This window comes from Azospirillum soli (assembly GCF_017876165.1).
GTDB lineage: Bacteria > Pseudomonadota > Alphaproteobacteria > Azospirillales > Azospirillaceae > Azospirillum > Azospirillum soli.
Window position 1 is genome coordinate 55,381 of record NZ_JAGINQ010000003.1, and the last position, 53,923, is coordinate 109,303.

At 66.8% G+C, this 53,923-nt stretch carries 65 protein-coding genes (2 of these 65 running past the window's edge); 20 read left to right on the forward strand and 45 right to left on the reverse strand.

Annotation, left to right across the window (positions count from 1 at the left end; genetic code table 11):
• Positions 1 to 388, reverse strand: the 5' portion of a protein-coding gene (gene flgB / locus J2852_RS05675) for a flagellar basal body rod protein FlgB (RefSeq protein WP_209872274.1). It extends 20 nt beyond the left edge of the window; the window shows 388 of its 408 coding nt (coding positions 1–388); its start codon is at positions 386 to 388; its stop codon lies beyond the left edge, outside the window.
• Positions 389 to 627: 239 nt separating this feature from the next.
• Here flgB and J2852_RS05680 point away from each other — a divergent pair, with 239 nt between their 5' ends.
• The 6 genes from J2852_RS05680 (at position 628) to J2852_RS05705 (ending at position 5,147) form a co-directional block, all read left to right on the forward strand.
• Positions 628 to 1,188 (forward strand): copper chaperone PCu(A)C, encoded by a 561-nt coding sequence (locus J2852_RS05680; RefSeq protein ID WP_209872277.1) that lies wholly within the window; start codon positions 628 to 630, stop codon positions 1,186 to 1,188.
• An 87-nt stretch (positions 1,189 to 1,275) separates the two neighbouring features.
• Complete coding sequence (locus tag J2852_RS05685; RefSeq protein WP_209872281.1) at positions 1,276 to 1,602, forward strand: EscU/YscU/HrcU family type III secretion system export apparatus switch protein; 327 nt, start codon at positions 1,276 to 1,278, stop codon at positions 1,600 to 1,602.
• On the forward strand, positions 1,599 to 1,952 hold the full coding sequence (locus tag J2852_RS05690) for a hypothetical protein (protein ID WP_209872284.1): 354 nt from the start codon (positions 1,599 to 1,601) through the stop codon (positions 1,950 to 1,952). Before J2852_RS05685 ends, J2852_RS05690 begins: the two co-directional genes overlap by 4 nt.
• A gap of 3 nt (positions 1,953 to 1,955) precedes the next feature.
• A complete protein-coding gene (locus J2852_RS05695) occupies positions 1,956 to 2,270 on the forward strand; it encodes a FliO/MopB family protein (protein WP_209872286.1) in 315 nt (104 codons plus the stop codon).
• A 2-nt stretch (positions 2,271 to 2,272) separates the two neighbouring features.
• On the forward strand, positions 2,273 to 3,028 hold the full coding sequence (fliP, locus tag J2852_RS05700) for a flagellar type III secretion system pore protein FliP (protein ID WP_209873301.1): 756 nt from the start codon (positions 2,273 to 2,275) through the stop codon (positions 3,026 to 3,028).
• Between the two features lie 190 nt (positions 3,029 to 3,218).
• The gene (locus J2852_RS05705) at positions 3,219 to 5,147 is read left to right on the forward strand and encodes a potassium transporter Kup (protein ID WP_209872289.1); all 1,929 of its coding nucleotides are present in this window, start codon (positions 3,219 to 3,221) and stop codon (positions 5,145 to 5,147) included.
• A 39-nt stretch (positions 5,148 to 5,186) separates the two neighbouring features.
• Here J2852_RS05705 and J2852_RS05710 read toward each other — a convergent pair whose 3' ends face one another.
• The 8 genes from J2852_RS05710 to J2852_RS05745 all read right to left on the reverse strand — a co-directional run bounded on the left by J2852_RS05710 (position 5,187) and on the right by J2852_RS05745 (position 14,219).
• Positions 5,187 to 8,720 carry a tetratricopeptide repeat protein gene (locus tag J2852_RS05710; RefSeq protein WP_209872292.1) on the reverse strand — a complete coding sequence of 1,178 codons (3,534 nt, stop codon included), beginning with the start codon at positions 8,718 to 8,720 and terminating at the stop codon, positions 5,187 to 5,189.
• A gap of 5 nt (positions 8,721 to 8,725) precedes the next feature.
• On the reverse strand, positions 8,726 to 9,409 hold the full coding sequence (locus tag J2852_RS05715; protein WP_209872295.1) for a flagellar motor protein MotB: 684 nt from the start codon (positions 9,407 to 9,409) through the stop codon (positions 8,726 to 8,728).
• Positions 9,406 to 10,104, reverse strand: a complete 699-nt coding sequence (locus J2852_RS05720; RefSeq protein WP_246499330.1) for a hypothetical protein — start codon at positions 10,102 to 10,104, stop codon at positions 9,406 to 9,408. The genes J2852_RS05715 and J2852_RS05720 overlap by 4 nt, the downstream gene beginning before the upstream one ends.
• 3 nt (positions 10,105 to 10,107) lie before the next feature.
• Positions 10,108 to 10,821, reverse strand: a complete 714-nt coding sequence (locus J2852_RS05725; protein WP_209872298.1) for a protein phosphatase CheZ — start codon at positions 10,819 to 10,821, stop codon at positions 10,108 to 10,110.
• A 250-nt stretch (positions 10,822 to 11,071) separates the two neighbouring features.
• Positions 11,072 to 11,980 (reverse strand): MotE family protein, encoded by a 909-nt coding sequence (locus J2852_RS05730; RefSeq protein ID WP_209872301.1) that lies wholly within the window; start codon positions 11,978 to 11,980, stop codon positions 11,072 to 11,074.
• Complete coding sequence (locus tag J2852_RS05735; RefSeq protein ID WP_209872305.1) at positions 11,977 to 12,594, reverse strand: DUF6468 domain-containing protein; 618 nt, start codon at positions 12,592 to 12,594, stop codon at positions 11,977 to 11,979. The genes J2852_RS05730 and J2852_RS05735 overlap by 4 nt, the downstream gene beginning before the upstream one ends.
• Positions 12,591 to 13,667, reverse strand: a complete 1,077-nt coding sequence (gene fliM / locus J2852_RS05740; RefSeq protein WP_209872308.1) for a flagellar motor switch protein FliM — start codon at positions 13,665 to 13,667, stop codon at positions 12,591 to 12,593. The genes J2852_RS05735 and fliM overlap by 4 nt, the downstream gene beginning before the upstream one ends.
• Before the next feature lie 21 nt (positions 13,668 to 13,688).
• Positions 13,689 to 14,219, reverse strand: coding sequence for a flagellar basal body-associated FliL family protein (locus J2852_RS05745; RefSeq protein ID WP_209872310.1), 531 nt, complete (start codon positions 14,217 to 14,219; stop codon positions 13,689 to 13,691).
• Positions 14,220 to 14,787: 568 nt separating this feature from the next.
• On the opposite strand from J2852_RS05745, the gene flgF reads away from it, so the two are divergent.
• From flgF to J2852_RS05785, 8 genes are all read left to right on the forward strand, one after another.
• Positions 14,788 to 15,510, forward strand: a complete 723-nt coding sequence (gene flgF / locus J2852_RS05750) for a flagellar basal-body rod protein FlgF (protein ID WP_209872313.1) — start codon at positions 14,788 to 14,790, stop codon at positions 15,508 to 15,510.
• A gap of 25 nt (positions 15,511 to 15,535) precedes the next feature.
• Entirely contained in the window at positions 15,536 to 16,321 is a 786-nt protein-coding gene (gene flgG, locus J2852_RS05755; protein ID WP_209872316.1) for a flagellar basal-body rod protein FlgG, read from the forward strand.
• A gap of 46 nt (positions 16,322 to 16,367) precedes the next feature.
• Positions 16,368 to 17,126, forward strand: a complete 759-nt coding sequence (gene flgA / locus J2852_RS05760) for a flagellar basal body P-ring formation chaperone FlgA (RefSeq protein WP_209872319.1) — start codon at positions 16,368 to 16,370, stop codon at positions 17,124 to 17,126.
• 13 nt (positions 17,127 to 17,139) lie between these two features.
• The gene (gene flgH, locus J2852_RS05765) at positions 17,140 to 17,913 is read left to right on the forward strand and encodes a flagellar basal body L-ring protein FlgH (protein WP_209872322.1); all 774 of its coding nucleotides are present in this window, start codon (positions 17,140 to 17,142) and stop codon (positions 17,911 to 17,913) included.
• 501 nt (positions 17,914 to 18,414) lie between these two features.
• Positions 18,415 to 18,663, forward strand: a complete 249-nt coding sequence (locus J2852_RS05770) for a DUF4160 domain-containing protein (RefSeq protein WP_209872324.1) — start codon at positions 18,415 to 18,417, stop codon at positions 18,661 to 18,663.
• Between the two features lie 11 nt (positions 18,664 to 18,674).
• Positions 18,675 to 19,175, forward strand: coding sequence for a helix-turn-helix domain-containing protein (locus J2852_RS05775; protein WP_209872327.1), 501 nt, complete (start codon positions 18,675 to 18,677; stop codon positions 19,173 to 19,175).
• A gap of 379 nt (positions 19,176 to 19,554) precedes the next feature.
• Positions 19,555 to 19,818 (forward strand): pyocin activator PrtN family protein, encoded by a 264-nt coding sequence (locus tag J2852_RS05780; RefSeq protein ID WP_209872330.1) that lies wholly within the window; start codon positions 19,555 to 19,557, stop codon positions 19,816 to 19,818.
• A gap of 358 nt (positions 19,819 to 20,176) precedes the next feature.
• Positions 20,177 to 20,599 (forward strand): helix-turn-helix domain-containing protein, encoded by a 423-nt coding sequence (locus J2852_RS05785; protein WP_209872333.1) that lies wholly within the window; start codon positions 20,177 to 20,179, stop codon positions 20,597 to 20,599.
• 91 nt (positions 20,600 to 20,690) lie between these two features.
• Here J2852_RS05785 and J2852_RS31975 read toward each other — a convergent pair whose 3' ends face one another.
• From J2852_RS31975 to J2852_RS32310, 4 genes are all read right to left on the reverse strand, one after another.
• Positions 20,691 to 20,819, reverse strand: coding sequence for a hypothetical protein (locus J2852_RS31975; RefSeq protein WP_281418424.1), 129 nt, complete (start codon positions 20,817 to 20,819; stop codon positions 20,691 to 20,693).
• Positions 20,820 to 20,884: 65 nt separating this feature from the next.
• Complete coding sequence (locus J2852_RS05790; RefSeq protein ID WP_209872336.1) at positions 20,885 to 22,186, reverse strand: hypothetical protein; 1,302 nt, start codon at positions 22,184 to 22,186, stop codon at positions 20,885 to 20,887.
• A 100-nt stretch (positions 22,187 to 22,286) separates the two neighbouring features.
• Positions 22,287 to 22,823, reverse strand: coding sequence for a DUF6232 family protein (locus J2852_RS05795; RefSeq protein WP_209872339.1), 537 nt, complete (start codon positions 22,821 to 22,823; stop codon positions 22,287 to 22,289).
• A gap of 1,043 nt (positions 22,824 to 23,866) precedes the next feature.
• On the reverse strand, positions 23,867 to 24,154 hold the full coding sequence (locus tag J2852_RS32310; RefSeq protein ID WP_425514352.1) for a helix-turn-helix transcriptional regulator: 288 nt from the start codon (positions 24,152 to 24,154) through the stop codon (positions 23,867 to 23,869).
• Here J2852_RS32310 and J2852_RS05800 point away from each other — a divergent pair.
• From J2852_RS05800 to J2852_RS05820, 5 genes are all read left to right on the forward strand, one after another.
• The gene (locus tag J2852_RS05800; protein WP_209872342.1) at positions 24,054 to 24,386 is read left to right on the forward strand and encodes a hypothetical protein; all 333 of its coding nucleotides are present in this window, start codon (positions 24,054 to 24,056) and stop codon (positions 24,384 to 24,386) included. The genes J2852_RS32310 and J2852_RS05800 overlap by 101 nt on opposite strands.
• A gap of 118 nt (positions 24,387 to 24,504) precedes the next feature.
• Positions 24,505 to 25,134: a hypothetical protein gene (locus J2852_RS05805; protein WP_209872345.1), complete on the forward strand. Its 630-nt coding sequence runs from the start codon at positions 24,505 to 24,507 to the stop codon at positions 25,132 to 25,134.
• Between the two features lie 52 nt (positions 25,135 to 25,186).
• On the forward strand, positions 25,187 to 25,399 hold the full coding sequence (locus J2852_RS05810) for a hypothetical protein (RefSeq protein ID WP_209872348.1): 213 nt from the start codon (positions 25,187 to 25,189) through the stop codon (positions 25,397 to 25,399).
• 100 nt (positions 25,400 to 25,499) lie between these two features.
• A complete protein-coding gene (locus J2852_RS05815) occupies positions 25,500 to 27,476 on the forward strand; it encodes a hypothetical protein (RefSeq protein ID WP_209872351.1) in 1,977 nt (658 codons plus the stop codon).
• Entirely contained in the window at positions 27,477 to 27,989 is a 513-nt protein-coding gene (locus J2852_RS05820) for a hypothetical protein (RefSeq protein ID WP_209872354.1), read from the forward strand.
• On the opposite strand, the gene J2852_RS05825 is transcribed toward J2852_RS05820, so the two are convergent.
• The 25 genes from J2852_RS05825 to J2852_RS05945 all read right to left on the reverse strand — a co-directional run bounded on the left by J2852_RS05825 (position 27,933) and on the right by J2852_RS05945 (position 48,622).
• A complete protein-coding gene (locus J2852_RS05825) occupies positions 27,933 to 28,772 on the reverse strand; it encodes a GNAT family N-acetyltransferase (protein ID WP_209872356.1) in 840 nt (279 codons plus the stop codon). The two genes, J2852_RS05820 and J2852_RS05825, sit on opposite strands and share 57 nt — an antisense overlap.
• On the reverse strand, positions 28,772 to 29,365 hold the full coding sequence (locus tag J2852_RS05830; protein WP_209872359.1) for a glycoside hydrolase family 108 protein: 594 nt from the start codon (positions 29,363 to 29,365) through the stop codon (positions 28,772 to 28,774). The genes J2852_RS05825 and J2852_RS05830 overlap by 1 nt, the downstream gene beginning before the upstream one ends.
• A gap of 52 nt (positions 29,366 to 29,417) precedes the next feature.
• Entirely contained in the window at positions 29,418 to 29,750 is a 333-nt protein-coding gene (locus J2852_RS05835; protein WP_209872362.1) for a hypothetical protein, read from the reverse strand.
• 12 nt (positions 29,751 to 29,762) lie between these two features.
• On the reverse strand, positions 29,763 to 31,832 hold the full coding sequence (locus J2852_RS05840; RefSeq protein WP_209872365.1) for a hypothetical protein: 2,070 nt from the start codon (positions 31,830 to 31,832) through the stop codon (positions 29,763 to 29,765).
• Positions 31,829 to 33,526 carry a lytic transglycosylase domain-containing protein gene (locus J2852_RS05845; protein ID WP_209872368.1) on the reverse strand — a complete coding sequence of 566 codons (1,698 nt, stop codon included), beginning with the start codon at positions 33,524 to 33,526 and terminating at the stop codon, positions 31,829 to 31,831. The genes J2852_RS05840 and J2852_RS05845 overlap by 4 nt, the downstream gene beginning before the upstream one ends.
• Before the next feature lie 4 nt (positions 33,527 to 33,530).
• The gene (locus J2852_RS05850; protein WP_209872371.1) at positions 33,531 to 34,661 is read right to left on the reverse strand and encodes a hypothetical protein; all 1,131 of its coding nucleotides are present in this window, start codon (positions 34,659 to 34,661) and stop codon (positions 33,531 to 33,533) included.
• Positions 34,662 to 34,740: 79 nt separating this feature from the next.
• Complete coding sequence (locus J2852_RS05855; RefSeq protein WP_209872375.1) at positions 34,741 to 35,079, reverse strand: hypothetical protein; 339 nt, start codon at positions 35,077 to 35,079, stop codon at positions 34,741 to 34,743.
• Positions 35,076 to 36,584, reverse strand: coding sequence for a hypothetical protein (locus J2852_RS05860; protein WP_209872378.1), 1,509 nt, complete (start codon positions 36,582 to 36,584; stop codon positions 35,076 to 35,078). The genes J2852_RS05855 and J2852_RS05860 overlap by 4 nt, the downstream gene beginning before the upstream one ends.
• A gap of 4 nt (positions 36,585 to 36,588) precedes the next feature.
• Positions 36,589 to 37,359, reverse strand: a complete 771-nt coding sequence (locus J2852_RS05865; RefSeq protein ID WP_209872381.1) for a glycine-rich domain-containing protein — start codon at positions 37,357 to 37,359, stop codon at positions 36,589 to 36,591.
• Entirely contained in the window at positions 37,359 to 38,111 is a 753-nt protein-coding gene (locus J2852_RS05870; protein ID WP_209872384.1) for a hypothetical protein, read from the reverse strand. The genes J2852_RS05865 and J2852_RS05870 overlap by 1 nt, the downstream gene beginning before the upstream one ends.
• Before the next feature lie 9 nt (positions 38,112 to 38,120).
• Complete coding sequence (locus tag J2852_RS05875; protein ID WP_209872387.1) at positions 38,121 to 38,897, reverse strand: hypothetical protein; 777 nt, start codon at positions 38,895 to 38,897, stop codon at positions 38,121 to 38,123.
• 8 nt (positions 38,898 to 38,905) lie between these two features.
• Entirely contained in the window at positions 38,906 to 39,136 is a 231-nt protein-coding gene (locus J2852_RS05880) for a hypothetical protein (RefSeq protein ID WP_209872389.1), read from the reverse strand.
• Positions 39,130 to 39,753 carry a phage adaptor protein gene (locus J2852_RS05885; RefSeq protein WP_209872392.1) on the reverse strand — a complete coding sequence of 208 codons (624 nt, stop codon included), beginning with the start codon at positions 39,751 to 39,753 and terminating at the stop codon, positions 39,130 to 39,132. Before J2852_RS05885 ends, J2852_RS05880 begins: the two co-directional genes overlap by 7 nt.
• Before the next feature lies 1 nt (position 39,754).
• On the reverse strand, positions 39,755 to 40,045 hold the full coding sequence (locus tag J2852_RS05890) for a hypothetical protein (RefSeq protein WP_209872395.1): 291 nt from the start codon (positions 40,043 to 40,045) through the stop codon (positions 39,755 to 39,757).
• 2 nt (positions 40,046 to 40,047) lie between these two features.
• Entirely contained in the window at positions 40,048 to 40,257 is a 210-nt protein-coding gene (locus J2852_RS05895; protein ID WP_209872399.1) for a hypothetical protein, read from the reverse strand.
• A 53-nt stretch (positions 40,258 to 40,310) separates the two neighbouring features.
• On the reverse strand, positions 40,311 to 41,267 hold the full coding sequence (locus J2852_RS05900) for a DUF5309 domain-containing protein (RefSeq protein ID WP_209872401.1): 957 nt from the start codon (positions 41,265 to 41,267) through the stop codon (positions 40,311 to 40,313).
• Between the two features lie 3 nt (positions 41,268 to 41,270).
• The gene (locus J2852_RS05905; protein WP_209872404.1) at positions 41,271 to 42,227 is read right to left on the reverse strand and encodes a hypothetical protein; all 957 of its coding nucleotides are present in this window, start codon (positions 42,225 to 42,227) and stop codon (positions 41,271 to 41,273) included.
• Positions 42,228 to 42,305: 78 nt separating this feature from the next.
• Entirely contained in the window at positions 42,306 to 42,554 is a 249-nt protein-coding gene (locus J2852_RS05910) for a hypothetical protein (protein ID WP_209872407.1), read from the reverse strand.
• A complete protein-coding gene (locus tag J2852_RS05915; protein ID WP_209872409.1) occupies positions 42,554 to 43,126 on the reverse strand; it encodes a hypothetical protein in 573 nt (190 codons plus the stop codon). Before J2852_RS05915 ends, J2852_RS05910 begins: the two co-directional genes overlap by 1 nt.
• On the reverse strand, positions 43,126 to 45,207 hold the full coding sequence (locus J2852_RS05920; RefSeq protein WP_209872411.1) for a portal protein: 2,082 nt from the start codon (positions 45,205 to 45,207) through the stop codon (positions 43,126 to 43,128). The genes J2852_RS05915 and J2852_RS05920 overlap by 1 nt, the downstream gene beginning before the upstream one ends.
• Positions 45,200 to 45,394 (reverse strand): hypothetical protein, encoded by a 195-nt coding sequence (locus J2852_RS05925; RefSeq protein ID WP_209872414.1) that lies wholly within the window; start codon positions 45,392 to 45,394, stop codon positions 45,200 to 45,202. The genes J2852_RS05920 and J2852_RS05925 overlap by 8 nt, the downstream gene beginning before the upstream one ends.
• Complete coding sequence (locus tag J2852_RS05930; protein WP_209872417.1) at positions 45,391 to 45,888, reverse strand: hypothetical protein; 498 nt, start codon at positions 45,886 to 45,888, stop codon at positions 45,391 to 45,393. Before J2852_RS05930 ends, J2852_RS05925 begins: the two co-directional genes overlap by 4 nt.
• Position 45,889: 1 nt before the next feature.
• Entirely contained in the window at positions 45,890 to 46,183 is a 294-nt protein-coding gene (locus tag J2852_RS05935) for a hypothetical protein (RefSeq protein WP_209872420.1), read from the reverse strand.
• A gap of 126 nt (positions 46,184 to 46,309) precedes the next feature.
• On the reverse strand, positions 46,310 to 47,773 hold the full coding sequence (locus tag J2852_RS05940; protein ID WP_209872423.1) for a terminase large subunit domain-containing protein: 1,464 nt from the start codon (positions 47,771 to 47,773) through the stop codon (positions 46,310 to 46,312).
• A gap of 369 nt (positions 47,774 to 48,142) precedes the next feature.
• Complete coding sequence (locus J2852_RS05945) at positions 48,143 to 48,622, reverse strand: terminase small subunit (protein WP_209872427.1); 480 nt, start codon at positions 48,620 to 48,622, stop codon at positions 48,143 to 48,145.
• A gap of 312 nt (positions 48,623 to 48,934) precedes the next feature.
• Here J2852_RS05945 and J2852_RS05950 point away from each other — a divergent pair, with 312 nt between their 5' ends.
• The gene (locus tag J2852_RS05950) at positions 48,935 to 49,147 is read left to right on the forward strand and encodes a helix-turn-helix domain-containing protein (RefSeq protein WP_209872430.1); all 213 of its coding nucleotides are present in this window, start codon (positions 48,935 to 48,937) and stop codon (positions 49,145 to 49,147) included.
• Between the two features lie 16 nt (positions 49,148 to 49,163).
• On the opposite strand, the gene J2852_RS05955 is transcribed toward J2852_RS05950, so the two are convergent.
• The 7 genes from J2852_RS05955 to J2852_RS05985 form a co-directional block, all read right to left on the reverse strand.
• Positions 49,164 to 49,400 (reverse strand): hypothetical protein, encoded by a 237-nt coding sequence (locus J2852_RS05955; RefSeq protein WP_209872433.1) that lies wholly within the window; start codon positions 49,398 to 49,400, stop codon positions 49,164 to 49,166.
• 207 nt (positions 49,401 to 49,607) lie between these two features.
• Complete coding sequence (locus J2852_RS05960) at positions 49,608 to 49,877, reverse strand: hypothetical protein (RefSeq protein WP_209872436.1); 270 nt, start codon at positions 49,875 to 49,877, stop codon at positions 49,608 to 49,610.
• A gap of 15 nt (positions 49,878 to 49,892) precedes the next feature.
• Positions 49,893 to 50,333: a hypothetical protein gene (locus J2852_RS05965; protein ID WP_209872438.1), complete on the reverse strand. Its 441-nt coding sequence runs from the start codon at positions 50,331 to 50,333 to the stop codon at positions 49,893 to 49,895.
• Between the two features lie 115 nt (positions 50,334 to 50,448).
• The gene (locus tag J2852_RS05970) at positions 50,449 to 52,290 is read right to left on the reverse strand and encodes an AAA family ATPase (protein ID WP_209872441.1); all 1,842 of its coding nucleotides are present in this window, start codon (positions 52,288 to 52,290) and stop codon (positions 50,449 to 50,451) included.
• Positions 52,287 to 53,132 carry a hypothetical protein gene (locus tag J2852_RS05975; RefSeq protein WP_209872444.1) on the reverse strand — a complete coding sequence of 282 codons (846 nt, stop codon included), beginning with the start codon at positions 53,130 to 53,132 and terminating at the stop codon, positions 52,287 to 52,289. The genes J2852_RS05970 and J2852_RS05975 overlap by 4 nt, the downstream gene beginning before the upstream one ends.
• Entirely contained in the window at positions 53,129 to 53,629 is a 501-nt protein-coding gene (locus tag J2852_RS05980) for a hypothetical protein (protein ID WP_209872447.1), read from the reverse strand. Before J2852_RS05980 ends, J2852_RS05975 begins: the two co-directional genes overlap by 4 nt.
• A 52-nt stretch (positions 53,630 to 53,681) precedes the next feature.
• A protein-coding gene (locus tag J2852_RS05985) for a hypothetical protein (protein WP_209872449.1) crosses the window boundary here: on the reverse strand, positions 53,682 to 53,923 show its 3' portion. 469 nt of this gene lie beyond the right edge of the window; only the last 242 of its 711 coding nucleotides appear in the window; its start codon lies off the right edge, out of view — the gene reads right to left on this strand; it ends in the stop codon at positions 53,682 to 53,684.

A 53,923-nucleotide genomic window follows, 5' to 3' on the forward strand; every position in this document is an offset into this window, starting at 1 on the left:
TCGCGGTCCGGATCATGTTGACCTGTTTCTTGTAGAGGTTGGTGATGGTCTGGTAGTCCATGGCGTTCTGACCGACCTTCATCATCTGCTCTTCAAGGATGACGTTGTTGCCGTCGGGCGCCGTCTCGTACGGGTTCTTCTGGCGCTGTTCCTTGTCCATGCCGCCCGCGCCGCGCGTCCCCTGAAGGTGGGCGGCGTTGGTCACGCTGGCCTGCAAACGGCGGCTGTCGGACAGGGCGTCGCGGAAGGAGAAGGGCTTCAGGTCGTTGCCCTTGAACTCCGGCGTGTCGGCGTTGGCGATGTTCTGGGCAAGCACCTGCTGGCGCTGGGTCAGCCAGCCCATCTTGCGCGACATCAGCTTGAAGAGGCCGAGATTGCCGAGGTCCATGGCCCTGTCCCGGAAATGAAGTTCCCCACGCACGCGAAATCGCGGACGCGGCGGGTCACGTTGATGGTCGCCTGTTTATGTTAATGAAGAATGAATGCGGGGTGTCGGCCCACGACTGAACCTCGCCGGTTGAGCCCTCAGGCGGACCTGGGCCGACTGGAAGGTGGCCGGCTGGACGGTGGCCGCCGGCGTGGTAAGGTGGCGGCCAATTCGCGAACGCAGCCGTTGGGACGCCGATCATGAGCATGCTCGCCAGAATAGCCGCCTTGACCTTCGCTGGCTTGACCTTCACCGCCGGAACAGCCCTCGCCGATGGAACCGTCGCGGTAACGGAGCCCTGGGCGCGGGCCGGCACCCCGGCAGCGCGCAGCGGGGCGGCCTTCATGACCATCAAGAATGGCGGAACCGAGGCCGACCGCCTCGTCGGCGCCGAAACCCCGGTGGCCGAGAAGGCAGAGCTGCACACGCACCTGATGGACAACGGCGTCATGAAGATGCGCGAGGTGGACGCCATCGAGCTGCCCCCCGGCGAGTCGGTCGCGCTGCGCCCCGGCGGGCTGCACGTCATGCTGATGGGCCTGAAGCAGCCGCTGACCCAGGGCGGCCGGTTCCCGGTAACGCTGACCTTCGCCAAGGCGGGCGCGGTGACCGTGGAGGTGCCCATCCAGAGCGCGGGCGCCATGGGGCCGAGCGGTATGGGAGCCGGCGGTATGGGAGCCGGCGGTATGGAGCATGGCGGAACCGGCCATGGGGCCATGCACCAGCAAATGCACGGGGAGCCGCCGAAGCAGGGACAATAAGGGAAAGCGCCGCTTACGCTTTCATGCTTCGTTAAGCATATTCCCACAGGATGCGCGGACTGACCTAGGCCATTCGGCAGGAATCCCTTGTCCGCGCCGTCCTCGAACAACCGCCCTCCCGCGCGCCGCCCCGTGGCGGTGGCGCTGAAGTATGAGTTCGGGACGCAGTCCCTGCCCAAGATCGTGGCCACCGGCAAGGGCCACGTCGCCGAACAGATCCTGGAACTGGCCTTCGCCAACGACGTGAAGGTGCGCGAGGACGCCGACCTCGTGCAGGTTCTGTCGGCCATCGACGTGGACAGTGAAATCCCAATCGAGGCCATCGCCGCCGTGGCGGAGATCCTCGCCTACGTCTACCGCGCCAACGGCACGATGCCGCGGGACGGGGATGAACTGCCGGGAGACGCGCCGTGACCGCCGCCCTCCATAAGGACATCGCCGCCGTGGCCGCCGCGCTGGACGAGGCGCGCGCCCAGGCCGAGACCGGCGCCCCCATCGACATGACCGGGCTGGACGCGCGAGTCGCGGAGCTGTGCGGCACCGCGCAGGCGAGCGGGGACAAGACGCTTCTGGCCGATCTGGAATCGCTGCTCCGGGCGCTGGACGCGCTGGCCGAAGCGCTGGCTCGCCAGCAGGACTCCATGGCCGCCGCCGCCGAGGGCCGGCCCGACCCGCACACCGCGCGCCAGCGCGCCGCCGCCGCCTACGGGCGCGGGGCCTCGCCGGGCGCGCTTCCCGATCCCCTGCCCGAAAAGTCGTCCTGAGCCATGGACATCGACCAGTACGTACGCTTCACCGTCGCCCTTCTGTTCGTCATCGTGCTGATCATGCTGGTGGCGTGGGTGATGCGCCGCATCGGGTTCGGCGGCATGGTCTCCACGCCCGCGCGGCAGCGCCGCCTGGGCATCGTCGAGGTGCTGCCGCTGGACGCCAAGCGCCGGCTGGTGCTGGTGCGCCGCGACGACCAAGAACATCTGCTGCTGCTGAGCGCGCTGGGCGACGTGGTGGTCGAACAGGGGGCCAAGGCCGGCTTCCGCAGCGCCATGACCGAGGCCGCCGCGCCGCAGGAGACCAAGCCGTGAGTGTGGGAAAGCGCCTGATTTTGGCCGGGCTGCTGGCGCTGGGCATCGGCGTCGCGGGCGCGCTGGCCGCCGGGCCGGCGCTGGCGCAGAGCATGACCTTCGACCTGGGCGATGCCGGCGGTTCCGCCACGGGGCGCATCGTCCAGATGATCGCGTTGATCACGGTGCTGTCGCTGGCGCCGTCGATCCTGATCATGATGACCGCCTTCACGCGCATCGTCATCGTGCTGTCGTTCCTGCGCTCCGCGCTGGGCGTGCAGCAGGTGCCGCCGAACACGGTGATGATGTCGCTGGCGATGTTCCTGACCTTCTTCGTCATGGCCCCGGTGTTCGAGCGGTCCTACACCCAGGGCATCCAGCCGCTGATCAACCAGGACATCGACGAGATGGAGGCGGTCCGCCGCACGGCCGCGCCTTTGCGCGAGTTCATGCTGCGGCATACCGGCGAAAAGGACCTGCGCCTGTTCATGGACATGGCGCGCATCGAGAACGTCACCGAGCCGTCCCAGACGCCGATGCACGTTCTGGTGCCGGCCTTCATGATTTCCGAGATCAAGCGGGCGTTCGAGATCGGGTTCCTGCTGTTCCTGCCCTTCCTGATCATCGACATGGTGGTGGCGTCGATCCTGATGTCGATGGGCATGATGATGCTGCCGCCGACCATGGTGGCGATTCCGTTCAAGATCATCTTCTTCGTGCTGGTGGACGGCTGGTACCTGATCGCCGGGTCGCTGGCGCGCAGTTTCGGCACGCTGTAGGGGTGACCCGCGCGGATCGTCGCAGGTAACGCCCCCCTGGGACGGGGCATGCACGTTCGGCTGGTATTGCACGACGGAAGCGCGTATGACGGTCGGTGAGGAGCGCCCGAACCGACCGGCGCAGCCCAGTGTGCATTGAGGCTTCTTCGTCCCCCGCTCGGACCCTTTCCGGACCTCACCCAGCCCCCACATGTCAGAAACGACTCTGAAAGCCGCAGCGCCCGACACGGGCAAGCTGGCGGCGCTCACGCTCGGCGCGCTCGGCGTCGTCTATGGCGACATCGGCACGAGCCCGCTGTACACGCTGCGCGAATGCTTTTCGCCGGAGCACGGGCTGGCCCTAACGCCGGCCAACATCATGGGCATCATGTCCCTGGTGTTCTGGGCGCTGATCCTTGTGGTTACCGTCAAGTACGTGCTGTTCGTCATGCGGGCGGACAACAAGGGCGAAGGCGGCATCCTGGCGCTGCTGGCGCTGGCCACCAACAGCCGGCCGGACGCCAGCGGGCGCCTGTCCGGCATGATGGCGCTGGGCCTGTTCGGCGCGGCGCTGTTCTACGGCGACGGCATGATCACGCCGGCCGTGTCGGTGCTGTCGGCGGTGGAGGGGCTGGAGGTCGCGCAGCCGTCGCTGGAATCGGTCGTGGTGCCGGTGACCATCGGCATCCTGATCGTCCTGTTCGCCATCCAGAGCCACGGCACCGCCAAGGTCGGCACGCTGTTCGGCCCAATCATGGTCACGTGGTTCGTCACGCTGGGCGTGGTCGGTTTGGTCGAGGTGGTGAAGGAGCCGCAGATCCTGGCGGCGCTCGATCCGCGTTACGCCGTGGCCTTCTTCCAATCGAACGGCTGGGTCGGCTTTCTGGTGCTGGGCGCCGTCGTGCTGGCCGTGACCGGCGGCGAGGCGCTGTACGCCGACATGGGCCATTTCGGGCGCCGGCCGATCAAGATCGCGTGGCTGGCCGTCGTGCTGCCGTCACTGCTGCTGAACTATCTGGGCCAGTGCGCGCTGCTGCTGACGGAGCCGGAGGCGGTGCGCAGCCCCTTCTACCTGCTGGTGCCGGACTGGGGCCTGTACCCCATGATCCTGCTGGCGACCTGCGCGGCGGTGATCGCGAGCCAAGCGGTCATCTCCGGCGTGTTCTCGCTGACCCGGCAGGCGGTGCAGCTCGGCCTGTGTCCGCGCCTGGACATCCGCCACACCTCCAGCGAGGAAGGCGGGCAGATCTACATCCCGCGCGCCAACTGGGGCCTGCTGTTCGCCGTGATCGGGCTGGTGGTGTGGTTCCAGTCCTCCAGCAAGCTGGCGACCGCCTACGGCATCGCCGTGACCGGCGACATGGTCATCACCACCATCCTGGCCCTGGTCGTCGCGCACCGCCGCTGGAACTGGAGCGTTCCGGTGTGCCTGGCGGTGGGCGCGCTGTTCCTGACCGTCGATCTGGCGCTGTTCTTCGCCAACGCGGTGAAGATCCCGCACGGCGGCTGGGTGCCGCTGGTCATCGCGGCGGTGACGCTGGGGCTGATGTCCACGTGGCGGCGCGGGCGCGCCGTGCTGGCCCGCCGGCTGGCCGAGGATTCGCTGCCGCTGGACAGCTTCATCAAGCGCCATGCCAAGTCGGGCGAGACAAAGTCGGGCGAGACAAAGTCGGGCGAGATTCAGCGCGTGAAAGGCACCGCGGTCTTCATGACCTCCAGCGCCGATACGGTGCCGATCGCGCTGCTGCACAACCTGAAGCACAATCAGGTGATGCACGAGCGCGTGGTCTTCCTGACTGTGCTGGTCGAGGACGTACCGCGCGTACCGGCCAAGGACCGCGTGCTGGTCGAGGGGCTGGCCGAGGGCTTCTACCGGCTGACGGTGCGCTACGGCTTCTCGCAGGAGCCGAACATTCCCAAGGCGCTGCGGCTGTGCAAGGCGTTCGGGCTGGAGTTCGACGTGATGTCCACCTCCTTCTTCCTGGGCCGCGAGACGCTGATCCCGCGCATCAACCCGCAGATGGCTCAGTGGCGCGAAAAGCTGTTCGTGGTCATGTCCCGCACGGCGGTCAGCGCCACGGACTTCTTCAAGATTCCGCCGAACCGCGTGGTGGAGCTGGGAACGCAGGTGCAGCTCTGAACGAAAAAGCCCCTCTCCATCGGAGAGGGGCTTTTTCGTTCAATTCACCGCTGCGGTGCCGGGGTTGGCGGCGCTTTGTTTGCCGCGATAGTTCTTCAGGAATTTCTGGAACACGTCCACCTCCGCCACGCGGGAGCGGACGGTGTTCACGTCGATGAGCCCGAGCGCCTGTTCGGGGCGGGTCAGCACGCGGAAGGCGTCGGCGTCGGGACCGCCGGCCATGGCGGGGCCGAAATCCTTGCGCAGCAGGTTGAGGGCGGTGCCGTCGCCGGACAGGGCCAGCGCCACGGCGCGGTTCAGCACAAGCTGCGACGTGGCGGGGTCGATCGGCTGTTTGCCGGTGGGGGCCGGGCCGATGACCTTGTTGAGGGCGAAAGCCGCCGCCTCCCATTTCTGGGCGCGCCACGCAATGTCCACGCGCAGCAGGTTGGCCGGCTTGCTGTCGTCCTGGGCGAGCAGCAGCAGCGCCTCGTCGCCACGGCCGAGTTCGGCCAGCGCCTTGGCCTGCATCAGGCGGCGTTCGGCGGCGAGGTCGGCGGGAATGTTCGGGATGTTGGACAGCTCCAGCGCTTGGAGGGCCTGCTCCGGCTTATTGTCGAGCAGGCGGACCGAGGCGAGGCGCGTGCCGATCCGCGCCTTCTCCAGGCCGGACAGGCGGTATTCCACCTGATGCTGCAACAGGTCGGACGCGCGGTTCAGCAGGTCGATGGCGATCAGGCGTTCGGCCAGCTGGCGGATCACCTCGTCGCCCGCCTCCCCCACCGGGGTCAGTTCGCGGAACTGGTCGTAGAGCTGGAGCGCGTCGAGGGTGGACAGGCGCTGCGCGCCGTCCTTGTAGAGGTCGGCGAAGATGCGCGACATCTCGCGCGTGATGGCCTCGGCGCGCGGCGTGTCGGCGACCAGCGCGGCCGTCTCCTTCATGGCGTTGAAGCCGTCGGCGTACTGGCCGGCGGCAATCAGCACCTCGCCCATGCGCTGGCGGATTTGCATTTCCAGGTCGTCGCCGCGCCATGTGAAGGTCAAGCCGGCCAGCTGTTCGGCGGCGGCAGGCGGGGACATGCGCCCCTCGGCCAGTTCCAGATTCACCAGCGCGAGGCCGGCCTTGGCGCGGTAATAGCGGTCGAGGCTGTTGAAGGACGCCTTCAGCTGCTCCAGCGCGCGGTCTGGCTCGCCGTTCTGGGCGTAGTAGAGGCCTCGCAGATATTGCAGGTCGGGGCGTTCCTCCGCCTCCAGGCCGCCGCGTTCGATCACGCGGTCGAGGATGCGCTTGGCGAAGGCCGGGTCGCGCATCTCCAGCGCCGCCTCGCCGGCCTTGAGGCCCAGCTTGGCGAGGATCGGGTCGGGGTAGGAATGCAGGATCGAGCCGCCGGCCTTGAAGCCGGTGTGGGCGGCCGGCCAGTCGCCCTTCTCGCCGGCGATGGCGGCGCGCCAGAGCGCGGCCTCCGCGTTGTTGGCGAGGTTGGGGTGGCCGAGATCCTCGGCGGCGCCCTCGAAGTTGCCGGTCAGTACGCGGGAGGCGCCGCGCAAGGCGCGGAACTCCGGCCAGCCCTCCAGGTCCGGCTGGGCCTGCTGGAGCACGTCGAGCATGCCCAGCGCCTCCTGCCCGAAGCCGTTGGCGAAGTAGAAGCGGGCAAGGTCGAGCTGGGCCTTCGGCCGCTCCGAATCCGGGGCGTTGACGATGGCGAGCTGAAGGTTCTGCCGGTTCTCGGTGTAGCGGTCGAGGTCACCGCGCTTCCAGGCCGGCAGGTCGAACAGGCGCTTGCCCTGCGGCGGGGGCTTCGGGTCGGAGGGGGCCAGCGAGGCGGAGGCGCCGGGCATGGGTTGCGGTGCTGCGGCAACCTGCTGCGGTGGCGGCGGGCTAGGCTGGCGGTTGCCGGCGTCGGCCATGGGCGACAGGTGCAGGCCACCGGCCGTGGTCAGCTCAACGCCCTCCTTCACCGGGCGGACGGTGACGCTGTCCGAAATCGGACGCACGACGATGCCCTGGTAGGAGGGCATGACCTCCAAATCGGCGTAGCGGCGCGAGTCGGCGATGGCGTTGCCGGGCGAGGGCAGCGGCACGATCTGGAGCCGGTCGCCGACGTCCGGGTCGGAGATGGTGACGACCGACGCCGCGTCGGGCGCGCGCACGACGAGACGGGCGCCGAGCAGGAAGTCGGGCTCCGCGTCGATGCGCAGGTCAGTGGGCGGCGTGCCGGTCAGGCGCGTGGTCGGCGTGATGCGCCAGATCGTGCCCTGACGTTCGATGTTCGGCCAGATCATCTGACCGATCTTGGTGCGGAAGGCGCTGCCACCGGTCGCCGGCACCGGTTCGATGGCGCCCAGCATCTCCGAACCGTTGCCCATGGCCTTGCCGGCGCCGATGGGCAACGGCTTATCGAAGACGATGTAGAGCTGGCCGGCGCGCGGGTAGACCGCCACGGACGCCGGGCCGCCCGCGTCGAAGACGAGCGAGGGGCCTTGGGCGGCTGCGGCGGGCGCCGGCTTGCCGGGTGTCGCGGCGGCGGTGTTGGCACCGGAGGCCGTGGCGCTGGAGGTCGCGGAGGCAACGCTGGGCGCATCCTTCGGCGGCGGAGGCGCCGTCGGGGCGGGAGCGGCCGGCGTCGGGGCCGGCGGGACGGCCGATGGGGTGGCCGGTTGCGGGCGCACGGTGGTGGTGGTCGCGCCCGGCGGGGCCGGCGGCGGCGGAGCGGCCTGCGCTTGGGCGGGAACGGGGGCGGGAGCGACGGCCGGCGCGTCGGGCGCCTTGCGGGTGCCGGCGTTCAGCACGTCCAGGACCAGCGACTTGCCGCTCTTGGCCTCCTTGATCTCGGCGTCCTGCGGGGCGGCGAAGGTCACGGCCAGCGCGCCGTTGGGCTGGCGGTACTGCTCGATGTTCTGGACGTTGCGCAGCTTCGCCCGGTTCGCCTGCGACAGGTCGGCGTTGCCGCCTTTGTCGAACAGCACGGTCACCGACGCGCCGTCGCGCTGGAGCGTGTAGTCGGGTGCCTTGGGCCAGTCGAAGACCAGACGGCTGTGGTTCGGGTGATCGGCGGCGCGGACCGAGACCTTGCCGACGGACGGCGCGGCGGCAGTGCTGGCGGCGGAGCCGGTCGGTTCCTTGGCGGCGGGCGGCGCGGAGGAGCCGCGCAGCTGAGCCTGGAGGTCGGCCTGGGTGGGTGCCGGAGCGGGTTTGGGCGACTCGGCCGCTTGGGCAGCGGCGGGCGACAGGTCGAAGGCGACGGCATTGCCGTTGCGGAAGGACTTCAGCGTCACCGGGCGCTTCAGGTCGAAGGTGACGGTCTTGCCGTCGCCGCCGATCCGCACGCCCGAGAGATAGCCGGGCAGAGCCGCCACGGCGCGGTCGAGCGCGGCGTTGATCGGCTGGTCGAAGGCGATGACCAGCGTGTCGCCCTCCACCCGCGCGGTGTGGTTCACCGGCTGCGGCCAGTCGAAGACCATGCGCCCGAACGTCTTGTGCGTGGCGGCGCGGACCGGCACGTCGGCGGCGAAGGCGTGCGGCGCGGCGAACAGCGCCGTGGCGGCCACGAAGCCGCACAGCCACCGCCGGTATGCCCGAACGCCACCGCCCATCCGCATCAGCCCTCCGCCTCGTCGCGCACGATGATGTCGACGCGCGCCGTACCCTTCGCCCCCTGAGACGCCATCACGCCGCGCGCCACAAGGTCGCGCTTGTAGCCCGTTTCGCGCAGCGCCGCCGCTACGGCAACCGCGCGGGTCAGCGCACGTTCCCAGGACAACCCGTTCGACGGGTCCTCGCGCTCCGCATGGCCGACCACCTCGATCCGGTTGCCGGTGCGCGCGACCACCGCGCCCAGCAGGAACAACAGGCGCCGCCCCTGCTCGGTGAAGGCGCCGCCGGTTTCGTCGAACATGGTGGCGCCCGGCAGAACGATCACCACCCGGTCGTCCTCGCGGCGCACCTCCACGGCGGCCAGTTCGGCGTTCGAGGCCGCCTGGCTGCGCAACAGGGCGCCGAGATAGTCGAGATTGATCGCCGAATGCGGCTCCACCGTGGCGGCGTTGAAGGCCGCCTTGGGCTCGGGCGCGGCGTTGGACGGCGTGGTGGCCGTGGAGCGGGCGGAGGTGAAGGCCTTGGCTAGGCCGGTCCAGCGCTGCGCCTCCGGCTCGCTCATCGAATACATCAGCACGAAGAAGGCGAGCAGCAGCGACATCAGGTCGGTGAAGCTGATCAGCCACATCGTGCGGCCGTGGCCGCCGCTCTTGTCCTGGGCGGTGGGGAGTTTGGGAACGCGGATCATCGGCGCCCTCCCCCGGCGCGTTGAGCCGGCTTTTCGTCGGCCATGCGCAGGCTGAACAGGAAGCGGATCGCGCCGGGGTCGCCGCGCTCGATGCCCACGGTTACCGCTTCGGGCGGGGCGCCGTCGGCGATCAGCAGCCGGGCCAGCGCGCCGGCGCGCGCCACGGGACCAGGCGGCTGGCTGGGGGTGCCGGTGGGGCCAATGGCGAGCAGCGCGTCCAGCTCGACCTTTTCGCCGGCGCGGGATTCGCGCAAGGCGAGCGACACGCGGTCGATCAGGCCCTGGCGGTCGGGGCGAAGCTGGGCGGTGCCGGGAACGAACAGCTCGTCGGCGGGAAGGCGCACCTCCATCAAGCGGCCGGGGGTGACCGTGTCCACCTTGGCGACGGCGACGGCGGTGGCGAACAGTTCGCCCACCCCGTCCAGCCGTTCGACGGCGAAGACCGTGCCGGTGCGCGAGGCCAGCGGATCGGTCCCGTCACGCAGGCGCGGGTCGATCACGAAGGCGGGAAAGCTGCGCTCCAGCGAACTGATGACCGCCTTCACGCGCTGGGTCGTCTGCACCGAATGGGCGTTCAGCACGATGAAGAAGACCAGAAGCAGCAGGAACAGCGACAGCAGAAGGACGATGCTGCCGTTGTTCGGACCTGAGTGGCCGCCCGAAAAGCCCGTCTTGGGTTGGCCAGGGACCGCCATGGGCTAGTCGAAGCTCGCCAGCAGGCGGTCGATCTCGTCCTGGTCCATGGCGTTGCTGGCCATTTGCGGCCCGTGCAGCAGCGCGGTTTCCGGATCGTCGTCGGGACGGTCGGTCGCGAAATTGGGGGCGTGCGCCGCAGCGGCCGCCGCGTGATGGCCGGCATGATGACCAGCGTGATTCTGGCGCACCTCGTCACCGAAGGCGGCGACGATCATGTCCACCTTGGCTTCGATGTGCTTCAGCGTGCGGACAACCTTGCTGATGCGCTGGCCGGTGATGTCCTGGAAGTTGCAGGCCTCGAAGATCTTGGTGACCTGCTCCGACAGCTTGGCACTGTTTTCCGGGTCGATCTGCCCGGCGATGTTAGTGATGACGTCGCAGGCGTCGAAGATCGCAAAGGTCGCCTGTTCGGTGGCGCCGACCACGGCGTCCAGCTCGTCGGTGGCGGTCGGGATGTGCTGGTCGCGGATCTCGGCCGGCTGAAGCGCGGCCATCTCCAGCTTCGCGTTCTCGATGACCTTGGCGAGATCCACCACCTCCTTGTAGAGGCGCAGATCGGTGACCGAGATGTCGCCGTCCATGCTGGAGAGGATGGAGCGGACGATGTCCGTCACCTCGTCCCGCGACAGCGGCTGGGCCGCTTCGGCGTGGGCGGCGTCGAGGCGCTGGCGGAGGAGCTTCTGCTCGGTGAGCGAGGGCGAAACGGGCGGGGCCATGTGCGATCCGATGTCCTGTCCGGCGGGCGAGCGGTGCGGGTCCGTCGGCAAGGGTCCGGGCACGGCCCGCCGACGCTGGGTTGAACCCCAGGGCCACGTCCTTGCACGCAAACGCCGACTCGGAGCTTTCTAAGCCCGTTTTAACCTAGATTCTGACGGTTAACACCGCGTTAAACGATCCCAACCCGGTGCCAAGCGCAACGAATGGGGAGGCATTGCCTCGGACAAGCGTCTCGGCCCTGGCGCAACCTTACTGCGGCACGGACGGAAGCGCGCGGCGTTCGACGAGGGCCGAGGTGACTTCCTTGGCTTTCACCGGATCCATGGCAGCCAGGATGGGCGCGGTCTTCTGTTCCTTCATCCGCTCGATCACGCCCAGCAGAACGGGCATCTCCAGCTCCTCGAAGATGCGGGCGGCGTCCTTGGGCTTCATCGTCTCGTAAATCTTCACGAGGCTTTCGAGCTGCGCCGCCTGCTTCTCGTCGCCCTGGCGCATCAGCTTCTGAATGTCGGAGCGGACCTTGTCGAGTTCCTGAATCTTCTGGTCGATGCGCTTTTCGGCGGCAATCAGAAGGGCCTCGCGCTGCTCGACCTCTTTGGTGCGGCGCTCGATCTCGGCGCGGCGCTCGGCGAAATGCTGAAGCAGCTCCTCGTTCTTGACGGGACCGAGCGGTGCCACGTTGTCCGCCGCCGGGGCGGCGGCGGCGGGGGCCGGGCCGGTGCTGGCGCCGCCCTGCGCGGGGGCAGCGGCAACTTGGAGGGGCATCGCGGCCGGGAGGGGCGCTTGGGTCGGGGTCGAAGTCTGGTTCTGGGCCAGCGAGACCGGAAATTCCGGCAGCTTGGCGTCGCGGGTGGTCAGGCGCCACACATCGCCGACGCGGATGCCCAGCATCAGCACGGCGACGAAAATGGTGATCGGCAGCAGGCGGAAGCGCAGGCCCTGCATCCGTTCGCGCAGACGCTCCGACAGGGGGCGGCGCGGCGTGGCCGGTTTGCGGGCTGGCTTACCCTTGCCCTTCGCCTTGCTCTTGGTGGCGAGCTTGACGGGAACCTTCGGGGCCGGCGCGGGGGCGACCGGTCCCTGAGAGGTGCGCACGCCGGTCGGAACGGCGCCGGCCGGGCGGATGACGATCTTCTCTTCCGTTGCGGCGTTGCTCATCCGATCCCCTTCCCGGCGTTCTCGATCGCCTGAAGCAGTTCACGCTCGGCGCGCGACAGGTTCTCGCCCTCGCGAGCCAGCGGATCACGGACCGAATCACGGGCCAGGGGCTCGGGCGGCGGGGCCGGACGGCGGGCCGGCTCGGCGCGAAGCGGCGGCAGCGGCACGTGATCGTCGTCCTCGTCGTGGTCCTCGTCATGGCTCTGGACCAGTGGACGCGGGGCGACGGCCGGACGGGCGGACAGGCCGGGCCGGGCGGCCGGGCGCGCGGCAGGGGCCACGGGCTTCGGGCGGTTGTCGCCGACGGCGCCCAGGCGGTTGGCCAGCGCGTCGGCGGCCTCGATCATGAACTCCAGCTCATCGCGGAGCGTCTGGGCCTTGTTGACGGTGCGCTGAAGATCCTCGCCGGTCTCATGCGCGGTCTTCTTCAGGCCGCGCACGCCGGTTTCGGCCTTCGCCATGGCCTCGTTCAGGCCCTTGATCAGTTCGGTCATCTCGCCGCGGCTCTCCCGCAGCTTGATGATCTGCTTGTTCAGGATGATGGCGTAGGCGATGGTCGCCGCCAGCAGGCCGACCATCACCAGATCGACAATGAGCGAGACGGTCGGGCTCATAGCCGCATGACCTCCTGCTTGGGCAGTTCCTTCTCGATGCGCACGGCGATGTGGCCGCCCTTGCGCCCCATGCGCCCCTGGAACATCGACACGTCGCCGCAGCGCAGCTCGATGCTGCCGTCGGGCGTGGCGTTCAGCAGGATGCGGGTGCCGACTCGCCAGTTCAGCACGTCGTGCAGGGTCATCGTCACCTCGTCCAGCACGGCGGCGATGTCCACATCCGTCACCAGCAGCTCGGACGCAAGGTGGGTTTCCCAGATCGAGTCGCGGCCGAACTTCTCACCCATGAACATCTGGAGCAGAAGCTCGCGGACGGGTTCCAGGGTGGCGTAGGGGATCATCAGCTCCAGCCGGCCGCCGCGATCCTCCATGTCGATGCGCAGCTTGACCAGCACCGCCGCGTTCGCGGGGCGGGCGATGGTCGCGAAGCGCGGGTTCGTCTCCAGCCGGTCGAAGCGGAAGGTGACGGGCGACAGCGGGTCGAAGGCGGCGGACAGGTCCGACAGCACCACATGGACCATGCGTTCCACGAGGTTGCGTTCGATGGTCGTGTAGGGGCGTCCTTCGATGCGCATCGCCGCCGTGCCGCGCCGGCCGCCGAGCAGCACGTCCACAATGGAGTAGATCAGCGCGGAGTCCACCACCATCAGGCCGTAGTTGTCCCACTCCTCCGCCTTGAAGACGGAGAGCATGGCCGGCAGCGGGATGGAGTTCAGGTAGTCGCCGAAACGCACCGACGAGATCTGGTCGAGGCTGACCTCGACGTTGTCGGACGTGAAGTTGCGAAGCGACGTGGACATCATGCGGACGAGGCGGTCAAAGACCACCTCCAGCATGGGCAGGCGTTCGTAGTTGACGAGCGCGCTGTTGACCAGCGCCATGATGCCGGAGTTGTCGCCGTCCCCGGCCCCGCCCTGGTCGAAGCCGAGCAGGCTGTCGATCTCGTCCTGGTTCAGAACGCGCGTGGAGCCGCCGCCCCCGCCCATGTCGCCCATATCGCCGCCGTCTTCGGCGAGGGCGGCCCATTCGGCGGCGAGCCGTTCGTCTTCGCTCAGTTCCTCGGTGTTGCTCATGCGTCGCCCCCGCCGCCCGGCCTACTGGACCAGCATCTCTTTGAACAGCACGTCCTTCACCTTCACCGGGTGGGCGGCCGCGCTGATGCGCATCAGCAGTTCCTGGCGCAGCCGGTACATGCCGGCCGAGCCCTTCAAATCCTCCAGCCGCAGTTCGCGCAGGTAGACCTGGAAGTTGTCGATGATGCGCGGCAGCACATGCTCGACCGCCGGCACGTCCTCCGGCTTGGACACCTGGATCGAAATCTTGATCTTCAGGAACGCGGGGCGCTTGCCGGCCGCGTTCAGGTTCACCAGCATGTCCGGCAGGTCGTAGAAGATCGGTGCCGCGTGCGGATCGGGCTGCGCCGGCTCCGCCGGAACCTCCGCGTGTTCTTCCTTCTTGCCGAGCAGCGAGTCCAGCAGGCCGCTGAAATACACGCCTGCTCCGGCGCCGATCAGCAGCACCAGCGGGAGGATGACGAACAGGACCAGTTTCTTGCCGCTGAACTTCTTGCGCGGCAGGCCATCGGTCGAAAGTTCGCCGGCGTCGTCTTCAGCGTGCGCGGTCATGGAATCCTAGGGGCGCGAGCGGTGGCGGAATGGCCTTAACCAGCACAGCAACCCTATCTTTTGGATAGTTAACAAAGCCTTTCAGCACCGCGTCGAAGCTGTGATCGCTCGGGGGCGGTCCCAGCGGTTTTGCGGCCTTTCTGGTTTCGGCACGGATTTTGAGTGGGGCTCGGGTGGAGATCCGTGGGTCCTCGAAGCGGGCCCCCACCCTAGCCCTCCCCCATGCTGCGCACGGGGGAGGGAATCCAACTTGCCCCCGCGAAGTGGAGCAAGGAGGGACCCACGCGTCAGCGTGGGAGGAAGGGGGCTCGCTTCGACACGCCCACATACCACCCCGCACGCCCTCGGCGTGGCGGGAACGGGGAAGCTTTGCCCGGTGAAACCGGCAGGGAATTCCCCACAGGCGGCAGTTATTGCCCGGCAGGGTGTGCCGCGACGGCCCTTTTCGCGCCCTCACACCCGGAATCCGCCTGGAGTCCGCGATTTGTCTCACTTGGCACGGGGCGTGCAAAGCTTCCGGCGTCGGTCGGGACGGTCCCGCCGGTGCCGAGATGAGAAGAGGTCGTCGATGGAAAACCCGATTTACGTCGCCCTGTCGCGCCAGACCGCCCTGCGCCGCCAGCTGGACGTCATTTCGAACAACATCGCGAACATGAACACCACGGGCTTCAAGCAGCAGCGCATGCTGTTCACGGAGTTCCTGGAGCGTCCGGGCATGCACGAGCAGGTCAGCTTCGTGCAGGACCGCGCGGTGGTGCGCGACCTCGCAGTCGGCGGGCTGACGCAGACCGGCAACCCGCTGGATCTGGCGCTGACCGGGCACGGCTACTTCACGGTCGATACCGCGAACGGCCCCCGATACACGCGGGCCGGCAATTTCCGCCTGAACGACCAGCGTCAGCTGGTGGACGGCGGCGGCCTGCCCGTCCTGGCCGACAACGGCCAGCCGATCACCATCCCGGACGGCACGCGCGACATCAAGGTCACCGGCGACGGCACCGTCGCGACCGAGCTGGGCCCGGTGGGCCGACTGAACATCGTGACCTTCAAGAACGAGCAGCTGATGACCGAGGTCGGCGCCGGCCTCTACGTCTCCGACGAGGAGCCGCAGCCGGCCCCGGCCGACACGAAGGTGGCACAGGGCTTGCTTGAGAATTCCAACGTGAAGCCCGTGGTGGAGATGACGGCCATGATCGAGATCCAGCGCCAGTACCAGTCGAACCAGCGCCTGATCGACAGCGAGCATGAGCGCATGCGCACCATGATCCAGCGCCTCGGCCGCGCCGTCTGACACAGAACAAAGGGGAGTAGGAACCATGCGCAGCCTCGCCATCGGCGCCACCGGGATGATCGCTCAGCAGCTGAACGTCGAGACGATCTCCAACAACATCGCCAACGCCACCACCACCGGCTTCAAGCGCCAGCGCGCCGAGTTCCAGGACCTGCTGTACCAGAACCTGCGCCGCATCGGCTCGACCTCGTCGGACGCCGGCACCGTCGTGCCGACCGGCGTGCAGGTGGGCGCCGGTGTCCGCATCGCCGCCGTGGCCCGCGTGCTGGAGCAGGGCAACCTGACCGTCACCGACAACAAGCTGGACCTGGCGGTCAACGGTTCGGGCTACTTCCAGGTGCAGCTGCCGAGCGGCGACACCGCGTACACCCGCGCCGGCAACTTCAAGCTTTCGCCGGAAGGCATGATCGTCACCGCCGACGGCTACCCGGTGCAGCCGGCCATCACCGTCCCGGCCGAGGCCGTGGACATCGCGATCAACCCGTCGGGCGAGGTGATGGTGAAGCTGGACGGCCAGGTGCAACCGCAGAACGTCGGCCAGCTCCAGCTCGCCACCTTCGCCAACGCGGCCGGCCTGGAAGCGGTCGGCGACAACCTGTTCCTGCAAACCCCGGCGTCCGGCGAGGCAATCGGCGGCAACCCCGGCGCCCCCGGCTTCGGCCGCGTGACGCAGGGCGCGCTGGAGACCTCCAACGTCAACATCGTGCAGGAAATCACCACGCTGATCACCGCCCAGCGCGCCTACGAAATGAACTCCAAGATCATCAAGACCACCGACGAGATGATGCAGCAGGCCAGCCAGATGCGCTGACGCCGCGCGCTTGATCGATGGCCTCTAGATCGAAGGACCCGCCGCCATGACCCGCTTCGCCAACCTCCTCCTGGGCACCGCTCTCGCCGCCGCCGCGCTTGTCGGCCCGGCCGCCACCCAGGTTGCCATGGCCCAGACCGCTGCCGAGCCGCCGGCCGTCGTCTACGGCACGACGCACGTCGAGGCGGCCCTGTCGGACGCGCTGGCGCGGCACATCCCGGTGGGCCGCCTGCATCTGGAGATGGACAGCCGCGCGGTCGAGCTGCGCGCCCCGCAGGGCGCCGGCAGCCTGACGGTGGAGAACCTCTACTACAGCCCGGTGCAGGGCCGCTTCGCCGCCGAGATCATCGTCCAGGACACCCGCCCGACGGTCCGCCTGCCGGTCTCCGGCCGCGCCTACGGCGTGGTGCAGGTTCCGGTGCTGAGCCGCCGCATCGTTCCGGGCGACACCATCACCGCGTCGGACATCGACTGGCAGGACGTGCGCGCCGAGCAGACCGGCAGCGACATCGCCGCCACCGATGCCCAGCTGATCGGCATGACGCCCAAGCGCGGCGTACCGGTGAGCCAGCCGGTCCGCCTGCGCGACCTGCAGTCGCCGCGGCTGATCGACAAGGGCGCGCTGGTCACCATCACGCTCGCCACCCCGAATCTTTCGCTGTCGGTCCAGGGCAAGGCCCTTCAGGACGGCGGCAAGGGCGACGTCATCCGCGTCGTCAACACCCAATCCAACCGCGTCGTCGAAGCGACGGTCGCCGGCCCCAACCTTGTCGCCGTGGCAAAGCCCGGCGTGACCGCGAAGTAAGGAGAAACCTCCGATGTCCGCCCAGAAGACCGCCCGCAAGACCCTCTTCCGCTTCGCGCTGCTCGCCGCCGTCGCCGCCAGTCTGCCCGCCTGCAACGCCATGTCCCGCGTCGGGAACATCGGCTCCGCCCCGGAACTGACCAAGATCCAGGACCCCTACGCGCAGCCCGGCTACCAGCCGGTCAGCCTGCCGATGCCGACCCCGCTGCCGGCCGAGCGGAACCCGAACTCGCTGTGGCGGAACGGCTCCAAGGCCTTCTTCAAGGACCAGCGCGCCAACAAAGTGGGCGACCTGCTGACCGTCAACATCAAGATCGACGATCAGGCCCAGATGAACAACCAGAGCACCCGCACGCGCAACAACAGCGACAAGGCGGGCATCCCGGGCTTCTTCGGCCTGGAGGGCGCGGCCGGCCTGAACAAGATCCTGCCGGAAGAGGCGCAGGCCGGCAGCCTGGTCGATCTGTCCAGCGCGACGTCCAACGCCGGCAAGGGCGCCATCACCCGCAAGGAGCAGATCGAGCTGAAGGTCGCGGCGCTGGTCACCCAGACCCTGCCGAACGGCAATCTGGTCATCCAGGGCCGCCAGGAGGTCCGCGTGAACTACGAGGTGCGCGAACTGATCATCACCGGCGTGATCCGGCCGGAGGACATCACCGCGCAGAACGTCATCAGCTACGAGAAGATCGCCGAGGCCCGCATCTCCTACGGCGGCCGGGGCCAGATGACCGACGTGCAACAGCCCCGCTACGGCCAGCAGCTGTTCGACATCATCATGCCCTTCTAAGGACGTTCCGGGAACACGAGGCGAGAAAGCTTAGTAAAATCAATGAGGAAGGGGGCGCAAGCCCCCTTCAAACGTGTTGCAAGCCACGACAAAGGAAAACCCAGCGATTCCGCCGTTTTCCAAGGTCTGTCGAAAATTCCGTGCAACACGGCTGCAACACGGTGGCGCTTTGGCGTTCTTGCCTTGTTCCGGCGCCCTCGAACGTAGGCCGGACGTGGAACTTTCTGCCTCCCGGCGGCTTCTGCCGCATCCTTCCCTGCCCACCTTGCACGGCTAGACCACCTCGCGCACTGGCGCGATGGGCTATCTGGGGAACTCCCCAGATAGAGCGGCATCTGCGGAAACCCGCAGATAGGATATTCGCCACGCGAATACGGCGGGCGCTACCGATCACCCGTGACCGTTCCCGCTCACAGACCAGAAAAACCCCTCTAGAAACTGAAATTCTTACTAGCACCCCTCTAGTTTCTAGAGTATATTTAGCCTGCCAAGACGGGGACGATGATGGGCAAGCTGCTGCGGGGCACGAACTGGTACTTGGAGGTGCGGGGCCGCGAGCACTATCCCGCGCACTTCCATGTGATCGGGCCGGACTTCGCCGCGCAGGTGGACATGAAGACCCTCACCATCATCGAAGGCGACATCCCCCGCTCGGTGAAGGCGACCGCCCTGGAGTGGGTCGCCGCCAACCGTGCCCTGCTGGTCGCCGAGTGGAACCGCATGAACCCCGACCTTCCCTACCGCCAGTGAGGACGCGCACCATGGCCGACACCCCCCGGATTGAGTCCGTCTCCATCGCCGGCACCGTGTTGACGGTGGGCTGGCGTGACGGCACCAGAGAGAACATCGATATCGCCGGCTGGCTGGCCCGGCCCGGCCCGGATGAGTTCGACATCCTCAAGGATCCCGCCGTGCTGGCAAACCCGAAGGTTGCCAATTGGGGGACCGTGGTGGCGTGGGACGAAGAGGGAGACATCGGGATCGATAACATCCACCTGCGCCTGTTGGCCGACCAGCAGAAGCCTTTTGAGGCTGCGGACATCGCCGCGTGGCAGGAACGACTCGGCCTCTCGAACAGCGAAGCGGCCGACCTGCTGGGCGTGGGGGTGTCCACCTTCTACACCTACAAGGCCGGCACGGCGTCCGGCGGCATCCCTCGCGGCATCCAGATCGCGTGCCGAGCGGTGGAGCGGGACAAACTTCTGTTCGAGGCGCATTACCGCCCCCGCCCCCCGGCCGGTAGACCGCCCAAGGCGGCTTGAGGCACAGCCGTTTTCCCCGGATCGGGGGAGAACCCAAATCCCAACAGTTGGGAATTTGCGCTCCCCCAATCCCGCGACCTCAAATGCGAATCGATTTCGCTTTTCGCCCTTTTCGGCGAAAACCCTCCGCCACAGGGAGGGTTTGCACCACGGTGGTGCATGGGCTTGGTCTGCGTTGTCATTACAGCAATGCAGATGTGGGCCGCCGCAGGCTCCGACTTGCGAGAAGCCGAGCGCGGCCAGTCAGATAAGACCTGATCTGCTCCCTCACCGCCAAGGAATCCGCCTCCCCTCTCGGAGCGCAGAGAGAGGGGGCATAAGGCATGCCGAACAATGACGGCTCCAGTAGCGCAGCAATATGAACAAGGCACTGATCTAAATGAAAACGACGTTTCTTCTCGCTGCTCAGTATGACGGCCTCGCCATTATCCCGCTTGACCGGGTGTGCAGAGACTACTTCCCGCACCTGTCTGAACAGCGACTCGCTGAGCGTGTCCAAAAAGGGGAAATCAATCTTCCAATCGTGAGGATTGACCCACGCAGCCAGAAGACCGCACGCGGGGTTGCTATCGAGCATCTGGCGGCTTGGATTGACGAACGGAAGCGCGCAGCGGAAATGGAACTCCGCAGCTTGGCATCATGATTCCTTTGGCCGGTAAGGCGTGTCGGCCACAGCCGGCACAGCAGTGAATGCACCGACAGCTGCGGCGAGGATCATGGATCGCATGGCTTTCTATTCCTTCCGGCTTCCAGTGCCGATTTCCTGCGGCAGCCTCACAAAGTTCTCGCACAGCCTCACGTCTGCCCCGCCACCACCCTGGTAAGGACCGGACGCCAACCTGAGCGAGTTGTGGAAGTACCTGCGCTGTGCCGAGTGCGGGATGAAGGGCTGGGTTCCGGTTTGAGGTGGAGTGGATACCGTAGGCGAAGGTTGCCGCCCGCCGCCGGGAACGCTCCAGCCACCGAGGAGGTTGAACTTAGTCTCCACTGAGCGCGGTACCATGACCGAAGAAAAGCAGGGTCGGTCCACTATACTCCCGACTCGCCTGACCGAGAAGGAAGCGGCGGCCGAGCTTGGTATCTCGCTCGGGTCCCTGCGTGGCTTACGGAGGCGCGGTCAAATCGGCTTTGTGCGGGTGCTGAACAAGATTTATCACTACCCGCAACACCTGATCGACTACCTCGACAGCCAGACAGTCAACGTATGTCAGCCCCAGACCACTTCGGAAAGCCCGGCTACTTCCAAGGCTACTGGCTCAAACACAAGCCGGGCCGCGAGTCCGGCATCTGATACCGGACGTGGCATGACCGATCCAGCCGCCAAATCCGCCATCAGTCAACTGGCGAAAGAAACTTTCAAGCAGCCCAAGAAGCCCTTGCCCGGTGGGTTCTTGAAAGCGAGCGGTCCAAGGACGCGCTCCTAACGGCCAGTGGAGTACAGCCAGCATGCCGCAGATACGCGAAGGGCGCCCGGAGGCGCCCTTCCCAAAAACCTATCCAGGGCTTGGCATAGGATCACAACGCTTTCACAAGCTTCATCGATGCTTCGACGCGCTTACGATATTCCTCCACGAGCTTGTCGTGGTCCGCGTCGGGCATTCGCGCAAGGTATTCCGCCGCGGCAGCTTTTGGCAGCCCGGCCATCAGATCCCCTACGTTGACCGCCCTATCGCGCCGGCGAGCCGCTTGGACAGTTTCATGGAAATTTCTCACTGGCCGCCTCCGACTTGCTCACGAGCGCTGAAGCGCGCTGCATAACGCGGGTTTAAGCTGAGGTCAAAATAATGCTTTCGCTTGATCCACACAAAGCCTTCAGCCTTGGTTATGACCGCCACATCAACAGCGCCGCCGATGGACTCCGTAGGACTCGTGACCTTCTCCTTGAGCGACTCGAGATTGATCAGCGTCTCAGCCAAGCTAGCCATTTCGTCGACGGGCAGCATGCCAACCACACGGGTCAACGGTCGATAGTGTGCATCAAAAGCTTTATCAAACCAACCATCCATAAAGGCTGAACGGTGCTTCTCCACCATCTGTTCCAAGCCAGGGATGTTGGCGCCTCCAGTAGCAACCTTGATGTCTTCTGCCAAAGCATTTGCCGCAGATTCAAATTCTACTCCAATATAGCTATAAACGTCAGGACTTGCTCCGGTCCTAAACGTATCCACCATATCGGTCGATGCAAATGGAACTATTTCAGATGGCTTATCAAGCCCTATTTTCCGTGAGCTTTCCAAGATGTATACAAATTTTCTTCGCAGAAACCCGTAAACCCTATATTGATGAAGGTGCGGAAAAAACTCCTTGTCTCCATAACCAGCAAGCACAATTCCCGTACTACTAAGAAATTTAGAGTACTGCTTGAACACCAATTTGATCGTTACCTCAGCAAGTTTGCTTGCCAAATTTGGCAAAACAGCCCACCAAGAAACTGTTTTTAGATTCTCATCGAGACTTTGAGCTCTATCTACCACATTATCAGCCAGAGCTGCATCGATATCCCCCTGAGACAAGGGAGCCGGAATAGGGGACGCATCGACAGAGGCATTCATTTGGTCAATGAAGGAAACAAATGCCGCCGCTTTGGAAGCATCATCGGAAGCCGATTGGAAGTTCGGACTTTGGACAGCATCCAAGAATGCCTTCAAAGCCACATCATCAACTTTGTCTCTGAAGTACCTCTCCCGATCCTCATTTGGAAATATGTCCTGATCTGCTTCAATATAATTAAATAGATGTTCGCCATACCCTTCCAAATTGTCAAATGATGTCTTTCCAAGAGATTGGCGATAATGCTTTATTACCAGCTCCCATGGCACTCTTTGCAAATCAGCATTTCCGTAGGTCATCAGCCCAACGGGGTGATATAAAGATGCCTGAAACACCTTATTCTCCCCCTTAAAATAGCGCACTTCCTGCTTGCCATTCACCCACCCAGTAACCGTGCCAGCGCTATCCGCAGCAAGCACTGCAGCGCGTCGGTTCATTACAGCTATTTCGGCAGTCATCATAAATCCTTTGAGCAGATTCCACTGTACATAGATAGTATTAAAGGAGCGTTTTCAGTTAGGATTCTCCACGCACTATCCTCCCAGCCAATTACGCAGAGCGTCAGCCGTCGATGGTAGCTGGCTCCTTGTCGTACTCGTATCCGCAGAACCGGCACGCCTTGGCTGCCGCCTTGATTGTTTCGGCGCAACGCGGACAGTCCTTCGTATCTGCGGCCAGTGCGGCTGCCGGCTTGACCTCGCGAGCTGATGCGATGGCTGCTTCGAGGTACCGGCGCAATGTACCGAGATAGGCGCTGTCCTTACTGATAAGCGCTTGTCGATCACCAGATGACGTTGCGAGCGTCAGGGAATATCCGCTTTCCCTACCGGCCGCTCTGGCGCCAGGAACAATCAACGCTATGCCGATAAACAGGACAACGAACGCTGGCCCAGTGTCACGGGATTGGAAGCCGCCGAACGACAGCAACACCGCCGCGACCCCAAGTGCGATCATAATGAAATGCATAAGGCCAAAGCCGCCGGGCAGCTTCTGCACGCTAATCGAGTTGATCGTTTGGATTGCGTAGGTCGTGCCATCGATCACCGCCAGCGTCGGTGTGATCGTCACCTTGTGATCGGTATAGATTGGCTGCTCCATCCCTGCCCTCATGCATACCGGTGCATGCACGCCCACAATCGAGCGCCACCGACGCGAGTGTGCGGAGGAAATCTGAACAGTTTATGACCGGCGGAGGGATATGAGGGCGACGTTGCGCCGCAGGGTTCACAGGGGGCACCGCCTCCATTCTCATAATTGGCGGAGTCGGTGTCGAAGCCCGCCTTCGCCATCTGAGCATGATGCTTCGTTACCCAAAGCGAGACTGCCCAATGCCAGCGCATGGAAGCGCCCCAAAAGAGAAAGAGCAGGATTGAGTCCCGCCCTTTCTCCTTGCATGTCGGGTCAATAATGAGGGCATTCTTCAGGCTCTAGGCTTCCACCGCCTTGACCACACCCTCCAGTAACTTTGCTTTCAAAGCTCCCGAAATTCAGTGTTCTGTGCGTGCCATACCCGGATTGCGAACTTCCACCAGATGCCGTTATTGAATCAACCGTACCATCTGAGTTGTAGATGTAATTTGTCGCACGTCCCCCGCCGCCGCCAACGCCCTTTTCTGGATTTCCCCCGTAACCACCACAGTTTCGTACGGTCTGGACTGTGCTGTCAAAGCCAGTGCAGCCACCCCCACCGCCCGGCGATGTCTGAGCTTGCACTGGGGCCGCGAAAGTTACTGTTGCTAATGATATAGCCAAGAATAAGTTTCGCATTGCCCTCTCCTTTTGGTGCCCAGCTCGCTAAATGCTCGCTGAAGGTGCGTATTATAGAGGCGAGATTAAACAAGCGGGACATTCTAAAATGGATCTAATACCGGTCTCTGCTGTTCTCGAATACCCATCTTGGACATTTGGACCACTCCAAATAACAGTCCTGTCCCATGCGTCCCCAGAGATGTCGCATCCGGACAACTAGCGGATCGGACCAGACGGATGGTGTCGTTTGTACGTCGGCAGTTCCGAGGCATTCTGCGGCCCGTACCAGACTGCATACGTAACTGTCCGTCGGGTGCGCACCAGTAGGGGGCTTATCAGGATTGCGGTGTCTGCTGCACGCAGCCTTCCGCTAAAGGAGGTGAACGAGCCGTTCACCCCATTTTTCGGTCAGAACTCCGCCTGCGGCTTCTGCTCTTTGGGCCTTCGCGCAGCATCCGTTCCACGATCACGTCGGGATCCGCCGAGCGAGGCGGCCCACCTTCGGCTGCGGCATCCATGCAACGTCGCGCGGCAGCGAACAGCTCGTCCACATGCCACCGCTTCAGGCCGCCGATCACGATGGGCCTGGGCAACACGCCCTTCTCGACCCAACGCCTAACCGTGCTCGGGCTGGTGTCGAAGAACTCGGCAACGGACGACTCGGACAAGTATTCAGGCACCGGCAGCGCTCTTCTTCAGCCGCACACCGGGGCCGCTCCCATTTTCGGGGATAAACTGCACCCCGGCTTCCTCCAACGCCTTCTGGACAGCGGCAAGATTTTTGCCCGATGCAGCTGGGACGCCGTCGGCCGCCTCCATGCGCCTGATCGTGGACAACCCGACCCCACTCTTCTGCGCAAGGTCGTCTGCGGACCAGCGAACCAAGGCGCGACCAGCACGGATTTGGTCTGATGTGAGCACTTTTCATTCACCTCTGGCATAAAACCGCTTGACCGAGGCGAGCGGTTCCCATTTATATGTGAGATGAAACGTGCCACATATGGCGCGGAAGATCAATCGGGGCTGGACCATGAACACTACCGAAGGCCCACAGCCACAGCTCCCCGCCCTCCTTAACCCGGCGGATATCGACACCGAGATCAGTTGCGAACCGCGCATTCGCGACCTGAAGCTGGCGGAAGCCTTGGGGATGGCTGATCCGCACGCTATTCGGCGCATGATCGAGCGGCACATGGATGCGCTGCTGAAGTTCGGAGAGGTTATTTCCGATTCAGATCGGAAAATTGGTCGGGGCCGCCCTAGCAAGGGCACCTACTACCTGACCAAGAAGCAGGCCCTCTATATCACGGCGAAGTCGGACACCGAGCGCGCGGCAATGGTGACGATCCAGATGGTCGAGGTCTTCGACGCGGTGACCAGCCAAGGGGCATTGCCGTCCTCCGACTCAGCGCCACCGCTCCCTATTACAGTGGCCCAGACCGACACCCCCGCCTTGGCGAACGACATGCTCGAAGGAGCCGACCAGATCGCCGCGTTCATGGGATTGAGCGCCCGGCAGGTCTACCACCTCCAACGCCATCTGCCGGTCTTCACCATCGGCGCCAAGCTGTTCGCCCGGAAGTCCACGATCCTCCAGTGGATCGCCGATCAGGAGCGCGCAGCCATCGCCAACCCCGCCGAGGGGGCGGACTCCACCTAACCAGCTCTGCCCGCAGAGCCGGGCTGACCACCACCTCAACCTGGAGAGCATCATGCAGACGATCTTCAGCACGCCCGCCGGGCGTGAACGCCCCCGCCTTGCCTCCCCGCTTGGCATCGCCTTCCAGTTCCCCGAGCACGCCACCTATCAACCTTCCATGCATTGGAAGGTCCGGATCCTTGATGTGATCGCCTGCATGCTGGGAGTGCGCATCAAGATCGACGGCGTGCCCTACGGCACCGACCGCGCCTTCCGGAGCGCCTAATCCGGAAACGACGAACGCCCGACCGAGGCAACGGCCGGGCGCCCTTCCGCCGGGCGGAGGCAACCGCCCAAGCATCAATCCCCATGGAATCCGCTAAACCATGAAGACCGACGATCACGATACCAGAAGACCGCAGCCCCAGCGCAAGCCCCTGGACCCGCTCCGTGGCCTGTTGCTGGGCACCGCCGCTCCGTTCGCCGGGGCCTATGCCGCCTATCATGCCGAGACCGCCCGCATCGGCAAAATGACCGACCTTCCCGGAGACGAGTTCGGCGCGCTCGTCAACGCCAAGGACGAGGCGTTCACGAGCGTGGTGCGCTCCCCCGACAGCCTGTGCACCATCGCTGACGCAATCGCCGCTGTGGGCTTCCTCCGGGACTACATCACCGGAGACGAGACCGCCACTCTGGTTGACATCAGGTTTCCGCCGGCCATCGCCGATGCGTTGTGGTCCTTCCTCGCGCGCGTGCACGAGTCCGCCAAGGCAACGGAAGGCAGCACGATCATTCCCGAACTCGGCATGACGTTCACCGAAGCCGCCGACCGCCGTTCCGCCTTGTACGCGGCGGTAAAGGACATTTCCGACGATGAAGCCGGCGACGATGAGGTTGATAAGCTGTGCGAGGAGGAAAACAGGATCATTCATGCGATAGCCGCCATTCAACCGCAGACCGTAGCCGACTGTTTGGCGGTGCTCCAGTTGGTTGGCGACAAGGATACGGCCCTACAGCATAGCGATGTGCACGCGCCGGGCACTATGGCCGCCGCGCTGTTTCATGCCACGCTCAGCGCCGCCGCTGTCCTCTCCAGCATGCCCGCTGGGATGGTCGGTCATGGATCTGACGCCGAGTTGGTCAGCCTCTATAACCGCCTGATCGAGGCCGAAAGCACGCTGAACTCCCGCGCGCCCGGTACCAGCGATGAAGAGCTGGAACCGTTCGTCGCGGCATTCCGGGATGCAGATAGTGCGTTCCGTAAAGCTCCGGCCCGATCCGTTGCCGGGATCGCGCTCAAGCTTCGGCGCTTTTGGGATCTGTGCGAGGAAGACCCGAGCATTGCCCCGCAAGCGGAAGACGTGATCGACCTCCTGAAGACAGCCAACGAAGCCGCCGAGCGGCTGTCCGCCATGCCGGCGGGGATGCTTCCGGCGGCCCATGCCGACGCGGAGCTTCTGGACCTCTGGCACCAGTACATGGATCTTTCCCGCCGTTGGGATGCCATGGCGAAGACCAGCGCCAGCGACGAGGAAATGGAACCGCTGGGGAAGGCCATCGACCGCATTGACGACCGCATGACGGAGCTTCCGGCTCTGACTATGGCCGGTGTCGCGGTCAAGATGAAGCGGCTCATGATCCGCTACACGGAAGCTCCATGGGCGGTTGACATGACGTTCGGCGACATGCCGGAGCCTCACACGGATATGGATTCCCGAGACTGGATGATCTGGAAGGCCATTCAGGATGCCGAGCGGCTGGCGCAACAGCCCCAGGCGTCCGCCTCTTCGCTGACGGCCATCTACACCCGGTGGCGCGAAGCTCAGGCTCGCTACAACGATCCCAACCTGCCAGACGACCAAGACGAGGCCACGAAGGAACTGGACGAAATCGAACGCCGGCTGGCGCTTGAGCCGGTTCAATGCGCCACCGATGTGTTCGTGAAACTGGCTGCGCTCCTATCGGAACTCCATACGGTTGGCGTTCCGGTCATCGACGCGGAGCACAAGGAGGCGTGGCCGCGCCTGCTTCCGATCACTGAGGCCGCAGCCGACATGCTCCCGCCCGACGTCCGTGGGCCGTTCAAGGATATGATGGCCGGCATTCGGATGACCATCGCCGCCATGGACGAAGCCGACGCCAAAGGGCGGCTTCATACACCGGCACGAAGCACCCAGCCCGCCGACACGTTCGCGGACACTATCGCCGCTTTCGAGGCCGAAGCCGCGCAGGCGCTTTCCCTGCCCTCCACTCCCACGCTCGCCATGGTCGAGGCCGGGGCCGCCGCCGCCGGGATCGACATCGAGCAGGCCCGCGCGATCTACGCCGCCATGGCCGAAGCCTACAAGAAGGAGGCCGCGTAAATGGCCGTCATCACCTTCCCCGCAACTCAGGATCGGGGCGCGCTGCGCCCCGTCTCCACCGAGGTCTCCATTCAGCGGCTTGCGATGTCCAGTGCGACCGAATGGCAACGCCAGATTATGACGGAGTGCCGGCGGCAAGGCATCCTCAACCCGGCGGTGTTCGCCTACCTGAAGGCCAATCGCCTGCTGGACCGCTGCACGCTCCTCGCATCGGAGGGACCGACTTCGCCCCTCCTGTTCAAGTTCATCGGCGTGCCCACGCTGTCCGTGCTGGGACGCGCGTGGGGTCGGTCGGTTCTCGGGCAGCCGGAGGACATCGACCCGCATGTGGAGTTCGCCCACAGCATCGGCATGCAGTACGTGGAGGCCATCGGGGCCGGAGAGGCGCTGTTCAACCGCATCTCCGTGACCGGCGTTGGCCGCCCCTTCGTCTACACGCACGCGGTCTATGGCTGGTCAGATCGCGGCCGGCGCGCGGTCCTGTCCTGCATCGACGTGCACACCCTGCACTGATCCCGGAACGCCTAGGTCCAACAGGACGGCCGCCCGACTCCAGCGCATGAAATGGAGGGGCAGCCGTCCGACGCCGGCTTGGTGATAGAGAATGCAGGGCCGGGGTTCCAACCGCCGCCGACCAGCACCGCGCCCGCTCCACACGGGCACCGTCTCGGGATCGACCAGCCCAACCACCCACTTCGGGCTCCACCGCGCCATTGCGACCAAGCGGGCGGCTGCCCCCAGGTCGTGGAACAGGCCCTTCCCGCGCCAGTCCGGCCGCGTCCAGCCGGCCACGATCCAGGCCACGGTGCCCGTGGTGTCGTGCGCCGCTTCGCTGGCGACGAAAGCCCACTCGTCCTCCGGCGCATGGCCGGGATCGTGGAAGGCGGAGAGGTCGGCCAGCCTGTCGCCTAAGCTCGCGGCCGAACAGTCGAGCAGCACTACGCCGTGCGTGCCGACGACATCCCCCTCTTCATCGACCGCCGCCAGCCAGAACGACGGCGCGCTCGCCGGCTTGGGCAGGAGCGGGAACCACTCGGCACGGTGTCGCAGGTTCAGCCGTTCCAACTCCGCCCAATCCTCGACCACCACCAGCGTGACGCCGCGCGCCACCGCCGCCGCGCACAGCCGGTCACGAGCTGCGGCCAGAGCCGGGACCAGCGGGCCGTTACCGAGCGGCAGGGTTTCCAGCAGTCGGCGGGGCGTGTCTGAAAGGGTGGGTTGAGAAGGGTACGAGCATTGTTCGGACCCCTTGCCGCCCATGGCCTGCACGTCCTCCAGCGTCATCGCGCCGTCCATCACGCGACCTCCCGGCCGGTCGCCCAGCTCACAAGGAAGTCGGCGGCCCGGTTGCACCAGCCCCAGGCGTTGAGCGCCTGATCTTCCGTCCTGCCGCGCTTCTTAGCGTCCTTGGTGACGATCTCCCCGGCCTTCATGATGCGGAAGGCAACGACCAGCACCAGCAGCTTGCCGGCGTCGAGGGCGTTCACGGCGGCGATGGTCGCCGGTCCGACCTTGCCGTCCACCTTGATCTTGGCGCCCAGCATGACGGCGGCCTGCTGAAGCCATGGGGAGGCGTCGTCGGCGCCGTAGAGCACGGCGCAGTCCACCACCGCGTCCCGCAACGCCGGATCGGCGATCCCGGCATAGCCCGGCTGGACGACGTAGCGGTGGTGGTAGATGGCGCGGGCTTCCGTCTCGGTCAGGGCCTCGACATCGGCCGCCGTGACGACGGGCTGGGACGCGCGCCAGCTCCGCAGGGTCGCCAGGGTGATCCCGCCCTTGGTCGGGCCGCCCTTGTCCGCCGGATGGTTGGTGAACTTCGGCCACCCCTCCCGGCGGAGGATGTCGTCAATGATGGTCTCGATACGGTCGCGCTGAGCGTCCGGCATGGCGTACTCCTGCGATGGGATGGGCGGCGTCTCGCGACGCGGCGGGAGGGAATCAGGCGGCGTGCCGGTGGTGCTGGTCCACGTGCTGGTTGATGCGGTTCGAGAGGCCGTCCACCCGCTCCGACAGGCCGTTGAGCAGCTGGAAGATTTCGTCCGTCGTGTGGTTGCTGGCCGGCTGCGGGCGGTTGAGCCACATGCGCCACGCCAGCAGGCCAGCCCCCGCCGCAATGGCCATCGCCTGCACCAGCGGGGCCGCCAGCCCAAGCGTCTGAATGCCGGCGGCGATCAGGCCGTTGACGGTGGGATCGTCCGCCCACGCGACCACGGCGGGGGCGGCGGTGAGGGTGCCGGCGGCGGCCAGCAGGAGGGGCAAGGGCTTGCGCAAGGTCGGTCTCCTTCAGTCGAGCAGCAGGCCGGGCAGCGCCACGCCGACACCGCGCGCGTAAGCGCGGGCGGCGGCGGAGGTCCGGGCTTCGTTGGCTTGGTTGCGGGCGAGCTGGCCGCGCAGGGCATCGACCACGGCGGCGTTACCGGCGGGCGTGGTGTCATAGAGCAGCCCCGCAAGGCTGTTCGCCGTTGAGGGATTCAGGCCGGACGCCCGGCGCGCCGCCGCCTGCACGGCGTTGATGCCGGCGCCCCGGACATCGCCGCGCAGCAGGTTGCCGAGAATGGACGTGTCCACCTGCATGTCCGCGAGGTCGGCCTGCATCGGCGCGGTGCGCGAGCCGGTGCGGATGGCGTTGCGGACCTCGGTCATGTCCTTCTCAGCCTTCACGCGCGCCAGCAGCGCTTCGGCCTCGTCCTTGCCGAGGGCGGCGGCCAGCTTCTCGTTCAGCCCCTCTCCGGAGACGCGCAGCGCGGCGTTCTGCCCCGGCTGCGCAGTGTCGCGATAGAGCCGGTCGCGCAGGGCCTGCGCCACGCCGATGCGGTAGAACTCGCGGTCGCCCTCCGGCAGGCCGCCCACCAGCTTGCGGATGTCCGCGGCGTCCATCGCCACGAAGTCGCGGCCCTTGGTCATGGCGTCGCGGGCCTGCGTCGGCCCCGCCCAGGCGCGGCGCGCGGCGGCGTAGTGGGGATTGGCGCCGTCCAGTTCGGACAGGAAGGCGCGGCGCACCGCGTCGATGGCCCGGCCCTTCTCGTCCAGGGCCAGCCGGCCGGTGGTGCGGTCCCGGTAGCCCTCCAGGATGTTGTCCAGGCCCTTCTTGATGACGTTCAGCGTGCGCATGTTCGGCACGCCGGAGAGGAGAGGATCGCCGGCCTCGTTGAAGCCGGTCACCGCGAGGTCGGTCGGGTTGAACGGCTTGTTCGCCGCCAACGACTCCAGGCGCTGAATGGCGATGCCCTCCTTCAGCCCGCCCCGCACCACCGGGTCGTCGAGGAACCGCTGCAGGCGCTCCGACCACACCGGGGAGACCGACAGGGCCTTGTCGTAGAGCGGGGCGGATTCGGCCGCGCGCCGCTGGATCAGGGCATCGGCCGACGCGAAGAAGTCACCCGGCGCCACGCCCGCGCGCACGTCCTCCGCGAGCCGGCCGACCTGCCCCGCCTGCCGCGTCTCGAACACGTCGCGGGCCTTCTGGCGGGCGGTGCCGGGGACGTTCGCCGCGACCCGCGCCAGCCCCAGCGTGTTCTCCCCGCCGACATCGGCCAGGGTCAACGGCTTTTCGGTGGCGGACAGGCGCGCGGCGACATCGTCCACGGTGGAACCGTCCCGCGCGAGCGCCTGGAGCACCTTGTTGCGCGCCGCCGCGTCGGCATCGCGCAGCCCCAGCGCGGAGCCGACGGCGCCCAGCGTCCGGCCGCCCAGGCTGAGCGCCGCCGGCAGCGCGACGCCCATGACGCCGCCCAAAGCAGCGCCCTCGGCGGCCTTGGTCAGACGGTCGCCCGCCCCACCCTCGGCGTTGCCGAACCCCGACACGGCGCCCATGCCCGCGCCGACCTTTGCCAGATCGGCCACAGCCGCCGCGCCGGTCTTGGCCGCCGGAAGCGCCAGTTCCGTTCCCGCGCGAAAGGCGTTCGCCGCCCCGGCCGGGGCGGCAACCAGCCCACCGAGCGCCTGCGCGCCGAAGGAGGCGACGGGATGCGCCTTCTCCGTGGCCTTCAGGTCGGCCCGTTCAGCGGCCAGCCGGTCGGTGTAGAGCTTGTTGAGGTCGCTCTGCCCGTCCTCCAGCCCGACCGCCTTGAGTGCGTCGGACACCGGCGTCTTGCCGGTCACGACGTCTCCGACCCAGCGGGAGAACGCCCGGCTGCCGGCGTTGACCTCGTCGCCCAGGCCCATGGTCGCCCCCTGGAACACCTGCCCGCCCAGGCCGGCGGAGAGCGTCCGCCCGGTGGGCTTGGCGTCGGTCGCGGTCTTGGGGAAGCCGCCCGCGACGAGTTGCTTGACGGTCCCGGCGATGACCGCCTCGGAGGTGCCGTCGGGGAACTCCAGGACGGTACCGTCGTGGAGCTGGGCGCGCACGGTCATCGGATCAGGTTCCCTTGGGCGTCGAAGCGCAGGACGGTGCCGCCGGACGCCGGGGCGGACCCCTCGCTCTGGGGTTCCTGCTGTTTCGGATGGAAGAAGTCCCGCCAATCCTTGCGGTTGGCGTTCAGGGCGAAGTCCTTGCCCTTCGGGTCGAAGATCGGGTTGGCCTCCAGGTAGCGCCGCCACGCCCGGTCGGCGCCCTGGAGATGGCCGTTGGCGTCGAAGTAGGCGCGCTCGAAGGCGCCGCGATCCAGCGTCAGCTTGGCCGCCGCCAGCCCGGCGTTCGCGATGGCCTCGTTGGCCTCCTTCGGCTTGTCGATGCCCACCGTCGCCCGCTCGAACTGCTTGGCGTCGAAGTCGGAGGTCGCGCCGGAGCCGGGCGCCCGCATCTGCGGCGCGATGCGGGCGGTGATCGCGCGCATCTCCGCCACGTCGCTGTCCAGCGCGCCGGCCACCGCCCCGGCGCCGGGAAGGCTGTAGACGCCGCCGCTGCCCACCTTGCCGTTCAGCTCCTTGAAGCGCTCCATGTCGGCGATGCGCTGCCGGGCCTGCGCCTCCTGGTCTCCCAGTTCCGCCCAGCGCTTCTCCGCCGCCTTGGTGTAGGCCAGCTTCAGGTTCTCCTTGCCCTTCGCCGACAGGCGCGGGTCGGCGAAGGGGTCGGCGTCGGCCAGCGGAACGCCCAGCGACGCGGCCAGGGCCGAACGGTCGGAGGCCGCGTTGCCGGGCTCCTCCCCGAACCCGCCGAGGTATTTCTGGCGCAAGTACTTCTGGCCGTCCGGCGACTGCGGGTCGATCCCGGCCGCGCGCAGGGCCTTGATGATGTCCGGCTCCGTCTCCTTGCTGGCGTTCATCTCCTGGATGCGCAACGCGTCCCGGCGGTACTGCTGATCGGCCGCATCGTTGCGCGTCAGCCGCTCGAACTGCAGCCGGCGCCAATCGCGGTCGGCGGCGTCGTTGCGGTCTTGGCGCGCCAACTGGCGCTGCTGCATGGCGCGCTGCTGGGCACCCGAGGCAACCTGCGTCATGCCTTGCAGGCCGGCGGACAGGCCTTCGCCCCAGTTGCGCCCGCCGAGCAGGCCTGAAGCGAGCGCGAGGAGCGCCTGCCCCTGCGCCACGCCGTCGCCCAGCAAACCGCCCATGATCGGATTGCCCGACTCTGGGGCCGGGGGGATCTGCATCGCCATCTTGGGGGCCTCCATGCTCTGGGTGCTGGTCGTGGTCATGGTCTGCGCGGGCTTGGGGGCGGCCACCTCCACCGGCGGGGCCTGCGATGGATCGAGCAGGCCGAACGTGGCCGCGCGCTGGAGATAGCCCCGCGTCACGCCCGGCAGCGTGGAGGCGTCGCCGGTCGCGCGGAACTTGGCGCTGCCGCCGGGGCCGGCGTTGTAGGCCGCGAGCGTCTTCGCCCAATCGCCCCCGTTGGCCTTCAGCTGCTCGGACAGGTAGGCCGTGCCGGCGAGGATGTTGTTCTCCGGGTCGGACGCGTCGGCGCCCAGGCCGTGGCGCTTGGCGAGCGCGGCATAGGTCGGCGGCATGACCTGCATCAGGCCGTACTCGCCCGAGCCCCCACGCAACGCCGGATCGGCGCCATGGTTCTCCAGGGCCATGACGCCCCGGATCAGCCGGGGATCGACGCCGAACCGGGCCGACGCGGCGTTGATGAAGGGCTCGAACTGGCTGAAGGTCGGGATCATGGCGTCACGCGATCATCGTGCCGATGTTGGCCGTGGAGTCGATGATCGGCGCCGTCACCGTTCCAGCCCCGCCGCCGAGCGAGCCCAGCAGGCCCGTCGCGCCAAATAGCGGGCGCCCCGTCAGCATCGAGTAGGTGCCGCCGATGCCGGCTATCGTGCCGAGCCCAGTCTGCAGGAAGCCAGGACCAGGCGCCGTCGTGGTCGAGGTGCCGCCCATGCTCATGCCGGGGTTCAGGAAGGCGTTGCGCTGCTGGAGCTGCTGCAGCGCGTAGTCGCGCTGCCGCTGGAAATCCTGGTAGGCCAGATCGAGGTTCGCCTGATTCATCGCCTGTTGCTGCCCGCCGATGCCGGACAGCGCGGCAGCGTTCGTCAGCGCGCGGCTGTTCACCGCCTGCGCGCTTTCCCGCAGCCGGTCCGACGCCCCGAGACGAAGCTGCATCCCCTGCAGTCCGGCCGACTGGTTGGCGAGGTCCGCCTGCTGGCGGAGGCTGGCGTTCTGGCTGGCCGTGTTCCAGTCCATCTGCTGATTCATGCCGGCGGCCTGGAGAGCGCGGTTCTGGTCGAGCCCGATGGCGCTCTGCGCCTGCGCGAAGTTCTGATTGTTGAGCTGCGCCGTGCTGCGCGCCACCGTGTCCATGAAGTTGCGGTTATTCTCCGCGTTCAGGATGGCTTGGCGGCTGCCCCCGAAAGCGCCGGCCGCCGCGGCGCGGGCGTTGGTCTGGTTCTGCAGAATGTCGTTCTGCCGGCCCAGTTCCGCGTTCGTCGTGTCGATCACGGCGCCGGTGTACGGGCTCATGTAGGCGGACAGGTTGGCGTCGGTGAACTTGCCGGCGGTCACGTCGCGGATGTCGCCCCGGCCGATCTGCGCCGCCGTGATCTGCTGCGGGTTGTAGGCGGCCACGTTCTCCGCCGCGCCATGGCCCATGCCGAGTTGCGGGCCGGTCACCTGCCGGCGCAGCATGTCGCGCGCCGCGACCTGATCGGGTGTCCAGTCGGCGATGCGCGGGCCGGTGTAGGGCTGGTAGGCCTGATCGGTGACCGTGTTGGCGGTGTTCAGGTTCGCCGTGTGCTGGTTCTGGATGTAAGCCGGGACTGACTGCTGCTGCACAGTCTGCTGTTCTTCGCCGCCACCCATGGCACTCTCCGTCTACGGGACAAGGCCGGCGTCATCCGACGCGAGCCAAGTAATTGTTACCACAACCGCCGTTCGACCGCTATAGAACGCGCCAGCCGAAGGTGCGGGCCTCGTAGCCCCGGCCCTTCATGACGCGCCGCCAGCCGGGCCGGCCGAATCCTTCGATCCTCTGGCAGCCCATTTGCTTGCCCCAGGCAGCGGCGACCTCTTCCATTTCCAGCACCTCGGCCATGTCGCCCGCAGCGGCGAACACGCGGACGGCCTTCAGGCGCGGATACTGGACCACCTCCGTCACCATGACCGACCGCTGGCCGCGCCAGAGCTGCATCCGCCCGGCCTCGATGGCTTCCCACACGTCGTCAACGGTGTGGGTGCCGCCGCCGTGCTCCAGGGCCTTGGCGAGCAGATCGTCGATCATCGCCGCGCCCCCGTGGCCTGCATCTCGACGCGCATGTCGCCCAGCCGCCAGAAGGACGGCGCTGAGTTGCTTTCCAGCCGGAACGCGATCTGCCGGCCGGTCACGCGGCAATCAACCTTCTGCGTGGTCGAGGCGATGGTGTAGGGGCCGCTCGTCGTCTCCGAGCCCTGCGGCCACGGGCGCGACACCAGCGACACGTCCACGCCGCCGACGAGCCCCTTGAAGTCGGGCACGATGCGCTTGACGTGCATCAGCGTGTCGCCGTCGCCGATGTCCACGAACCCGCTCTCCAGACTGGCGGCTATGGCCCCGCCGTTGGCCGACTGGCCGCGCTCGTGGAAGTACACTGAGCCGTCGAGGTCGATGGCAATTGGTGACGGCAACGCGCCAGCGTCTGCCCAGGCCGTGCGCATCCAGGTGCCGATGCTCCATAGCCCCTCCGCGTAGTTGTAGGCGACGTAGCGGCTCACCTCGTTGCCGTCGCGGCGGTCCGGGTAAAACCACCAGACCTCATTGGCGACGGAGTTCACGCCCGCATAGACCTTGTCGGCCTGCACGAACGACAGGTTGTCGAACACATGGCGCCGCACCGGGCACGGCAGCACCTGAGGGGCGCCGCCCTGGTAGACGTAGAACTGCCCGCTGTTGCTCATCCAGAAGGCCGCGCCGTCCTTCATGGCGACGGCGTTCGGCCCGATCAGCCCGCACTTGCTGCCCAGCGCCTGGAAGGTGAAGACGAACGACGGGTCGAAGCGCATGCTGTGCAGGCCGTCGTCGGTGAAGATCAGGTTTTCCCCGCGCCCGACCAGCCCGCGCACGATGCGCCCGCCGCCGGCCAGCGGCTGTTCACCCGCCTGATTGGTGGCGCTGCTGGTCCAGACGGTGTTGTTCTCCTGATCGGACCACCGGACCAGCATCGGATTGAACGTGCCGGTGCCCTCCTCCGTCGTCCCGCACAGCACCAGATGACGCTGCGGCGTGACGAACAGGCAGGTGGCCTGCGTCGGGGCGTTTGTCACCAGCGCGGCCGGGGTGCCGGTGTTGCCGGTCCACTGGTAGACGCCGCCGCCCCTCGGGTTGCCGACGAGGTATTCTCCCCAGTTGTCGAGGCTCCAGGTGCGCGGGAAGTATTCGACGCTCGATGCCGTGCCATAGGTTCCGGTGTTCCACGTGCCGGTGCCGTAGCCCTGCCCGCCGGTGCCGTCCACGTTGCCCGCCGCGAGCGCCGGCGGGGTGATGTCGTACAGCCCGCCGCCGACGTAGACGTGCAGCTTGGAATGGGTGCCGATCCCGACGTGTGGCGCGCCACTGTTGTCGGACCAGACGTGCAGTCCCCGGCAGACGCCCGTAACCTTGGACGTGATGGCCGCTTCCCAGCCGCCCACCACCTCGGGACGCCCGTCGCGGAAACGCACCTTGTCGGCCGCCGTGTAGCGCCCTTCGGCTGCGGTCGGCGTCTCGTCGGTCACGATGCCGGGAGCGATGGTCAGGCTGGTCAGGGGCATTGGATCACCTCCGCACTCGGACGACCGTCAGGATGATGGCCCCGTTTGCCCCGGCGCCGCCGACTGCGGTCGTTTGCCCGGCGCCGCCACCGCCCGCCCCATACCCGGAGCCGCCTGCATCGGCGGGCAGGGACCCTGTCGAGTTCGCGCCGCGCCCGCCTTGGCTGAGATACGGGGTGGTGATGAGCCCGCCCGCGCCCCCCGTCGATCCGCTGGAATCACCGCCCGCCGTACCGGCCCCGCTCGGGGTGCCACAAGTGCCGCCACCAGAGCCGGCGTTGGAGCCGGTTGTTGACCCTTTGGCACCACCATCGCCCCCGAGAGTGTGGATGTCGCCGCCCGTGCCCAGCGAGCCGCAAGGCGCGGTGATCGACCACGCCCCGAGGGTTAGCGATGTGGTGCCGCCAAGGTTGCTTATTCCGCCAGGCGCCCCGCCGCTGTAGATCGGGGCGCCGCCTTGGCCGATGGTCGCTGAGAATGCCGTCCCCGGCAGCAGCAGCACCGTTCCCGTTTTGCGCGCGAATGATCCGCCCTTGCCGCCCGCACCGCCTTGTGCGCCGGTGAAGTCGTCTCGCCCCCACCCACTTTCGCCGCCGCCGATCAAATCGGCCTGCGTGACCGCAACGACATCAGACGGCAGCGAGTTGGTTGAGGCCGTGATGACGATGGTGTCGGTGTAGAGGGTGATCGGGCCGCCACCGGCCTGTTTTGTCGCCGCCGCGAGCCCCAGCAAATGCGGGGCGCGCGGCAGGCCGGTTAGGAAATCGCGCGGCATCAGCGCAGCCCGGCTTCGGCCATCACGTCGATGCGCGCCGGCAGCGCGGAGGCGGCGGCGACAAGCGCGACGATCAGAGCGTTGGTGGAGCCGAGTTCCCAGCCGGTGTCCGGCAGGCTGGCGGAGGCCGGGTCCTGCGTTCCGCCCATCAGCGCGACGGCGGGTGTGGCGTCGGCGTTGCCGGCGTTCGCGGCGATAGCGCGGCGGGTGCGCTGCGCCACGCGGAACAGGCGGGCACTGGAGGGCAAGGCGGCGTCGGCGGTGAACGGCGTACCGTTGACGGTCAGGGTCGTGGCGGCCACGGCGGTGATGACGGCGAGCGCCCCGGTGTTGGCCTGCGTGGCGCTGCCGACGTTCGGAGCCGCAGTCGGGCCGAACAGCATCAGCGCGTCACCGACACGCCAGCCGTCCGTGATGAACGATCCGTTCACGCGGGTGACGCTGCCCGTAGTCAAGGCGAGCGTGCCCGTGTTGGTCGTGTCCTGCGTGGTCAGGCATTCCCCGATGTAGATCAGCAGGCTCTTGGCGCTGCCGTCCGTGCTGGAGATGGAACCGCCGATCACGCGGCAACCGCCCTGCCGGATGCGCTGCCGCACCGCGCTTTCGCCGGGGAGCGCCGTTTCGCCCGTGATGGCGGAGGCCACGCCCGGCGCTTGACAGTCCACCACAATCTTGGCGTTCGTGGAGTTCGTGACCGTCAGGCCGGCGGTGAACTGGCGGTATTCGAGGGGAACGTTCGCGTCGATAGCCATGGTGAATCCTCAGAGCTTGGAGCCGGCGAAGGAGAGGGAGGCACGGCGCGCGGCGCGGTCGAGAGCGGACCGAATGCCAGAATGCGCGACCTTGGCGCGGAAATCGTCGTCTTCGACGTTCGCCAAGTCGGCGTCCGCAGCGTCGCCCCAAGATGCCGTCGTGCCGTCCGTCGTCAGGTACTTGCCCGCGTTTCCCGCCTGTCCGGGCAGGCTTCCAGCGAGCGCGGCGAACGCCTGCGTGTCCACATACTGCTTGGTCGCGGCGTGCCCGTTGGCGGTCGGCGTGGCGACGGACACCACGCCCGAGAACGAGCCTGTTCCGGCGTTGGTGAGGTTCTGGCCGTTCATGTCCACGGCGGAGGTTGGCACTGGCACCTGATCGAGCCGGGGCGTCCCTCGATACACGTCCACGCCGTCGCAATAGACGACCTGTGGACCGGGGCGCAGCGCGTAGCCGCTGCCGCCGCTGGTCTTGATGGTGAGCGTGAATCCGGCGCGCGTGGTGTCGTCCACGACGAGATACACCTTCTCGACGCTCGGGATCGTGACCGTGCTGTTCGCCGTCAGCGTGCCGGTGAGCACCAACACGGCGTTGCGCGCCTGATCGCTGGCGTAGTTGGTCGAGGTCAGGACCGTCACGACGCCGCCGATCGTGATCGGCTCGACGCCGCCTACCGCCTCGTCCAGCAGGTCGAGCGCCGTGTTCAGCCGGTCGCCCCAGGTGTTCAAGTTTTCGCCGGTGCCCTGCTTCTCAAGGCGCAGGCGAGTCGTTGCGCTGCTGGTCATGCGTCACCTCACGAAACGACAGCGCGGTCAGTGCAGCGCCGCCAGTCGGCCCCGTCGTTGAAGGCCAGCACCGCGCCGCCCGCCTCGTCTTTCACGAGGATCACGCGCGTCTGGCCGCCGGCCTTGGGGAGCCTGGTCTTGCTGTGCTCCGGGATGCCACGCAGCAGGGCCAACTCGTCGTTGACGCTGCGCACCAGCGCGTGCGCCCAAGCGGGGGCGTTGGCGTCCACCGTCACCATTGCGTCTTGACCTGGATCGCGAGCGGGCCGGACGGCCACCGGGCGCGCTGGTCGGCCGTCTGCACCCGGCCTAAGGCGGCGTCGTAGAGTTGCCCCCAGACGGTGATGCGCTCGTCCTCCCGCAGGAAGGGCGAGGCCTCCAGCAGCGTGGCGTAGAGATAGAGGTCGGGGCACTCATCAAGTGCCCAATTCGTCGTGGCAGTGTCGGACAGCGCCGGGACCTTGGCGAGATAGGTCATCTCCACCGTATAGGCGGCGTCCGGCGTCGGGCCGAACTTGATGGTGCCGCCGATGATGGCGAAGTTGGCCGGCCGGCCGGTCGCCGCGCCGCCGTAGGTCGCGGACAGATCGGCGGGCGTCTTGAAGCCCAGCACGGCGTGCGGCGTCGTCTGGAGCACCACCCCGCGCGCATCCAGGTAATCGGCCGGCAGCGCAACGGTCGCGGTGCCGGCAATGGTCGTGAGGGTGGCCTGCGTCTCCATCTGCCGGGTGCGCAGGTCGCGGTTCAACCGTTTCTCCGCGAGGGCGATGAAGGTCGGGATTTGCGCCGTCAGGTCGGAGCGGTTCAGCCAGTCGGCGGCGGCGGCCTGGAGCCCGGCATAGTCGGTGATCGCCACATCACACCTGCCCCGGCGCCGTGCGCAGGTACAGATATTCGCTGCTGTTGAGCTTGCGCTGGATGGCCGGCCAGTGGTCCGGGTCGAAGAGGTTGATGCCCTCCTCGTTCAGCCACTTCTCGATCAGCACGTTGGGGATCGAGGCGACGCGGCGCAGCTCGCGCGACGGGCTGTAGCCGTCGCCGTCGTTCTGGAGGGCCTTGTTGCGGTCGAGGATCGGCGTGCAGTCCTGCGACCGCTCGAAGATCAGCAGGCCGTCCGGATCGTGATGCACCCGCGTCGCCACGCCCATGGTTACGCCTCCTCGTCGGCGGCCGGGACGCCCAGCGGCGTGTCCGCCGCGACCTTCTCGGCGAACTTGCCCTTGATCAGGATGGCCGCCACGTCGGCGGGCACCTCCACGACTTCGCCCTTCTCCAGCGGACGGGTGTCCGTCCAGGGCTTGCGGTCGGAGGTGCAGCGGATGCGCACCGGGGCGGCGGGCTTGGCGGTCTGGTCGGTCATGCTTCTCTTCCCTCACAAGCAGGAAGGGCGCCCCCGCAGGAGCGCCCCGGTCATCACGACAGGTCGGCGACGTGGCCGTGGGCCAGCTCGTTGCGGACCTTCAGCGTGTACTCCACCGCAACCATGCGCTTCTCGCTGTGGCCGGTCTTGGCGAGCGGCTTCTGGTTCATCTTCTGGAGGAAATCGACCGACACCATCTTGGGGTCGACGATCACCACGTCGCGCGGCCGGATGTGGCGCGACGGGACCAACTGGACCTGACCGAAATCCGACACGTAGACATCCACGGCGGCCACCAGCTTCTTGTCCTCCGCCTCCTTGTAGCGGGTCGCGTTGCCGGTGAAGGTCGAGGCGGTCTGCTTCTGCGTGGCGCCCATGAAGGCCAGCTTGGCGTTGCCGCCGTTGGTCCAGATCGACTGCAGCACGGCCTTGAACAGCGCCTCGGTGAAGGTGCGCTGGGTGCCGTCCGTCGGCGCGGCGTTCGGATAGCCGGTGGAGGTGCCCGACAGCGTCGGCGCCGCCCCGCCGGTGCCCCGGCTGGCGTTGGTACGCAGGAAGCTGATCAGCGAGGCCGAACGGCGCGGCGTGCTGTCGGAGCCCGGCGACGCCGCCTTGTTGGAGAGCATCTGCTTCTCCATGTCGCGCTTCAGCGCCTGCCCCTTGAGGATGACCTGCTGGGCGATGGTGTGGATGTCGCCCACGCCCTCCGACGCCTCCGTGGACGAGGAGACCTGTGCCACCTTGTCGGACAGCTGCGTGTAGTTGGCGAGGCGCACGCCGTTGTTGGCGGCGTCGGTGTCCGGGTCGGCGCCGTCCACGACCTCGTTGGAGTCGCTGGCGGCGTCGAGTTCGACCTGAGTCCACTCGTGATAAATCTGCTTGGCCGTGCCCTTGCCGACGGCCGAATAGAACGGCGTCTCGGTCGGGGAGACCTTGTCGACGGTGTCGGAGATGTCCTCCTTCAGCGTCTTGACGTTGTGGGCCTGCGAAGTGTTGGTCGGAACGGCCATGGCTTAGGACTCCAGAACGAGGAGAGCGGCGGCGTCCTCGATGGCGCCGGTTTGGGTGAGACGGTTCTTGAGGCGTTGCGCCTCGGTCGCCTTGGCGTTGCGGGCCGGCGCCGGGCCGGGCGGCATCACCTTCTGGACCGGCGGGGCCTTGGCCTCGATCTCCGGACGCTTGGCCTGGAGTTCGTCGTACAGCATGGCCTTGCGCAGGACCGACACGGCGCGGCTGTCGGCGACGGAGCCCAATTCCTCGTCGGAGAAGCCGAGCTTGCGGCCGTAGCCGATGATCCGGCCGCGCTCCGCCTTGGCGACGGCGGGGTCCTTCCATTCCGGGATGCGCTGGACCAGCGCGTCACGCTCGCGCGCGAGGTGCTGTTCGGCCGCCGCGCGCTGCTCCGCGAACGCCTGCTGGTGAAGCTGTTCCTGGTGACCCATCAGCGCCTGGAGGCGCTGCACGCCGGCCTCGTGCGCGGCGCGCTGCTGCGTGTAGGCGACGGGGTCGGAGAAGGCCAAAGCCAGATCGGGGGCCGGAGGAACCTGCTGGGCGAGCACCTGCTGCGCCAGCTGGAACGCCTGCATCTCCTGCGCGCGCTGCTCGCGGATCGCGGCAAGCTGCTGGTCGGCCTGCTGGTGCAGGAGGTAGGCGCGGGCGACCTCCTCCACCGGAACATCGGCCTCGGTGCCGTCGGGCTTCTTCACGCGGACGGTGGCGGCGGGAGGCTTTTGCTCCTCGACGGGCTTGGCCGCGCCGTCATCCTCGTTCAAGGCCCCGGTGGTCTCGCCGTCGGCGTCGCCACCCTCCGCGTCCCCGGCGGGGGCGTCGTCCTTCCTCTCCGGGGGTTCGGTGGCGGCGGTCGTCTGGCCTTCCGGCTCAGTACCGGTTTCAGCGCCGGCCGGTTCGACCAGCAGCGAGCCGGCGAGGCTCGCGATGTCGTCGGCAACGCCGCTCTGGTCGGGTTCCATGGAAAGCTCCATCAAAGGGCAAGGGGCGTCTCACGACGGCCTTACTGTTGTCGATATAGCAACAATACCGCGAAAACGTCAAGTGGCGCGCGATTTTTGCGCAACAACCATCTTCCCGCCGGTGATCACGCGGCGCAACTCGGCCTTGAACTCTTCCAGCAGGCGAAGCTTGGTGTAGGCCGCCTCGCGCCGCTCCTTCTCCTCGGGCTTGCTGGTGCGGAACTCGCCCAGCGCCCGTTCCTCGATGGCCTGGAAGGCGTCCGCAAGCAGATCGTCCTCCAGCAGCTTCGCGGCCCGCTCACCCCGACTGATCGGATCGTACGCCATCAGCCGAAATCCGATCCGCCGCCGATCCCGGCATCGCCGATTCCCGCGTCGCCATGCGTTCCGCCGAACCCGCCGCTGCCGCCGTCACCGCCGCCGAAGACGCCATCAAGCAGCCCGTTCAGACCGAACAGGCCGTTGATGTTCGACGCCAAACCCAAGGACGGGCTGTTGTTGGCGATGCCCAGGCCGATGCCCACCAACCCCAGCGGCCCGCCGAACGTGGAAGCAAGGCCGCCGAGCGTGGCGTTCGCGAAGCCGCCGAAGCTGCTCGCGGTCGGGTCCGCCAAGCCAAGTCCGGCCCCGCCGCTGCCGTTGTCGATGTAACCCCGATACGCCTGCCGCAGAACGTTGTACAGGTCGGCCAGGGGATCGGCCGCCGGTGCCGCAGCCCGCTGCGGAGCGATGGCGCCAAGGCCATTGTTGGCGAAGAACTGGTGTTCCCCGCCGAACCCATAGCGGTACGGATCGCCCGTGAAGGGCTGGTAGGTCCGCGCCGGCGTCCCGTCGGCCTGTGTGGACGAGTCCCCACTGCGCGGAACGGCGTAATCAATCGTCTGGTCAAGCAGTCCCATCAGCCCATCTCCCCACCCATCTCCACCCGGTCCATCATTCCCGGCTTGCCCTCACCCACGGCGGCGGCCCGCTGGACAAGCGCCGCCTCCGCGACCATTTGGCGCTCACGCAACTCCAGCTCGGCGCGCATCTGGTCCATCTTCCGCTGGTGCTCCAGCAGCATCGCCTCGCGCTTCAGGGCGTTTTCCGCCTCCAGGCGCATGCGCTGCAGTTCCAAGTCCGCCTGTGCCTTTTGCTGCTCGATCTGGAGCCGGGCCTGCGCCTCCAGAAGCTTCGGATCGGGCGCCGGCGGTTGCGGCGGCTGCTCGGGCTGCTGGGCGGGATCGAGGAAGAAGCGGCCGGCGTCCTTGAAGCCGGCAATCTCCAGGATCGCGGCCAGGGTGGCGCGGTACTGCGCGACCGTCACCAGAGGGTTGTTCGGCCCGTACTTCGCGATGATGCCTTCCTGCGTGGCCTTGATCTGCATGAGGGCCTGCAGCCGCTCCGCGTCCGAGCCCCGGCCAAGCCCGACGCTCACCGTCACGTCCATTTCGGCGTTCCAGGCGCGCGGATCGACCGCCACCCACTTGCCGCGCAGGCGGATGACCCGCTCGCGGTCCTGGTGCCGGCAGATCAGCCGCAGCACGCCCCGGAACAGCTTCTTCAGGCCGGTCTCGGCGAAGACGCGGGCCAGCATCTCGGTCTTGCCCTGCGACGCGCTGATCGTGGCGGCCACGGCGGCGCGCGTGGTGGACTGGAGAGAATCCGGGTCCAGTCCCATCGACGCGCGCGACAGGCCGGTGCGGTCCTCCTTGACGCTGTTCAGGTACTCCAGGACCGGCAGGGACTGTCCGGCGACGAACGGCACGCCGACGGCCTGATAGGCGCCCGGCTGCCGCGTGCGGATCACGGCGCCCAACTCGTTGTTCAGCACGTCGTCCATGTTCACGTCGTCCTCGACGACGGCGACGCGCGGGTTGTTGGACAGCACGAGATTGTCCAGCGTCTGGCGCATGATGACGGAGTTGATGCGCTGCAGGTCCATCGTCAGGTCGGCGATGGACAGGCCGAAGAAGGCGTGCGACAGCGGCACCGGGCACCAGTCGGCGAACGGCACATGGTCGGCCGGCTCGTCCTTCAGCAGCGTGTGCGAAGGGCCGGCGGTGCAGACCATGCGCAACTCGGCGATGCCGTCGCCGTCGCGGTCCACCCGCAGGTACGCCTCGGTGTAGGTCACCTTGCGCTGGGACGGGTCGGCGGACGCCTCCCCGGCGTCCTCGCTGTTCGGACGGCGCACCTGCGCCTCTTCGCTGCCCGACAGGCCGGCGTCCGAGCCGGTGCCGCCCAGCCCCTCCAGTTCGTCCGGATCGTAGCCCATCGCGACAAGGTCGCTGATCGTCACCTCGCGCCGGTGCCCGACGAGCGTTGCGCCCTCCAAATCGCGGGCGGCACGGTCAATGATGAACTCTTCCGGCGGCATGGCCGCGATGACCACGCGCCCCTTCTTCGTTCGGCGCGTCACCTCGACATCGTGCAACTGGGGCGCCGCGCCGTCCTGACCCGGCTGTGCCCCCGGCGCTGGATAGACCTCGTGCTTGACGACCTCGGCGCCGGCCTCCGACGCGACGAGGAAATAGGCCTCGTCGTCCAGGCCGGTGTACTGGGAGGTGGAGGCCTCCTCCTTCTCCTCCCACCAGAACTTGACGACGCCGGTCTTCGCCAGCAGGCCGTCCTTCAGCCAGGTCAAAAGGATCGAGAAGCCGGGGTTGTCGGTGTGGAAAATCCAGTTCACGTAGTCGGTGGCCTGCTCGGCGGCCTCGACATCCTCCGACCCGTGCGGGGCGAACTCCACCACCCGCTCCGACGAGCAGAAGATGCGCAGCAGGCTCGGCAGCATGGATTCGATGGTGTCGCGCACCGTGGTCACGACGACCTTCGAGCGCCCGTCCACCTCGTCGCCGAAGGGCTTGCCCAGGTAGTACTCCAGCGCCTGCGCACGCTCTGTCGCCAAGGTGGAATCCACGAACTCCACCGCGTCGCCGAGCGCGGCGGAGACGACGCCCTGGAACTCGTCGTCGGCCATCGGCTTGCGATCAGCCATCGCCGTTCTCCACAGGGGAATCCCCGGCCGGCGAAGGCGGCGGGCACAACATGGCGGCCTCATCAGGCGTCTCGGCGCATTGATAGAAGGCGCCGTCGCAGACCACGGCAAGGGCGGTAGAGGGAATCGGCTCGGCGGGGTGCTGAATGCCGCCTACAGTGACCACTGGGATTTCGATCACGGTCACACCCCCCTGATGTGTTCGACCAGCACGCTTTCCAGCGTGATGACGTTGCTGCCGGTGCCCGCCGTGCCATGCTGTCCCGTGACGGTGAGTGTCTGGTCCTGCGAGAAATCGACGGCGGTGATGGTGTGGCCTGCGGCGCCATTTGGTGCGCCGAGTCCAGAGAAGCTGACAGACGGTTCGGCGAGCTGCACCGACACACTGTTGCGGTTGGCGACCACCCAGGAAAGACGCGCGCCAAACAGTGTCCCCGCTGATGCGCTGTAGGTCGCAACCTGCACCCCGCCGATACGCCAGCGGAGCGTCTTGACCACCGTGTTGCCGGGCACCGACGCCGCGAGCGACACGCGCAAGGAGTCGTTCGGCCCTATCGTCCCGGCGGGGATCAGCAGGTTGAACAGCGTAGTTTCATCGGTGTCCGCGTCAGTCTTGCCGGCCGGGGCGTGCTGCTGGCCGAGCGCGCGGACAGCGCCGGGGGTTGAAGTGGCGCGCAGCATGTCAGGCCCCCTGCCCCGGCGTGATGCGCAACGTGGCGGAGCCCGCCGCCGTGATGCCGGCAATATGCGTCGCGCCGATCGGGACACGGAACACCTCCACCGCGCCCGGCAGCAGGTCCATCCCAGTGGAGGTGGCCGCCGACACGGCGCCCGTTCCGAAGCGGACGTTGACCGTTAGGCTGGATGGGTTGGTGATGCGGACGCTGTCCGGCGCCGCTGCGGGAAGGGCGACGCGGGCGGAAGAGGTGCTGACGGCAAGGTCAACCGAATCGCCCGAGGGGCTGAAAGGGGTCATGCGGGCGTCTCCCGACGTTCGCGTGTTCACGGGGGTACCGAGGCTGGCGGACCCAGCGCCGCGCAGGCGACGCACCCCAACACCCCGTAACGTTATAACATATCGAACGGCGCAGAAAAAAGGGGGTTACACAATCCCCGGAAGATTGCGCCGCAGCGGCTTGTTGTTGCGGATCAGCGTCTTCGCGTAGCGCAGGCACATCAGCGCGTAGCGGGTCGCGGCCATCAGGTCGTCCTCCTTCTTGACGATTTTCCCGTCCTTGCGGTGGTAGGTCCGGAATTCCTCGAACCAATCGCCCAGGTGCGAGAACACCTTGAGCTGCCCCATCTGCATGCGGTTGAGCATTTCCGTCACGCCGGCCTCGACGCCGGAGCCGCCGTCCTCGAAGGTCGCGCGCTCCGTCAGCATCTTCAGGCCCTGCTTGCGATACATGGCCGCCAGCGTGTCGCCCGAGCCCTTGTCGTGCTGCAGGCCGTCGTGCGGCCACGCCCACGGCAGCTCCGGGCCCCAGGCCTTCAGCGTCGGCGCGATCTGCACCGGTGTGGCCTCGCTCTGCCGGTGGGTGGCGGTGACGTAGACCACGTCGGTGTCCCGGTCCCAGGCAAGCTTCACGGCGGCGGTGGGGTGGTCCCACCCGAAGTCGATGCCGCCGATCTGCGGCCAGTGCGACGGGATGGCGAACGGCTCCACCGTGATCGCGGTTTCCGGCAGCGGGAACACCCGGCCCGAGCCCAGCACCGGAATCCCCTTGGCGCGGGCGTCCCGCTCGTGCGCCGGGTAGCTGGCGATGATCGTCGCGCGCTGCTCGTCGGTGTAGTGCTCCACGTCGTAGATCGTCATGCTGGTGACGTGGCGGTCAGGCGTGGTCGGGCGCGGGTAGAACAGCCGCACCACCTCCGACATGCCCAGCAGCGGCGTGAAGGTCAGCATGACGAAACCGCCTGTCGCGTTGGTGCGCGCCAAGCCCTCGGTGTAGATGTCGGCCGGCGGTTCCTCATCGAACCACACGAGGTCGAGGGTTTCGCCCTGCCACTTCTCGCGGCCCTTTTCGTAGCTCTTGAAGGCCAGCAGCGACTTGCCGCCCGACTTGTGGCGGACCGTCACGGTGTCCAGGGCGTCGGCGATGCCGCGCGCCGAGGTGTGGTCCAAGATGGCCCGCTTCGGGATCATGCCGGTGCCGTAGTGGTCCTTGCGGCCCATGAGGACGCGCTGCACGGTGTCGCGCAGCGCCTCCGCCGTCACGCCGCCCGCCCACATGGCAATCGGCTTCTCGAAGCGCCGGCCGGGCCAGCAGTCGGGGTATTCGCCCGTCAGGTGCATCGCGCACTCGGCGCCGGCGCTCCAGGTCTTGCCCAGCTGGTTGCCGGCCATCAGCAGGCGCTCGCGGAAGCTCTTGCCCGCCGCGTGGAAGGCCTGCTGCTTGGTGTAGGGCTGGTACTGCTCCAGCGCCCGCTCCGAAAGCAGCTGCGCCGCTTCGGCCTTCAGGCCCTCCAGCGCCTCGGGGGAGAGGTCGCGCAGTTCCGGGGGCAGGTCGGCGATCACCGGCACGGGATCGGCCGGGCGCTTGCGGAAGTTGTCGCCTCGCGGCATGGGGTTTGGTCTCCGATCAGGAAGGCGTTAGGAACCCGTGTCCGGAATTTTTCAGGGTCGGCCCCCGCCCTCGCTCCACCACCCCGGCGGGGGGCCACCCCAGGGGGGGTGTTCCGGCCCTGCCCCGATCCGGCCGCCCGGCGCCGACCTGGAGGACGACCGACCCGGTTAGGACTGGCGAAGGACTGCAGTCAAGAGGCGCTTACCATAATAGCCCATATGCCGCTTTCGAACTCAGCGATATCAACGACTTAGCAGGCGCCGCGAGGTTATAGATATTCCTACACCACATCTGGTATGCCGGCGCGCCCGGTTAACCGTCTTCCGCCCTGACTCCCGTCCGTTCGCAGGAACGCTGCCCCATCGGCGTCAGTGCGTGACCGGCGGCTCAGCGGCCCCGTCAGCGGCTGGAGGAGAGCCGTTCGGAGCGGCCCGCGCGCCGTTCAGCCAGTCCGTAAGCGCCTTCAGCTGCTGCGCGTTCAGGGCGTCGAGAGGGCTCTTCAGCTCCATCTTACGATCCACGAACATGCCCATCTCCTTGCCGATCAGCTCCCACGCGCGGTTGGCGGCGTTCAGGTTGCCGGTGCTCATGGCCTTGTCGGCGACGTCCAGCAAACGGTTCAGCACCTCCTCGCGGGACAGCGCCACGCGCTTGACCGCAAGGGTTTCGGCCTTGGCCTTCAGTTCGGCGACACGGGCCTTCACGTCCGGCCGCTTCATCAGCTCCGACGCCCGGACGTGCGCCGACGCCTCGGGATAGCCGGCCTCCTTCGCGGCGTTGGTCTGGTTTACGCCTCGGGCGATGGCCTGGGCGAAACGCTCGTGCGTGGCGGTCTTGAGCTGCGGCATGGCGAACCCCGCGACAATCCTTGCTGCATCGTGGCTTTTGTCCACCATAGCGCAACAATGCGTGGAAGGCCATGCCGTAAGCGGTTACGCTGGCGAACGGCGCCGGGCTGCGGCCGAGCGGGAGCGGCGACGCTCGGGCGGACCCGAGAGACGTTGCGTGGTGAGGCTGATGTGGGAAGTTCGCGCGCGAGGCTGGGCACGCGCCGGAAAGCGTGTCAAGAGACTTGCAATCCGCCCAGGCGTAGCAACGGGTCCAGAAAGTGCGAACCGGAAGTTGGCGCACGGGGTGTGCGCTCACTTCCGGTTTTGGCGATGTCCGGAGACGAGTTCCGGGCGTGGCGCGAGCGCCACCGGATGACCCAGGATCAGGCGGCGGCCCTGCACTGCGTCAGCGCGCGGACGGTGCGCAGCTGGGAAGCCGAAGGCGTCGGCGATCCGCGCTCGGTGTTGCTGTGCGCGTCGTGGGACTGGCTGCTGCCCGAACGGCGCAAGCAGCTGCTGCGGCTGGCGCAGCGGGTGAGGTGATCGGGCGTTAAGGACGCTATTCGCTAATGTCCAAATCCATGATCGCTTTCTTCACTGCGGCCCGGATGCCGGCTAACTCTGCTTCAGCCTTGTCGGCCCTATCGGTCTGACGGCTGAGAGCAGCGCCCAGCCTTGCAACCTCTTCCTCGGCTATGCGGACACGGTCCTGCAACGATTTGATGGACGCCGCGAGAGACCGCGTCTCTTCAGCAGAAAGGATGTTCTCTGAATTTACATCGAGCTTGATTTGCATTGCTGTCTGGGCGCTGCGAAGGGCGCTTCTTTCAGCCTGAGACGCCCAACTCCGAAGGGCGCAATAGCGCCATCGACCTGACAGATCAAGCTATCAGGCGGGGAATTCGAGCCGACGAAATAGCGCGCCCTGCCCGTCCCGTGGCCCGTAACGCGTCCGAACGGGGTAGCCCGCTACTGCCCCACCTGAGAGCCAATCAGGGCAGCGCTACAGCCCCCAATCCATCATGGCGTCCCCGGCGCTCTGCGGGGCATGCGTCCGCACACCATATCCGCTCTTGTAGGACGTGATGCTGAGGTCCGGATCAGCGTTGGCTGCCGAACCAGCCTGGAAGCCGCTGCAACCTGCAACGAGCAGGCTGATGGCGAAGATGATCGCGAGCTTTGTGCGCATGGATAGATGGTAGGGCTTGCCCACCAAACGACAACGGCCGCCCCAGAAAGAGCGGCCGCGCAGCATCCGATAGGGCGATAGCATCAACGATGTACGTCCTTACCGATCTGCTTGCAATTCAGCTACGGCTGTCGACCCCGAGACTAACGTTGTCCCGTCACCCTTTCCCTTAAATCGAACAATGCGCTTAGTTACAAAACGCCCCTCTCCCCCGAGACCAAAACTGCCTGAACCAGCAGTCTTGTCGACATTAAGCCCAATATTACCTTTCCCCGAGCTGTCATAAAACTCCTCAATCTCCACCTCTTCAGCATTCTCTATGCGAACAGCGATGGCAATTTCTTGCGTAACCTTTGCTTGGTGCTCCTCAAACTTCATCCGCAACATTTGTTTTTCAACTTCGACCTTTAAGTCTTCCATCCCTTTATCCGAGGCGGCAGCCACGGACGTTCCGGCACTTGCCATGCCGCCGATAATACCTGCCGAAAGCGGCGATACAATTTTTGCCACCTCCAATGCAATTTTTAGATAATCAGCCATCGAAGCACCCCGCGGTTTTTAGCTTTAACCCCAATCCTACGGCCTGTGGGTTGTGATGGGCAACCAATTGATCGCCATCACGTCTCGTACTGCGCCTGAGTGGTGACGCCGTTGGTCACGCTGCCTCCTCCACCCCATCGTCCAACGACACGTATTTGATGCCCCACCGGCTATCCTGCGATCCCCGGTACTGGTACGAGCCGCTGTTGAACCACAGGCCGCACTTTCCTTCCCAATCGCCGTTGCGCTGCTTGGCGACGTTCAGGATCACGGTCGGCTCGTTCGCCAGCTGAGCCAGTGCGCCGCCGGCTGCCTGATCGCCTCGGTCCGCCTTCTCGGTCAGGGCCTTGATCTTCTCCTCCACCTCCCGGTCGCGCCAGACGCCCAGGATGTTGAAGGCGTTGGAGCCGATCTCCGACGCGCCCTTGATGTCCTCCGTCTCCGGAGCGCCACCACCCGCCCTCTTGTCCGCCTTGCGGGAGTGCGCGACGAGGTGGATGTGCACGTCCTTCTCGACGGCCCAGTTGACTAGCGTGAAGACGGCCTGTTCCTGCCCCTGGTAGTCCTCCGAGCCGATGCCCAGGCGCATGAGGCTGTCGATGATGAACGTGTCGCACCCGTAGCGGCAGCGGGCGTACTCGAACACATCGAGCAGGGGTTGCACGCCGACCTTGCCGACGAGGTTGAAGCACCACAGCCAGCCGTCCATCCACTGCATGATCGCCCGGATGAACGGCTCGGTCGGGCGGTCCACGTTGCCGGCCTGCTTGACCATCCGCTTCAGGAACTGCTTCGGCACCATCTCCAGCGACGCGATGCAGACCTTCGCGCCCTGGTGTCCCCAATCGACCGCGGCGTGCGAGAGGAGCTGCGACTTCCCGTGTCCGCTCGGGCCGGTCCACACCGTGAGTTCGGCCGGACGGAACAGCAGCTTCGACGCGATCTTGCCGAAGGGCATCCGATACCCGACCTCCTGCCCTCCGGTCGGCCAGAACAGCTTCACGACGTCGTCGGTGAACTGGCCGGCGCGCACCAACTCGGGCGGGTCCATGGTGGCCGCCGCCTCGAAGCACTCCCGGATCGTCGCGGTGGGAATACCCGCCTTCAGGCACTCGTTGGCGTCCTTCAACGGCAGCGTGACGCGCCGGCAACGGTGACGCCCAAGGCGAGCGACGATCTCCACAACGGCGGCCTCTCCCTCCGCGTCGTTGTCCAGCGCGAGGTAGATCGTCTCGAAGCGCAGCAGGCGTTCGTACTCGGCCTCGATCCAACGCTGCTTCTCGCCCTTGCCGCCGCCGAAGGGGACCGAGAGGGCCGGGAACCCGTAGTCGAACAGGCTGGGCGCGTCGATCTCCCCTTCGCAGATCGTCACCTCGCGGGCGTTCCGGTCGATGGCCTGCCAGCCGAACAGAACCGGCTCGCAGTCGGCCTCCACCCGCATGCGCCGCTTGTCGTCGATGGACCGGAACTTCACAAAGCGCAGTTCCCCCTCGACCAGCGACGGGAACACGATGGTCCGGTCCTGCTCGCCGATCCGGTACGCGGCGATGGCGTGCTCGGACAGCTTGCGCTCGCGGGTCAGGTAATCCTTCACGGCGCTCTTCGGCGCGGTGCAGGCCGGCTTCGGGGGCCTGCGGTAGGTCTTCTCCCGCTTCTCGAACTGCGGCGCTTCCAGGCCCAGCCACGCCCGGATGTCCTCCAGGGCTTCCGGCAGCTGCTGGCCCTTCACAGCGCACCACAGGTCGATCAGGTCGCCGCTGTCCCCGCCGGCCGCGAAGTCCGCCCAGGTGCCCGCCTTGGCGCCCTGGACGCAGACCTTGAGCGAGCGGCCCGCCTCCCCCTGGATCGAGCCCACGCACCACTCCCGCCCCTCCAGCACGCCACGGGGCAGCAGGCGCTCGGCGACCTCCTTGGCGCGGCCTTCCAGCGCGCGCTTGATCACGGTGATGTCGGTCACAGGATCACCCCCATGGATTCACGCCGCCGTCGGATCTCGGCGATTTCCTCGTCGTCGGTCGCAACCCGGTCCCCGGCAATCAGCCGGCCCACGTACTCCGCCGGGTTGCTCTTGGTCGCCGCCAACTCCAGCAGGTTCAGCACCCGCACGTCGTCGCCGTCGTACTTCCGGCGCAGCTTGACGATCATCCCGCCCGAGCTTTTGCCCAGCAGTTCTTTGCCACGGTCGAACACCTGCTTGTCGAGCGAAGCGGGCGGCGCGTCGGCGCCCGAACCGATAGGTTCGGAATATTGGTTTGGGTTAGGTTCGGGTTTGGGTTCGGGGGTTCCCGACTTGCGTTCCTGGGTATCAGATACCGTATGGGGTACCGTATCCGGCGGGGTATCGGATACCTGTCCGGGTACCGTTTCCGTCCCTGGAAGCAGGGATACGACATACCCGTCCGGATACCGTCCCGCGTGCGGCTGGAGAGCCCTCACCATCCCTGCCCACACCGCCGTTTTCCGCGGCACGGCGTCGATCAGAGCCACCATGCTCTTGCCGACCTTGCTGTTCTCCGGCGGGTTATGGCGCAGGAAGTTGACGATCATCGTCCATCCGGTCTCCGCATCGCGGATGATGAAGCCGGCGGCCTCCAACTCGGCGATGACACCCGCCGCCCGGTCGGGAGCAAGGCGCAGGTCCTCCATCAGGTAGCCGGCGGGAAGCCGAAAGCAGCCGATGGAGTTGCTGTGCGGGCCGGTCAGCAGATAGAGCGCCAGCCGTTGCGCGTCGCCCGACAGAGCGAGAACCTTCGGGTCGGTCCAGAAGGCGGTGTAGACCTTGCCATAAGTTCGCATCATGCCACCTCCCGGCCATCCATGAGGCCGTGCTGCTGGTCGTCGTTGTCGTCGTGCAGATCGGCCGGCGGGACGACCATCGCCCGCGGCGGAAAAGCGTCTCCGCCCGTCACCGCCAGCATGCCGGGCGACAGGATACGGTAGGCTTCCAAACGGTCGAGGTCCCCATAGGCCAAGGCTTCGGCCAGCGCCTCACACACAGCCCGAGGGCCGAGCGTGGACAGGTGTTCGGCAATCCGCTGGAGACGGATCTGGTCGGACTGAGGAAGGGCGCAGAGGCTCATGCGGCGGTCCCTCCCGAAGGCCCGCCCAGCTCGTCCAGCGCCTCGTCCAGCAGGGTTGGTAAGCCGCCGCACCTCGTCCCCGTCAGCGGAGCGCATGCGGTTCGCCAAGGCATAGAGTTCGTCCACGGCACCGTGGATCACCTCCACCGGAGAGGGCCGGCGGATGGGCTTGCGGGAGCGACCGGGGAACGGCGTGACTGAGGCGTCATCGGTCATGCCGCTCTCCGGATCTGCTTTCCCGGTGTCAGACCGAGGCCGCAGGCTGCCATCACAGCACCTCCTTCAGCCACGACGGCACGTCCCGGTGAACCATCCCCGTCAGGCGTGCGAGACGCCGGTACACCGGCCGATCCTTGATCCAATCGCGCACCCAGGTCTTACGGTGGGGGAGAAGCCATTCGCGGCCGGCCGCGCGCCATGGGTCGTGCATCGTCAGCGCGTAGAAGGCCGCCGCCTCCAGGCAGCGGATCTCCGTCTCGCCCAGGTTCTCCAGCACCGCCGTGGCGATGC

Coding starts and splice junctions, on each gene's coding strand:
- J2852_RS05960 (WP_209872436.1), bottom strand. CDS start 49,877: ATGCTATCGCCCTATCGGATGCTGCGCGGCCGCTCTTTCTGGGGCGGC.
- J2852_RS05860 (WP_209872378.1), bottom strand. CDS start 36,584: ATGCCCCTGACCAGCCTGACCATCGCTCCCGGCATCGTGACCGACGAG.
- J2852_RS05975 (WP_209872444.1), bottom strand. CDS start 53,132: ATGATGCGAACTTATGGCAAGGTCTACACCGCCTTCTGGACCGACCCG.
- J2852_RS05820 (WP_209872354.1), top strand. CDS start 27,477: ATGGCCGTCATCACCTTCCCCGCAACTCAGGATCGGGGCGCGCTGCGC.
- J2852_RS05870 (WP_209872384.1), bottom strand. CDS start 38,111: ATGGCTATCGACGCGAACGTTCCCCTCGAATACCGCCAGTTCACCGCC.
- J2852_RS05730 (WP_209872301.1), bottom strand. CDS start 11,980: ATGAGCAACGCCGCAACGGAAGAGAAGATCGTCATCCGCCCGGCCGGC.
- J2852_RS05800 (WP_209872342.1), top strand. CDS start 24,054: ATGGGCCTGGGCAACACGCCCTTCTCGACCCAACGCCTAACCGTGCTC.
- J2852_RS05720 (WP_246499330.1), bottom strand. CDS start 10,104: ATGGCGGTCCCTGGCCAACCCAAGACGGGCTTTTCGGGCGGCCACTCA.
- J2852_RS05845 (WP_209872368.1), bottom strand. CDS start 33,526: ATGATCCCGACCTTCAGCCAGTTCGAGCCCTTCATCAACGCCGCGTCG.
- J2852_RS05705 (WP_209872289.1), top strand. CDS start 3,219: ATGTCAGAAACGACTCTGAAAGCCGCAGCGCCCGACACGGGCAAGCTG.
- J2852_RS05725 (WP_209872298.1), bottom strand. CDS start 10,821: ATGGCCCCGCCCGTTTCGCCCTCGCTCACCGAGCAGAAGCTCCTCCGC.
- J2852_RS05790 (WP_209872336.1), bottom strand. CDS start 22,186: ATGATGACTGCCGAAATAGCTGTAATGAACCGACGCGCTGCAGTGCTT.
- J2852_RS05795 (WP_209872339.1), bottom strand. CDS start 22,823: ATGGAGCAGCCAATCTATACCGATCACAAGGTGACGATCACACCGACG.
- J2852_RS05890 (WP_209872395.1), bottom strand. CDS start 40,045: ATGGGCGTGGCGACGCGGGTGCATCACGATCCGGACGGCCTGCTGATC.
- J2852_RS05980 (WP_209872447.1), bottom strand. CDS start 53,629: ATGACCGATGACGCCTCAGTCACGCCGTTCCCCGGTCGCTCCCGCAAG.
- J2852_RS05935 (WP_209872420.1), bottom strand. CDS start 46,183: ATGACCCCTTTCAGCCCCTCGGGCGATTCGGTTGACCTTGCCGTCAGC.
- J2852_RS05780 (WP_209872330.1), top strand. CDS start 19,555: ATGAAAACGACGTTTCTTCTCGCTGCTCAGTATGACGGCCTCGCCATT.
- J2852_RS05945 (WP_209872427.1), bottom strand. CDS start 48,622: ATGCCGCAGCTCAAGACCGCCACGCACGAGCGTTTCGCCCAGGCCATC.
- J2852_RS05940 (WP_209872423.1), bottom strand. CDS start 47,773: ATGCCGCGAGGCGACAACTTCCGCAAGCGCCCGGCCGATCCCGTGCCG.
- J2852_RS05950 (WP_209872430.1), top strand. CDS start 48,935: ATGTCCGGAGACGAGTTCCGGGCGTGGCGCGAGCGCCACCGGATGACC.
- J2852_RS05735 (WP_209872305.1), bottom strand. CDS start 12,594: ATGAGCCCGACCGTCTCGCTCATTGTCGATCTGGTGATGGTCGGCCTG.
- J2852_RS05855 (WP_209872375.1), bottom strand. CDS start 35,079: ATGATCGACGATCTGCTCGCCAAGGCCCTGGAGCACGGCGGCGGCACC.
- J2852_RS05710 (WP_209872292.1), bottom strand. CDS start 8,720: ATGGGCGGTGGCGTTCGGGCATACCGGCGGTGGCTGTGCGGCTTCGTG.
- J2852_RS05900 (WP_209872401.1), bottom strand. CDS start 41,267: ATGGCCGTTCCGACCAACACTTCGCAGGCCCACAACGTCAAGACGCTG.
- J2852_RS05895 (WP_209872399.1), bottom strand. CDS start 40,257: ATGACCGACCAGACCGCCAAGCCCGCCGCCCCGGTGCGCATCCGCTGC.
- J2852_RS05965 (WP_209872438.1), bottom strand. CDS start 50,333: ATGGCTGATTATCTAAAAATTGCATTGGAGGTGGCAAAAATTGTATCG.
- J2852_RS31975 (WP_281418424.1), bottom strand. CDS start 20,819: ATGGCCGGGCTGCCAAAAGCTGCCGCGGCGGAATACCTTGCGCGAATG.
- J2852_RS05695 (WP_209872286.1), top strand. CDS start 1,956: ATGGACATCGACCAGTACGTACGCTTCACCGTCGCCCTTCTGTTCGTC.
- J2852_RS05930 (WP_209872417.1), bottom strand. CDS start 45,888: ATGCTGCGCGCCACTTCAACCCCCGGCGCTGTCCGCGCGCTCGGCCAG.
- J2852_RS05810 (WP_209872348.1), top strand. CDS start 25,187: ATGCAGACGATCTTCAGCACGCCCGCCGGGCGTGAACGCCCCCGCCTT.
- flgF (WP_209872313.1), top strand. CDS start 14,788: ATGGAAAACCCGATTTACGTCGCCCTGTCGCGCCAGACCGCCCTGCGC.
- flgG (WP_209872316.1), top strand. CDS start 15,536: ATGCGCAGCCTCGCCATCGGCGCCACCGGGATGATCGCTCAGCAGCTG.
- J2852_RS05915 (WP_209872409.1), bottom strand. CDS start 43,126: ATGGGACTGCTTGACCAGACGATTGATTACGCCGTTCCGCGCAGTGGG.
- flgH (WP_209872322.1), top strand. CDS start 17,140: ATGTCCGCCCAGAAGACCGCCCGCAAGACCCTCTTCCGCTTCGCGCTG.
- J2852_RS05910 (WP_209872407.1), bottom strand. CDS start 42,554: ATGGCGTACGATCCGATCAGTCGGGGTGAGCGGGCCGCGAAGCTGCTG.
- J2852_RS05920 (WP_209872411.1), bottom strand. CDS start 45,207: ATGGCTGATCGCAAGCCGATGGCCGACGACGAGTTCCAGGGCGTCGTC.
- J2852_RS05850 (WP_209872371.1), bottom strand. CDS start 34,661: ATGGGTGGCGGCGAAGAACAGCAGACTGTGCAGCAGCAGTCAGTCCCG.
- J2852_RS05745 (WP_209872310.1), bottom strand. CDS start 14,219: ATGACCGCGCACGCTGAAGACGACGCCGGCGAACTTTCGACCGATGGC.
- J2852_RS05775 (WP_209872327.1), top strand. CDS start 18,675: ATGGCCGACACCCCCCGGATTGAGTCCGTCTCCATCGCCGGCACCGTG.
- J2852_RS05785 (WP_209872333.1), top strand. CDS start 20,177: ATGACCGAAGAAAAGCAGGGTCGGTCCACTATACTCCCGACTCGCCTG.
- J2852_RS05680 (WP_209872277.1), top strand. CDS start 628: ATGAGCATGCTCGCCAGAATAGCCGCCTTGACCTTCGCTGGCTTGACC.
- fliM (WP_209872308.1), bottom strand. CDS start 13,667: ATGAGCAACACCGAGGAACTGAGCGAAGACGAACGGCTCGCCGCCGAA.
- J2852_RS05805 (WP_209872345.1), top strand. CDS start 24,505: ATGAACACTACCGAAGGCCCACAGCCACAGCTCCCCGCCCTCCTTAAC.
- J2852_RS05875 (WP_209872387.1), bottom strand. CDS start 38,897: ATGACCAGCAGCGCAACGACTCGCCTGCGCCTTGAGAAGCAGGGCACC.
- J2852_RS05825 (WP_209872356.1), bottom strand. CDS start 28,772: ATGGACGGCGCGATGACGCTGGAGGACGTGCAGGCCATGGGCGGCAAG.
- J2852_RS05715 (WP_209872295.1), bottom strand. CDS start 9,409: ATGATCCGCGTTCCCAAACTCCCCACCGCCCAGGACAAGAGCGGCGGC.
- J2852_RS05815 (WP_209872351.1), top strand. CDS start 25,500: ATGAAGACCGACGATCACGATACCAGAAGACCGCAGCCCCAGCGCAAG.
- J2852_RS05880 (WP_209872389.1), bottom strand. CDS start 39,136: ATGGTGACGGTGGACGCCAACGCCCCCGCTTGGGCGCACGCGCTGGTG.
- J2852_RS05770 (WP_209872324.1), top strand. CDS start 18,415: ATGATGGGCAAGCTGCTGCGGGGCACGAACTGGTACTTGGAGGTGCGG.
- J2852_RS05865 (WP_209872381.1), bottom strand. CDS start 37,359: ATGCCGCGCGATTTCCTAACCGGCCTGCCGCGCGCCCCGCATTTGCTG.
- flgA (WP_209872319.1), top strand. CDS start 16,368: ATGACCCGCTTCGCCAACCTCCTCCTGGGCACCGCTCTCGCCGCCGCC.
- J2852_RS05840 (WP_209872365.1), bottom strand. CDS start 31,832: ATGACCGTGCGCGCCCAGCTCCACGACGGTACCGTCCTGGAGTTCCCC.
- J2852_RS05955 (WP_209872433.1), bottom strand. CDS start 49,400: ATGCAAATCAAGCTCGATGTAAATTCAGAGAACATCCTTTCTGCTGAA.
- J2852_RS05830 (WP_209872359.1), bottom strand. CDS start 29,365: ATGCCGGACGCTCAGCGCGACCGTATCGAGACCATCATTGACGACATC.
- J2852_RS05905 (WP_209872404.1), bottom strand. CDS start 42,227: ATGGAACCCGACCAGAGCGGCGTTGCCGACGACATCGCGAGCCTCGCC.